The 44,312-nt window shown below is 39.3% G+C and carries 40 protein-coding genes, 4 tRNA genes, 3 pseudogenes and 1 other annotated feature; of the genes and pseudogenes, 13 read left to right on the top strand and 34 right to left on the bottom strand.

The window, feature by feature from the left end; translation table 11 throughout:
- The first annotated feature begins 34 nt into the window (after positions 1-34).
- The 4 genes from HGJ98_RS01280 (at position 35) to HGJ98_RS01265 (ending at position 403) form a co-directional block, all read left to right on the top strand.
- Positions 35-119 (top strand) — tRNA-Leu (locus tag HGJ98_RS01280).
- Positions 120-145: 26 nt separating this feature from the next.
- Positions 146-219 (top strand) — tRNA-Gly (locus HGJ98_RS01275).
- A gap of 13 nt (positions 220-232) precedes the next feature.
- Positions 233-307 (top strand) — tRNA-Cys (locus tag HGJ98_RS01270).
- 8 nt (positions 308-315) lie between these two features.
- A tRNA-Leu gene (locus HGJ98_RS01265) sits at positions 316-403 on the top strand.
- Positions 404-662: 259 nt separating this feature from the next.
- Here HGJ98_RS01265 and HGJ98_RS01260 read toward each other — a convergent pair.
- From HGJ98_RS01260 to addB, 12 genes are all read right to left on the bottom strand, one after another.
- Positions 663-1,694 (bottom strand): ATP-grasp domain-containing protein, encoded by a 1,032-nt coding sequence (locus HGJ98_RS01260; RefSeq protein WP_291349179.1) that lies wholly within the window; start codon positions 1,692-1,694, stop codon positions 663-665.
- A gap of 73 nt (positions 1,695-1,767) precedes the next feature.
- Positions 1,768-2,643, bottom strand: a complete 876-nt coding sequence (locus HGJ98_RS01255) for a class I SAM-dependent methyltransferase (RefSeq protein WP_291349177.1) — start codon at positions 2,641-2,643, stop codon at positions 1,768-1,770.
- 271 nt (positions 2,644-2,914) lie between these two features.
- Positions 2,915-3,172 carry a hypothetical protein gene (locus HGJ98_RS01250; RefSeq protein ID WP_291349176.1) on the bottom strand — a complete coding sequence of 86 codons (258 nt, stop codon included), beginning with the start codon at positions 3,170-3,172 and terminating at the stop codon, positions 2,915-2,917.
- Between the two features lie 365 nt (positions 3,173-3,537).
- Positions 3,538-4,398, bottom strand: coding sequence for a DegV family protein (locus HGJ98_RS01245; RefSeq protein WP_291349175.1), 861 nt, complete (start codon positions 4,396-4,398; stop codon positions 3,538-3,540).
- A gap of 455 nt (positions 4,399-4,853) precedes the next feature.
- Positions 4,854-6,095 (bottom strand): (Fe-S)-binding protein, encoded by a 1,242-nt coding sequence (locus tag HGJ98_RS01240; protein ID WP_291349174.1) that lies wholly within the window; start codon positions 6,093-6,095, stop codon positions 4,854-4,856.
- A gap of 23 nt (positions 6,096-6,118) precedes the next feature.
- Positions 6,119-6,961, bottom strand: a complete 843-nt coding sequence (locus HGJ98_RS01235) for an FAD/NAD(P)-binding protein (RefSeq protein ID WP_291349173.1) — start codon at positions 6,959-6,961, stop codon at positions 6,119-6,121.
- Positions 6,961-7,977, bottom strand: a complete 1,017-nt coding sequence (locus HGJ98_RS01230) for a 4Fe-4S dicluster domain-containing protein (protein ID WP_291349172.1) — start codon at positions 7,975-7,977, stop codon at positions 6,961-6,963. The genes HGJ98_RS01235 and HGJ98_RS01230 overlap by 1 nt, the downstream gene beginning before the upstream one ends.
- A gap of 10 nt (positions 7,978-7,987) precedes the next feature.
- A complete protein-coding gene (locus HGJ98_RS01225) occupies positions 7,988-8,938 on the bottom strand; it encodes a 4Fe-4S dicluster domain-containing protein (protein WP_291349171.1) in 951 nt (316 codons plus the stop codon).
- Positions 8,931-9,398: a hydrogenase iron-sulfur subunit gene (locus HGJ98_RS01220; RefSeq protein ID WP_291349170.1), complete on the bottom strand. Its 468-nt coding sequence runs from the start codon at positions 9,396-9,398 to the stop codon at positions 8,931-8,933. Before HGJ98_RS01220 ends, HGJ98_RS01225 begins: the two co-directional genes overlap by 8 nt.
- Before the next feature lie 38 nt (positions 9,399-9,436).
- On the bottom strand, positions 9,437-12,469 hold the full coding sequence (locus tag HGJ98_RS01215; RefSeq protein ID WP_291349169.1) for an FAD-dependent oxidoreductase: 3,033 nt from the start codon (positions 12,467-12,469) through the stop codon (positions 9,437-9,439).
- A 250-nt stretch (positions 12,470-12,719) separates the two neighbouring features.
- On the bottom strand, positions 12,720-16,772 hold the full coding sequence (gene addA, locus HGJ98_RS01210) for a helicase-exonuclease AddAB subunit AddA (protein WP_291349168.1): 4,053 nt from the start codon (positions 16,770-16,772) through the stop codon (positions 12,720-12,722).
- Entirely contained in the window at positions 16,759-20,397 is a 3,639-nt protein-coding gene (gene addB, locus HGJ98_RS01205; protein ID WP_291349167.1) for a helicase-exonuclease AddAB subunit AddB, read from the bottom strand. The genes addA and addB overlap by 14 nt, the downstream gene beginning before the upstream one ends.
- A 118-nt stretch (positions 20,398-20,515) precedes the next feature.
- Here addB and HGJ98_RS01200 point away from each other — a divergent pair, with 118 nt between their 5' ends.
- A complete protein-coding gene (locus HGJ98_RS01200; protein WP_291349166.1) occupies positions 20,516-21,244 on the top strand; it encodes a polysaccharide deacetylase family protein in 729 nt (242 codons plus the stop codon).
- Positions 21,245-21,248: 4 nt separating this feature from the next.
- On the opposite strand, the gene HGJ98_RS01195 is transcribed toward HGJ98_RS01200, so the two are convergent.
- The 6 genes from HGJ98_RS01195 to HGJ98_RS01170 form a co-directional block, all read right to left on the bottom strand.
- Positions 21,249-22,100: a YitT family protein gene (locus HGJ98_RS01195; protein ID WP_291349165.1), complete on the bottom strand. Its 852-nt coding sequence runs from the start codon at positions 22,098-22,100 to the stop codon at positions 21,249-21,251.
- Between the two features lie 197 nt (positions 22,101-22,297).
- Positions 22,298-23,566, bottom strand: a complete 1,269-nt coding sequence (locus HGJ98_RS01190; protein WP_291349164.1) for a DUF4349 domain-containing protein — start codon at positions 23,564-23,566, stop codon at positions 22,298-22,300.
- The gene (locus HGJ98_RS01185; RefSeq protein ID WP_291349163.1) at positions 23,563-24,069 is read right to left on the bottom strand and encodes a sigma-70 family RNA polymerase sigma factor; all 507 of its coding nucleotides are present in this window, start codon (positions 24,067-24,069) and stop codon (positions 23,563-23,565) included. Before HGJ98_RS01185 ends, HGJ98_RS01190 begins: the two co-directional genes overlap by 4 nt.
- A gap of 280 nt (positions 24,070-24,349) precedes the next feature.
- Positions 24,350-24,757, bottom strand: coding sequence for a molybdenum cofactor biosynthesis protein MoaE (locus HGJ98_RS01180; protein WP_291349162.1), 408 nt, complete (start codon positions 24,755-24,757; stop codon positions 24,350-24,352).
- A 185-nt stretch (positions 24,758-24,942) separates the two neighbouring features.
- Entirely contained in the window at positions 24,943-25,851 is a 909-nt protein-coding gene (locus tag HGJ98_RS01175) for a cation diffusion facilitator family transporter (RefSeq protein WP_291349161.1), read from the bottom strand.
- A 135-nt stretch (positions 25,852-25,986) separates the two neighbouring features.
- Positions 25,987-26,109 (bottom strand): hypothetical protein, encoded by a 123-nt coding sequence (locus HGJ98_RS01170; protein WP_291349160.1) that lies wholly within the window; start codon positions 26,107-26,109, stop codon positions 25,987-25,989.
- Positions 26,110-26,756: 647 nt separating this feature from the next.
- Here HGJ98_RS01170 and mazF point away from each other — a divergent pair.
- Positions 26,757-27,097, top strand: a pseudogene (gene mazF / locus HGJ98_RS01165) (endoribonuclease MazF).
- A 112-nt stretch (positions 27,098-27,209) separates the two neighbouring features.
- Here mazF and HGJ98_RS01160 read toward each other — a convergent pair.
- The 3 genes from HGJ98_RS01160 to HGJ98_RS01150 all read right to left on the bottom strand — a co-directional run bounded on the left by HGJ98_RS01160 (position 27,210) and on the right by HGJ98_RS01150 (position 28,979).
- Entirely contained in the window at positions 27,210-27,875 is a 666-nt protein-coding gene (locus tag HGJ98_RS01160; protein WP_291349158.1) for a hypothetical protein, read from the bottom strand.
- Between the two features lie 345 nt (positions 27,876-28,220).
- Positions 28,221-28,625, bottom strand: coding sequence for a nuclear transport factor 2 family protein (locus HGJ98_RS01155; protein ID WP_291349157.1), 405 nt, complete (start codon positions 28,623-28,625; stop codon positions 28,221-28,223).
- A 111-nt stretch (positions 28,626-28,736) separates the two neighbouring features.
- A complete protein-coding gene (locus HGJ98_RS01150; protein WP_291349156.1) occupies positions 28,737-28,979 on the bottom strand; it encodes a hypothetical protein in 243 nt (80 codons plus the stop codon).
- Between the two features lie 409 nt (positions 28,980-29,388).
- On the opposite strand from HGJ98_RS01150, the gene HGJ98_RS01145 reads away from it, so the two are divergent.
- The 3 genes from HGJ98_RS01145 to HGJ98_RS22300 all read left to right on the top strand — a co-directional run bounded on the left by HGJ98_RS01145 (position 29,389) and on the right by HGJ98_RS22300 (position 30,975).
- Positions 29,389-29,952 (top strand): hypothetical protein, encoded by a 564-nt coding sequence (locus HGJ98_RS01145; RefSeq protein ID WP_291349155.1) that lies wholly within the window; start codon positions 29,389-29,391, stop codon positions 29,950-29,952.
- 653 nt (positions 29,953-30,605) lie between these two features.
- Positions 30,606-30,881, top strand: a complete 276-nt coding sequence (locus HGJ98_RS01140; RefSeq protein ID WP_367142643.1) for a tyrosine-type recombinase/integrase — start codon at positions 30,606-30,608, stop codon at positions 30,879-30,881.
- Positions 30,868-30,975 carry a hypothetical protein gene (locus HGJ98_RS22300; protein WP_367142645.1) on the top strand — a complete coding sequence of 36 codons (108 nt, stop codon included), beginning with the start codon at positions 30,868-30,870 and terminating at the stop codon, positions 30,973-30,975. Before HGJ98_RS01140 ends, HGJ98_RS22300 begins: the two co-directional genes overlap by 14 nt.
- A 181-nt stretch (positions 30,976-31,156) precedes the next feature.
- Here the strand turns inward: HGJ98_RS22300 and HGJ98_RS01135 are convergent, their stop codons facing one another.
- The 7 genes and pseudogenes from HGJ98_RS01135 to HGJ98_RS01105 all read right to left on the bottom strand — a co-directional run bounded on the left by HGJ98_RS01135 (position 31,157) and on the right by HGJ98_RS01105 (position 37,025).
- Positions 31,157-32,026: a PhzF family phenazine biosynthesis protein gene (locus HGJ98_RS01135; RefSeq protein WP_291349154.1), complete on the bottom strand. Its 870-nt coding sequence runs from the start codon at positions 32,024-32,026 to the stop codon at positions 31,157-31,159.
- Between the two features lie 790 nt (positions 32,027-32,816).
- Positions 32,817-33,050 (bottom strand): hypothetical protein, encoded by a 234-nt coding sequence (locus HGJ98_RS01130; RefSeq protein ID WP_291349153.1) that lies wholly within the window; start codon positions 33,048-33,050, stop codon positions 32,817-32,819.
- Positions 33,051-33,424: 374 nt separating this feature from the next.
- Positions 33,425-33,858: pseudogene (locus HGJ98_RS01125) on the bottom strand (GNAT family N-acetyltransferase).
- A 166-nt stretch (positions 33,859-34,024) separates the two neighbouring features.
- Entirely contained in the window at positions 34,025-34,480 is a 456-nt protein-coding gene (locus HGJ98_RS01120) for a hypothetical protein (RefSeq protein WP_291349152.1), read from the bottom strand.
- Between the two features lie 435 nt (positions 34,481-34,915).
- Positions 34,916-35,371 carry a hypothetical protein gene (locus HGJ98_RS01115; RefSeq protein ID WP_291349151.1) on the bottom strand — a complete coding sequence of 152 codons (456 nt, stop codon included), beginning with the start codon at positions 35,369-35,371 and terminating at the stop codon, positions 34,916-34,918.
- 201 nt (positions 35,372-35,572) lie between these two features.
- Positions 35,573-36,046: a hypothetical protein gene (locus HGJ98_RS01110; protein ID WP_291349150.1), complete on the bottom strand. Its 474-nt coding sequence runs from the start codon at positions 36,044-36,046 to the stop codon at positions 35,573-35,575.
- A gap of 112 nt (positions 36,047-36,158) precedes the next feature.
- A complete protein-coding gene (locus HGJ98_RS01105; RefSeq protein WP_291349149.1) occupies positions 36,159-37,025 on the bottom strand; it encodes a MerR family transcriptional regulator in 867 nt (288 codons plus the stop codon).
- Positions 37,026-37,372: 347 nt separating this feature from the next.
- Here HGJ98_RS01105 and HGJ98_RS22295 point away from each other — a divergent pair, with 347 nt between their 5' ends.
- From HGJ98_RS22295 to HGJ98_RS22285, 3 genes and pseudogenes are all read left to right on the top strand, one after another.
- On the top strand, positions 37,373-37,585 hold the full coding sequence (locus HGJ98_RS22295; RefSeq protein ID WP_367142644.1) for a transposase zinc-binding domain-containing protein: 213 nt from the start codon (positions 37,373-37,375) through the stop codon (positions 37,583-37,585).
- Positions 37,579-37,743, top strand: coding sequence for a transposase (locus tag HGJ98_RS22290; RefSeq protein WP_367142642.1), 165 nt, complete (start codon positions 37,579-37,581; stop codon positions 37,741-37,743). Before HGJ98_RS22295 ends, HGJ98_RS22290 begins: the two co-directional genes overlap by 7 nt.
- A gap of 40 nt (positions 37,744-37,783) precedes the next feature.
- A pseudogene (locus tag HGJ98_RS22285) lies at positions 37,784-38,110 on the top strand (transposase); the annotation flags it as partial.
- Between the two features lie 813 nt (positions 38,111-38,923).
- Here the strand turns inward: HGJ98_RS22285 and HGJ98_RS01100 are convergent.
- Positions 38,924-39,052 (bottom strand): hypothetical protein, encoded by a 129-nt coding sequence (locus HGJ98_RS01100; protein ID WP_291349148.1) that lies wholly within the window; start codon positions 39,050-39,052, stop codon positions 38,924-38,926.
- A 287-nt stretch (positions 39,053-39,339) separates the two neighbouring features.
- Positions 39,340-39,570: a hypothetical protein gene (locus tag HGJ98_RS01095; protein ID WP_291349147.1), complete on the bottom strand. Its 231-nt coding sequence runs from the start codon at positions 39,568-39,570 to the stop codon at positions 39,340-39,342.
- Positions 39,571-40,118: 548 nt separating this feature from the next.
- On the opposite strand from HGJ98_RS01095, the gene HGJ98_RS01090 reads away from it, so the two are divergent.
- Positions 40,119-40,292 carry a hypothetical protein gene (locus tag HGJ98_RS01090; RefSeq protein WP_291349146.1) on the top strand — a complete coding sequence of 58 codons (174 nt, stop codon included), beginning with the start codon at positions 40,119-40,121 and terminating at the stop codon, positions 40,290-40,292.
- 496 nt (positions 40,293-40,788) lie between these two features.
- Here the strand turns inward: HGJ98_RS01090 and tyrS are convergent, their stop codons facing one another.
- The 4 genes from tyrS to HGJ98_RS01070 form a co-directional block, all read right to left on the bottom strand.
- Positions 40,789-42,009 (bottom strand): tyrosine--tRNA ligase, encoded by a 1,221-nt coding sequence (gene tyrS / locus HGJ98_RS01085; RefSeq protein ID WP_291349145.1) that lies wholly within the window; start codon positions 42,007-42,009, stop codon positions 40,789-40,791.
- A 47-nt stretch (positions 42,010-42,056) separates the two neighbouring features.
- Positions 42,057-42,287 (bottom strand) — a binding site (T-box leader).
- Between the two features lie 86 nt (positions 42,288-42,373).
- Positions 42,374-42,904 carry a TetR/AcrR family transcriptional regulator C-terminal domain-containing protein gene (locus HGJ98_RS01080; RefSeq protein WP_291349144.1) on the bottom strand — a complete coding sequence of 177 codons (531 nt, stop codon included), beginning with the start codon at positions 42,902-42,904 and terminating at the stop codon, positions 42,374-42,376.
- Positions 42,905-43,163: 259 nt separating this feature from the next.
- Complete coding sequence (locus tag HGJ98_RS01075; protein WP_291349143.1) at positions 43,164-43,397, bottom strand: hypothetical protein; 234 nt, start codon at positions 43,395-43,397, stop codon at positions 43,164-43,166.
- A 57-nt stretch (positions 43,398-43,454) separates the two neighbouring features.
- Complete coding sequence (locus HGJ98_RS01070) at positions 43,455-43,910, bottom strand: hypothetical protein (protein ID WP_291349142.1); 456 nt, start codon at positions 43,908-43,910, stop codon at positions 43,455-43,457.
- Between the last annotated feature and the right edge of the window lie 402 nt (positions 43,911-44,312).

The raw sequence follows: 44,312 nt of genomic DNA, 5'->3' as shown, positions 1-44,312 counted from the left end.
ACCGGTTCAATCCCGGTCAATGGCTCCAGCAAATGCGGGAGTGGCGTAATTGGCAGACGCGCACGTTTGAGGGGCGTGTGGGTAACTCCGTACGGGTTCAAGTCCCGTCTTCCGCACCATCTTAATAACCTCGAACTACGATTTTGCGGGTGTAGCTCAATGGTAGAGCACTAGCCTTCCAAGCTAGCTACGTGAGTTCGATTCTCATCACCCGCTCCATTATCATTTTCGTGGCGGCATAGCCAAGTGGTAAGGCAGAGGTCTGCAAAACCTCTATTCCTCAGTTCAAATCTGAGTGCCGCCTCCAACTAATTAGCCGATGTGGCGTAACTGGCAGACGCACGGGACTTAAAATCCCGCGGACTTAACATCCGTACCGGTTCGATTCCGGTCATCGGCACCATATGAAAATTTATTAACTTAGATAAATGAACGACCGTATTGTTAAATCAATACGGTTTTTTCAACATCATAAGTCCATAATAGCATAATGAAAAGCTGATTAGAACGATTTATTTACTTTTTACCAAATAATAAATCAACTATATTAATAAAAGCCGAGAAAGATTATGATTAATCTTTCTCGGCTTATTATTATTAGGCTTGCTAGGCCTCGATGTTAAAATACAGATCATCGTTTAAATATGGATTATCCAACGAGTTCACATATTTATGTGCGTGAGCTCGTAATTCTCAATCGTGCGTATCTGTAAACTCCAATCAATAGTATCTGGAGTTTTAATGCTCTCCCCCATTAGTTGTTTAATAGCAAGATCTAAAAAGTTTACACCAGTAAAACAGGATTTATGAATCCCCGCGGACATCCGGGTATTAATTTCAATGAGATGAGCCACACCTTTGTGATACTTTACTTGAATATTATACAAGTAGCTTAATGAAAATTCCTTAGTTAATCTTTGAGCTATAGCAATTAAATCCTCTCGATACTCAATAGTTTGGCGATAAAGATCTGCTTTTTTTCTAGGGACGGCAACAACAAGCTCACCATTATTCCCTAAGCAATCAATACTATATTCGTCCCCTTCAAGATATTCCATAACCATAAAGGGTTCTACAATATTCGAGTGCTCTAATATCCGGTTAATCCTAGCTAACGAAATCGTTGAATTCGTTGTTTTATTAAGCTCATCGATTTCTGTCATATCGTCTAAAATTCGTTTAAAGCCATCTCCGCCAATTCCAGAGATAGGTTTTAAACAAACACTACTACCTATCCTAGTTATTAGATTATAGGCATTTTCAAAGTCCTTAATGTTCTCAATTCTGAACGCTTTTGGAATAGCTACAAGGTTAGCCCCTTCTAGCGCCTCATAAGTTTTTAGTTTGTTATCTAGAAGTTGATACGTTTCACTATCCCCAACAAACATTACTTTTACCCCGAGACGGTCAAATTGTTCCTTGTATTCAATTAATGTGGTAACGTTATACCTGGGCACAAATAAGTTAACACCGTGCTTAAAACAGAAATCTAAGCAGTAATCAACATAGTCTCTTCCATTAACAGATGGCTCTACCTCAAAATAATCTGCCACTTCCTGTAGATCGTTATTTGGACAAACATGTGATATATATATCTTAAAATTTGAGGGGTTACTAGTTAGAAACCGTTGAATAATTTTGGGTGTCGAAGAAAAACAGCGATTAAAGTAAATAGTTTGTATTCCGCTAGACATGGTCAATTTGCTACCTCCTATAGTTCTCTAATAGGATTAGCAAATATTGTAAATTAAATACATTCATGTCATATTAGTTTAATTTCTTAGGCATTCTTCGGAATATAACGTTTCGCACCCAATCTTTGAAGCCCAATTTTACGGGAGGGCTAGGAAGGGGTTTTTGCCCATAAATAAGGCCAAATCCATAGTAACTACGGTTTCTCTTCATAAACGAAGCGTTTTTTTGTAATCTGGGTAGTAATCGCGGTTGCCTATGGAGTTTATTCATGAGGTCTTTAACCAGTACCCAGTCTTTCTTGAGTTCATTTAGAACAACGTTGCTATTGTCTCTTAAGGGTTGAGGATTCTTAATCTCTACATCTTGAAAACCAGCTTGGGCTAATGCATTGCCCCATTCTTCGAAGGATAATGGGTTTGTTCCTAAGCCAAAACACTCCTCCATTTGGCGCCTTACGATAACAGGCAAATCGTTTAATAGTGCCATTTCAAGATCGGCAACTCTGCCCTCAGGCTTTAATACTCTATAGAATTCTTGATACACTTTTTCTTTATCCAAAAAAACGGTTATAGATTCGGCTAAGACCACATCGAAGTGGTTATCTTCAAAAGGCAGTTCATAGACATCTGCTGCCCTAAAATCGACTAAATGAGAAACACCCTCTTTTTCAGCCCTGAGACGTGCTTTTTCAATCATATGAGGATTAATGTCAATACCTATGATCTTACATCCGATCGTTTTCGCTAAATAGCAAGCTGTTAGACCGCTTCCACACCCGGCATCAAGCAAATATTCCTCAGGTCTTACACCTATAACATCTAGATTTTGTTTCGTGGCAGGAAAGCCCCCTGGATGAGAACTTCCTATGCCTAGCCAGGCTATAAGTTCAAAATAGTTCATTTCGTCAACTCGTTTAGTTTCACGTATCACCTTGTGTCCTCCTTCCATGGGTATGTGGTATTATATTCCATGAACAAGTTGGCTGACAGTAGGTAAGCTCGGTCATAATTCATAACAGAAAAACTTACGCATCTTTTTCGATACATGTCTTTGCTATAAAAGCAACTTAAGCACTGTGTCATCCTGAAGGAAGGACGACTGAAGGATCTAGATCCTTCGCTGCCCTCAGGATGACATGAATGAAAGAGGACCCTAAAGTTATGCTTTCTGACAGAATAAAAGTAGCCACCGCTAAAGCGATGGCTTATCTTTGAATTCATTACTTATCAATTCTCTTAACCTCTATGGTTTCGTGAACTACTTCAGATTTGAGGTCAATAACTTCTCCGAAAGTAAACATCTGTGATCTGGAATGGTAGATAGGCGGGCGTTTCTTTTTAGGGAAGAAATGTCGATAAAGTCCATAGACACTTAGCAATCCGGCACCTATTAAAAGAATACCAAAGGAAAAAACCAATGTTGTGCTGACAATAAATAAAATCCCTATAGACCAAAGAATCTTATTAAGTTTTGGCATGCTAAACCCTCCGTAACTCTTATTATTCTCCGGGAAGTAGCCTATAAAATGTACTATAACCCATTATAACACGAGTCTGAGAAGTTGCATAAATTTAATCGGGTAGTTCGGTTAATTCTCCATCTTCGAAATTAATATAAAACGCGGCCTGACGTGTACAACCCTGCACACCACAAGTTCCACTTCAAACATTCTCTAACATACTTCGTTTAATTTTATAGTTTGAGACACATATTCTACATATTTGGCTCCAGGCTTTAGTTCCATCAGCGTGTTTGGGATTAGCGTTTTTAAATATTATGCCGTTATATTGGTACATCATGAATAACTTAACCTCTTTCTGTGTCGTGATCATAACTATTATATCATTTTCTCATTGGCTTTTCTGTATAATAAGCAATGGCAATTGCGCCTGGACCGACATGTAAGCCGATAACAGGTCCAATATCCATGATATCTATTGGTATATTTATCGTTTCTGTGATTAGTTTTGCTAAATCGTTTGCTTCATTTTGACAATTAATATGTAGAACAACAATCTCTCCCACACCATAGATTTTAATATCCTGTAACATCTTATCAACCATAGCCAGAATAGCATTCTTTTTTGTTCTAACCTTCATTAATACATTGGTTTTACCGTCCTCGACGGTTAAAATGGGAATAATCTTAAATAGATTCCCGATTAATGCACTTGCGCCACCAATTCTACCGCCTTTTTTTAAATATTCGAGATTCTCTGGAATAAATAAAAACCGGCTTCTCTTAATTGTTTCCAAAGCAGCTTCTTTGACCTGTTCAAGTGTCTTACCAGCTTTTGCAGCTCTTGCCGCCAGAACCACAGCAAATCCTAACTGCATGCAATTCGATCTGGAATCAATAATCTCGATCTTTGCATTCTCGTACTTCTCCAGAATCATATCTCTTACAGTTTGAGCCGTTGATAAAGTACCACTCATGTCAGAAGACAAGAAAATGCAGCATAGACTATCCCCCATCTCGACGGCACGTTTCATTTCCTGATACATTTCCCCTACGGAAGGCTGTGAAGAGGTTGGAATCCCCTTCTCTGCCATCATCGTGTAAAAAGTTTTGTTATCAATATCCATTTCCCTCATGCTGTCATTTCCAAAGGAAAGATTCAAGGAAACCATTCTGATATTTAATTCTTTTCTAATAGCCTCTTGTAAGTAGCTTGTGCTATCCGTTAAAATCTGTACTGCCATTTTTTTAGCTCGCTTTCATTACATGCCATGATCTAATAATGCTAGGCATGCTTTATCCAGTCTTTAGGGCCCCAGGAGTTTACTACAACACATTATAACCTTTTCCAATACAACTTGTATAATATAATATTAAGAATCTCTAAATCCGAGTGACATACTAACAGCAGATATTTCAAGATCGTTTGCTTTTAGCCGAACATGTTTACTTATAGACTTCTGAAAGAATCTCAATATCATCTTGACTAAGAGATACAGGATCAGGAGCTTTACCAGGCTCTACGACAAGAACCTTAATCCATTTTACCATGTAGACCTCCTAAATATAATGACTATTATAAAACCATAGACGTAAGAAAAAAAGCCCCGTGCGATGCGGTTATTTTTCCGCTGACGGGGCTTTCTAATTCATCTTACAATCAAGCTTATGATTGGTTGACTTTTAGATCAGGCATTATCTATGCTTTATCTTCTGTCGCTTCAGTCTCAGGTACTTCATCGGGAACTAATGCATTTTCGATGAGCGTACTGAGATGGTGCATTTTCATGCCAAGTTTATAGAATTTATTCATGTCGTTAAACTGGTCAATACAGTTATGGCAAGGAATACATCCAATTTTAGCACCAGTTGCAACTAATTGATCGACTTTAGGTTTAGCTTTAGCCATACGCTGTTGCTTAGTAGCTGCAACTGCTAACGCTCCACCACCAGCTCCACAACAAATGTTATATTTGCCTTCAGGATTCATTTCTCGATAATCCTCGACGACTTGTTTGATAACATAGCGTTGTGGTTCATAAACTCCTTCTTTACGAACCGTATTACAAGGATCGTGAAGGGTCACGGGGAGAGGATTTTTACTCTTATCGAGTTTTAGTCTGCCTTCTTTGATCCATTCTTCATACTTCTCGACAATGTGACGAACGGGGAACTGTTTGCCTTTCCAGAAGGTGCGTTGAAACATTCTGCAAGAGCGGAATGCGTGACCACATTCAGTAACGACTAATTCTTTGGCATTGAGTCGCTCCATCTCTTCAAAGAGCGGTCGTGTAATCTCTTGGAATTGGTCGTTCTTTCCAGTGAACAGACAGATATTGGTTGCATCCCAACGCTTACTGCTTAGTGTGTAATTTACTTTGGCTGCTGTGAAAATGTGTAAAATAGTTTGAAGTTCATGTGGATAATGTTTAACTTCTCTGGCATTGAAGCCAAACATAAAGTCAGCATCCTGCTTGTCAATTTGGATCTTAACTGTAGGATCATTCATTTCTTTCTGAAGTTCCTCTTCAAGCCATTCCAGAGTTTCATCATAATCGAGTTGTTCCACTGCCATTTGGTTACCTGTATTTATATGGTCATCAGCAATGTGTTGTAAGTGACCTGGAGGCATAGGAGTTTTTCCACGGAAAGCTCTTGTAATAGCTGCAATATTGACACCCATTGGGCACTCTACAGTACAGCGTTCACACATATTGCAATTCCAGACAAAAGGATCATTTTCAACCTCTTCACGCATTCCAAGGGCTATTTTGCGAATAAATTTACGCGGGTCATTATCCTCAACCAAATCACTATACTTACACCCAGCGGTACACATACCGCAAGTAAGGCAATTAGAAAAATCATACCCTTTTAATAATCCAGCCACTTCATCTCTCAGGGTTGGATCAAATTCTCTAACTCTAATGGGTTCAGCCATTCTTACTATCACCTCCGACTTGATTAATATTCATTAGGCAATTCTTTTAATTGAGCCATTGAGAAGACCGGGCCATCTTTACATACATATTCTGTTCCGATATTGCAACGTCCGCAAATACCCAGACCACACTTCATGCGCATTTCTAAGGATGTGTAAATAGTCTCAGGAGTAAAGTTCAACTTTTCTAGAACGGGTAAGGTAAATTTAATCATAGCAGGTGGTCCGCACACAACAGCATAGGTATCCACGGATGAAGGAGCAATTTGTTCCGTAATGCTAGGAATAAAGCCTACGTGTTTAGTCCAGCCTTCTGCAGGTCGGTCAATGGTGGTTACCAGGTTAATGTTCGGATTGTTTTCCCACTCGGCTAATTCCTCTTTATAGAGCAACAAGCCAGGGTTTCTAGCACCGTAAATAACCGTAATATCACCATAGTCTCCCCGATGTTTGTCATCGAGCATATATTTTGCCAGTGCACGCAGAGTTGTAAATGCAAAACCTCCACCGATAATAACGACGTTTTTCCCTTTAAACTTCTCTAAGGGATAGTAATTACCCATCGGCCCTCTAACCCCTACCATAGTTCCTTCTTCTAAGAGGTGCAGGGCATTAGAGACGCATCCTACTTTAGCAACTGAAAACTTTAGGATTCCAGGCTCGGTTGGAGAGGTTGCGATTCCAAAAGGTGCTTCTCCATGACCATAGGCGCTAAGTTCTGCAAACTGACCAGGCATATATTTGAAGTTTTCTTCATCTTGTTTGTTTAGAAACTCTAAGGTAAAAGTATTGATCAGTCTATCTTCAGTTTCTACTAAATTTTTCACGAGCTTCATTGTTATTGGGATATATGGATTCTGTTGCATCATTCCACCACCAATTCTGCTTTGTTAGCCCCATCAATGACTTGTCGGATATCCATGTTAACTGGGCAACTCTTAATGCAGCGACCACAGCCTACGCACGCCATAGCCCCATTGTTATGGACAAAATAGTTAAACTTATGCATCAACCGTTGACGCCAACGGGCTTTTTTATTATCCCGTGGGTTATGACCGGAACCATGAAGGGTAAATAATGGAGCCATACAAGCATCCCAGGTTCGAACTCTGGTACCTTCGTTTTTACGCACTTCCTCGGAAATATCGAAACAATGACAGGTAGGACAAGAGAAGGAACAAACATTACACCCTATGCATTTTTCTTGGAGAGTGTCCCAGAAAGGACTGTTAAACATCTTGTCAAGCTTGCTGGTGGTGTTTGCGACATCAACCTTACTGGCAGTTTCTGCACTCTTGATTTTGTCAACCAAGGCTTGCTCCTCTGCAGAAAGGTCTGAGAGGGCTTCAAAACGAGCAGCTAAGGCTTTCCCTTTTTCAGTGATCACTTCTACTTCGTAGGAATCTCCCAGATCGATGAGAAGGATATCTGATCCTTCACTCCCCGCCGGAGACATTCCGAAAGAGGAGCAAAAACAAGTTGGGGCAATCTTTGAACAAGCCAGCCCGATGATCACAGATTTGTCACGACGCTCAAAATAATAAGGGTCAGTATATTGATCATTTTTGAAGACCATATCTAAGAGTTGCATCCCTTTAGCATCACATGGTCGAATTCCAAATAAAATGGTATCTTCAACCTTGAGTTCGCTCTTAACGGTTACATCTTTACCCTCTTTTATATAGGACATGAGTTTCTCATGTTGAGGGAAAAAGAAGGCTTTGGGAGGAAGTTTAGAATTTAGATAATCTTGTTTGACTTCAGAGAAGCTTTTGACTCCTTTGAAAGCAATTCCGTTAGCATCACTAACCGGAGCAATTACTTGGTACTCAGGGACTAATGCATCAAATGCCTGGCCAAATTTTTCTTTACTTATCTTCATTATCTTCACCTCACTCCTTTACCAAGAACTGTTCAGGATCATTTGTTGTGTATTCATTAAGAGCAGGTTTACCCTCTTCACCGATACCGGCTTCATGGTTATACATAACGTAAACATCTTTCGTCATTTTACGATTCAAGGCACGGATGTCAACACCTTGAGGACAAGCACGAGTACATGCACCACAATCAACACATCGACCAGCTAAGTGTAGCACACGTCCAGCTTGGAAGAAGAGATTTTCGGCACGGTTTACTCCGCCAGTTAACCATCTTGGTGAGTTACAGTCCACAAAGCATTCTTGGCAATAGCATAATGGGCAAGCATTGCGACAAGCATAACAGCGGATGCACTTGCTCATTTGCTCTTTGAAATAGTCTTGGCGATCACTTGCTGATTTTTCTTCCAAGGCTACAACATCTGCAAAGGCTGGAGCATCTTGAGCAACTTCAATGGTTTCTCCAATATGAAGATCCTCCATAACTGGATTTGGGTATCGGCAGGTCTGACAGGTAGCATCTTTTACTTCAGCAAAGAGATACTCTTTGTCCCCTTCCATCCCTTTAACGGATATTTTTCCGTCACTAATCTTAGCTTCGAGGATTTCCCCTACTTCAGCCAAGATGTTTCTTTGGTCGATTACGCCTGAACAGGAAACTCCAATGATAAACAAGTCATCTCTCACTAGTTGATTTTCCTGTAAAAGGACTGCTAAAGCTCGACTGTCGCAGCCTTTTGTGATAATGGCTTTTTTGCCGGGAGTTTTGGCTGCATAAGCTGCTAAGTTGTTCTCACAGGTTTCATCCCAGATTAGGGAATCAACCCCTTCAGGAGAATGAACAAAGCAAGGAGTCGCTTTAAGGGGTAAGGATCCTTTTTCGTAGCCAATGACTACATCTACTTTGCCTTCGGCCAGCAACTGACGGGCCTTTTCTCGGATTTCGTTTATGATATTATTCATCCGCTGCACCCCCGTCATCTACTTTAAATATCCCATTATTAGGACCAAGGGCACTAACACGCTCGGTAACTCCTTTAACGACTTCGGCAAAACGAATACCTTCTGCTGCAGATACCCAAGAGAAATTGACTCGATCTTCCTCTAAACCTACATGGCTGAGTAATGATTTAATAAGCGCAAATTTTCTTCGTGCTACATAGTTGCCGCTAATATAGTGGCAATCCCCTGGGTGACATCCGGATACTAAGACTCCATCTGCCCCATTTGCCATTGCTTTTAATACATATAAAGGATTGATTCTGCCGGAACATGGGACTCTGATGGTCCTAATGGTTGCTGGATACTGTACTCTACCGACACCAGCTAAGTCTGCTCCTGCATAACTACACCAGTTGCACAAGAAAGCTGCTATTTTTGGTTCATACTTTTTATTTTCAGCATCTACCTGAATTTCTCCCATAATCATCTACCTTTCCCTAGTTATTAGGTGCCCACACTTTATAGGGAGTTTAACATCTCGACAATTTGCTCATTAGTACATCCTCTGAGGCTTAAGGCTCCGCAACGACAACTCGAAGCACAAGCTCCACAGCCTTTGCATAGGGCATCATTGACGACTGCTACACGATTTTCCTTATCAACGGTGATTGCTTTAGCTGAACAAACAGCTTCACAGGTTCCACAAGCGGTACATTTGCGTTTATTGACAAAGGCATTTAGACCCGCTGATTCTACTTGATCCTTAGATAAGGCTACACCTGCACGCCCTGCTGCAGCTTTAGCTTGGGCAATGACTTCTTCCATGTTTTTCGGGCTGTGTGCAATCCCAGCCATAAACACTCCGTCTGTACTGAAGTCAACGGGGCGTAATTTCATATGAGCCTCTAAGAAGAAACCATCAGCATTTAAAGGAATTTTGAACCATTTTGAGAGTTTTTTGCCGTCTGCTGGTGCTTTAATAGCAGCAGCTAAGCAAAGTACATCTGTTTCAATCTCAAGGGGACGATCTAAGACATGATCCGTGACGGTTACAACGATGGTATCCCCTTCCTTGTTGACAACAGGCTTGGCATTCTCGCTATAACGGACAAAGATGATACCAATTCGTCTTGCTTCCTCATAGTCCTCTTCAAAGTAGCTGTAAGTTCTCATATCACGGTATAGAACAAATACATTTGCCCCTGGGTTTTTCTTCTTAACTTTAAGTGCTAACTTAACTGATTTTGTACAACAGGTACGGCTGCAATAAGGATTTTCTTCAGTACGCGAACCAACGCATTGAATGAAGACAAAATTCTTAGCATTTTCCACTTTAGCATCATGGTTATAAAGAGCTTCGTCCATTTCAATTTGAGTCATGACGCGCTCGTCTTGGCCATATAGGTATTCATTTGGCTTATATTCTTGACCTCCAATGGTCAGAAGTGCAACCCCATGGGCAATCTGTTCGCCATTTTCTAAAGTGGTGGTAAAGTTACCTAAGAAACCACCAACATCTTTGATCCCCACACCTACGTGAAGTTTGACATTGGAATGGTTGCTTACCTTTTCGATTAGCCCAGCAACAAAGGCCTTCATGTCTTCTCCTCTGAAGCCAGTGGAGAATCTTCTGGCTACGCCGCCTAAAGCACTTTCTTTTTCAACTAAATGAACTTCATATCCTTGGTCAGCCAGGGAGAGGGCACTGGTCATGCCTGCAACTCCGCCTCCGATTACCAAAGCAGCATGATTCATATCCATGAAGATTGGTTGAGTTTGTTGCTGCATGGAAGCACGAACGATAGCCAACTTTGTGAGGTCTTTCGCTTTTTCGGTTGCTTTTTCAGGCTCGTTCATATGAACCCAAGAACATTGATCACGGATGTTTGCCATGTCAAACAAGTGAGCGTTCAAACCAGCTTCTTTCAATGTCTCTTGGAATAAAGGCTCGTGAGTACGTGGGCTACAAGATGAAACGACAATTCTGTTTAATTTTTGTTCACTAATCAGGGCTTTAATGGAAGCTTGAGCGTCCTGTGAGCAAGCATAGATTTTATCTGTGGCATAGGCAACAGTCGGCAGAGTCTTAGCGTATTCAACGACGCTCGGTACGTTAACAACACTGCCAATATTGACACCGCAGTGACAAATGAAGACACCGGTTCGGATCACATCACCAGCAACATCCATTTCAGGTGGATACTCTTTCTCACTGACCAAGGTTCCACGCTCTTCGGCTAATAATGCTGAGGCAGCACCAGCAGCGGCACTTGCTTGCATAACCGTTTCTGGAATATCTCTTGGGCCACTGAAAGCACCTGCAGCGAAAATCCCCTCTTTAGAGGTGTTTACCCCACTCAGCGGTTCAAGCTCAGCAAATCCATATTTATTAACTTGGAGGTCCAACAGCTTAGCTAATTCTTTAGAACTATCGCCTGGCTCAAGACCCACTGACAGAACAACTAAATCAAATTGATCTGATAATATTTGACCGTCTTCTGTGGAGTATCTTATGACTGCATCTCCTGAATCATCTGTAGCTTCTGTTACTTCATAGACACGGGAACGAATGAAATTTACCCCTTGCTGATTCTTTGCATTGTTGTAATATTTCTCAAAATCTTTTCCGGGGGTTCTCATATCCATATAGAAAATAGTTGTGTCTACGGGAATATGACTGTGCTCTTTAGCAATTACAGCTTCCTTAATTGCATACATACAACACACGCCGGAACAGTAATTATTTCCAATTTTTGCATTCCTGGATCCTACACACTGAATCCAAGCAATTTTTTGTGGTTCCTTTTTGTCAAAAGGTCTTACTAAATGGCCGTCAAATGGACCGGAAGCACTAAGAAGTCGTTCAAACTCTAGGCTTGTGATAACGCTTTTGATTTTTCCATAACCATAATAATCCAGGGAAGAGGCATCGAATATTTTAAAGCCAGGATTAAGAATCATTGATCCTACTTCAACTTCGAATTCCTTGTCTTCCATATGATGGTCGATGGCACCTGCTTGACATGCTTTAACGCATTTCATACAGATTTCTTTGCCTTTGGCTTTGCCCCTGGATTGATACAAACAGTTCTTTTCGTCAATGCCATAGGCATTTGGGAAGGCTTGGGAATACTGTTTAAACGCAGCTTTACGCTTACCTAAGCCTTGATTAAATTCATCGTCGACTTTTACCGGACAAGCTTCAGCACATGCTCCGCAACCTGTACATTTTTCCAGATCAATGTAACGGGCTTTTTGTTTAATGGTTACCTTGAAATTTCCAGCTTCTCCTTCTGTTTTGACAACTTGTGAGTTGGTGTAGGTTCTGACGTTAAGATGGCGTCCGCATTCAACTAATTTAGGGGATAAAATACACATAGAGCAATCATTGGTTGGGAATGTCTTATCCAACATTGGCATAGTTCCGCCAATTGCTGACGATTCTTCTACCAAATGTACTAAGTATCCCGACTCTGCTAAATCCAGTGCAGCTTGAATCCCGGCAATCCCTGCGCCAACAATCAAAACAGAACCTATTTTATTTTGACTCATTACAACCCCTCTTTCATCCTTACTCCTTATTAAAGATAGTTACAACAATCACAAAGAACATTAAATAAATTCGCCATGAAAGTTAAAAATCCTTTTTTAAGATGACAAAATATTATGGAATTAAATAATTTTATAGTAAAATAACCTAATTAAGCCTTTTTACTGACATATACCCTATTAAATAGCCCACAACTTTACCTTATTCTATTGGAAAATAGGATTCTAAATACGAAACATAGTTTAGAATAATTTAAGCATGAGCTGTTCCAATTGTTTCGAGCGAGTTTGGAAGCCCTGGTAAATCCATGCTCTTGAGAAGTTCCTTGGATAGGGTTATTTCCCGTCCTAGGGTAAATGAATAAAGTGTACATTGTTCAACTTTAATTTTACTTAAGTGTTCTATTGCTTGGGCGTAGAGTGAGAGTTGAAGTGTATACCGTTCTTTCAAAATCTCCTCCGCTTCTAACTCACAATTTATTGGAAATGAATCTGTCTTATAATCCAGAATCTCTGCTTTTAGTTCCTGGGATGCGTCCTTGTAAAGAATAACAACATCGATGACGCCCTGGACTAAAACTTTTTTTATATCCTTAGAAGGCATTAGTAATGTAAAGGGCACTTCCCGTAGTAGTTGATCAGCGTTGAATAGGCGCTGGCCCAATGGTGTACTCAGAAAACAAATAATCTGTTCTGGTTGAATGACCCTCCTCTGCTCCTCGCTAAGTATTTCCCAGTCCTCAAGTTTGTTTAAAAAGCAAGTAATGTTCTCATGCCGGTCACTATCAGTCAACTCTGCCCAATACGATGCTAATTCCTTAAACGGGAGGTGTTGCATGACTGTGTGCAAAGCGGTACCCCGTTCAGCGGCGGTCAGTGGCCTTGTAAGTTGTAGGAATTTTGGGCGTGTGATGGTATCACTCCCCCAAAGCGGTGGCCTTGAGGCTGTCTCCTCGTTTGCATGCCAGGAGTACTGACGCTTAAGCTCACTTACACTAGTTTTTGCCACCTGTTGAACTGACTTAAGGTGTGGATACTGCCAGCTTAATCGACGAGAGATCTCGGAATACCAGTGCTCAACTGTGTGATCTTTATAAGCATTGCCAACCTTAATCTGCTCTGCATTTTCTTCCGCATATGCCGAGAGAGATTCTTCATTGTTCTCACAGATTTTATTCCCCGGGCTTACTTCACTTTCCCTTATTAAGCTTTGGTGAAGATAGAGGTCCCATTTTGAACCCATATTTGGTAAGGCTACCTGAGAATTAGCTTCCCCAAAGAGTTGAGTTGAATGGCGAACTAAAGCAGGACCGATCCAATCAAGGAAGCACTTGGCACTCCGAAGCTGCCCTTCCGGTAAGGCGATCTCTTTCCAATCTAAAGTACGTTGCCATTTTTGTAGTGTATTATCGAAATTTTCTAAGGTTCCGTAGAGAAACAACCGTTCTTTAGCTCTTGTTAGGGCAACATAAAGGATACGCAACTCTTCTGCCAAAGCTTCTTGAGCCAATTGATGTTTTACCGCGTATTGGATCAAGGAAGGGTAACGGACATTGTTATCCACATCGATGATCGGCATACCTATTCCTAAGTTTGAGTGTAGAAGCATCTTTCCCTTTAGGCTTTGGGAATTAAAGGGTCGCCCAAGACCAACAACGAAGACAATTGGAAACTCTAACCCTTTGCTGGCATGAACTGTGATTAAGCGAACGACCTCTTCATTTTCTCCTAGGGCTCGAGCGCTTCCCATATCTTTACCTTTTCCTTGGAAACGATCTAGAAAACGCAGAAATCGAAATAAGCCTCGGTACCTAGTAGCTTCAAAGTTACGGGCACGATCATAGAGTACACGCAGGTTCGCCTGGCGCTGTACGCCGGCCGGCAAGGTGCCAACATAAGCTAAATAGCCGGTATCTTCATATAAAGACCAGATCAAATCAGCAAGAGATGTATGACGTGATCGTGTTCGCCAGGTGGTAAGGTTGGTCCAAAACACGGAAATTTTGTCCTTCAGCAACGGAGCAGACGACAAGAGTTCTTGAGCATCCACAAGCTTTTTGGGCAGTGACTCCTCATACACACTTAAGATTCCTTTAAATTCGCTGACATCCTCTGGTACTTGATCCTCAAAACCAGCCCATACAGCTAAGGTTAGTGCTTCATAGAAGTCTCCTTCAGGGAGCATCATTCGAATTTTACCTAACTCACTCCCGTTTAGGCCTACCAGCGGAGAGCGTAGTACAGCGGCCAAAGGAATATCCAGGTGCGGGTTATCAATGATTTTAAGTAGAGACAAAACGGTCTCTACTTCACTGGCACCGAAGTATCCGCTGGTTGTTTCGGCATAAACCGGTATGTCTGCAGCTTGAAATTCTTCAACATAGATGGGGGCTGCTGCCGAATAGGAACGCATCAGGATGACAATATCTGAATACTGAACTGGGCGAAAGTTTGTGATAGTTTTGTCATAAATCTGAAACTCTGCTCCTTGAACAATGCGCTGGATCCGTTCGCTGACAAAACGTGCTTCAATTCGAACCTTATCGAGGTCTTCCGAGGATAGAGTGTCTTCAGCTCCAGAGGATAATTCCTCTTCAGAGTCATTCGTTCTTTCATCAGAATATGAGGACAACTCACTTTTTATACGTTTAGGATCAATAAGGTGAACTTCAATTGGGCCTTCTGCAGTACGAATCTGATCCTGATCAGAAACGAAGGAAGCACCATATTGCAAGGCAGCTTGATCATCATATGCGATTTCTCCTGCGTTCATGGTCATAATCTGACGAAAGAGAAAATTCACCCCTTCAACCACTTCAAGGCGACTTCGAAAATTTCGGTTTAGATCAATAACCATCTTCTTTATATCACTTTTCAGCTCTGGCTGCCAATGAGGAAGGGTATTGTATTTAGCGATGAATAAGTTAGGGTCTGCCATACGGAATCTGTAAATGCTTTGTTTGACATCTCCTACCATAAAGAGATTGGGAGATTCCCCTTGTCTAGATACCCGCTGTAAGATACGTTCTTGAACCGGATTAATGTCTTGATACTCGTCTACTAATACTTCCTCAAAGTACTCTTTTAATCCCTGGGCAATCAACGTAGCGTCTTCGTCGTTTTCTAGTAGTTGGAGAGCAAAGTGCTCAAGGTCAGTAAAATCCAAGATCGTTCGATGTCCTTTTGCGGCAGCATAGAGTTGAGAAAACTCACCTACTAAGTCACTAAGGGTTTGGATCATGGTTTCCATTTCACGTAGGGCTGGTAATTGCTGTTCAAGGGGATAGGTAAAGACCGCTTCTTTAAGGGAATTAAGTCTCTTTTTAGCATCATCCCTCATTTTTTTGCATTCTTCTTGTAACCCTTTCCTAAAAGACTCATCAACTTCCACTTGCTCTATGGGAGCCGACTTTTGCTTGGCTGTCGATCGTATAGGCGGAAGCTTCGGAAACCTAATCACAGATTGATAATGAGCTTCGATTTGAGCCCAATCCCCTTGGTTTAATGCGTTACGTAAGGATTTAACTCGGTTAATATCCTCTTGTAACGTTTCTGCATAGGAAATTGGTCCCCCGGGACGTCCTGCGATTTCCTCAGCCTGTTCAAGTAAGTTTAGACTTTCACTTACAAGATCGGTTAATCCTTGACAATTTGCTCGACCCCATTCGCTTTGCATTAAAGATTCAATACTATCCCAGGCATAGGCTCGTTTTAAGGAATTTAGCCAATTCTTTGGCTGGGGTTGACTATAGGCAAAGGTATAAAGACGCAAAACATGATCCATCAAGGGTTGATCATCACGATCCGTACCAAAGGCCTCAACAAGTTTAAGGAAGTTAGGATCTTCAAGGGCATACTTAGCTTCAAAAAGATCCTCAATAACATCCTGGCGTAAAAGGTCTGCCTCTGCTTGATCCGCAACTCGAAACGCTGGATCAAGTTCTAGCTGGTAAAAGTACTTCCGGATTAACTCTAAGCAGAATGAATGCAAAGTAGTGATACTTGCCCGGTGAAGGAGGGTACGTTGGCTAATAAGACGTTCTATCTCCTTAGGTTCTTGTTCCTGAAATAAAGCTTCGTCTAAGGCCTTACCGATACGTTCTCGCATTTCGTTGGCCGCCGCTTTAGTGAAGGTAACCACAAGAAAACGGTCGACATCAACTGGGTGTTCGGCATCTGTGATTTGATGAATTAAGCGTTCTACGAGCACAGCGGTTTTACCTGAACCGGCTGCAGCGGCAACCAAAAGCTCCCCTCGCAACTGGATTGCGGCGCTCTGCTCCTTGGTCCATTTAGTTTTGCCCACTCAGATCACCTCCCTCTTCTCCTAGCCAATTTAAGACTGGGTGGTTAGAATTCTTCGTTTCTGACAATCTGCTGGGGTTATCAAGGGTGTCGGCTTTTGCTGCTTCAAGGCGAGCCCAGACCTCCTCAGGTTTTAAGGCAGACAGGTTTCGATATTGGTTTTCGGGTAAGTAAGGGTCAAAGTGGCACACTGGCTTATATGCACAATACTGACATCCTGTACTCTTTCCTCGGCGATAAGGATAGAGGGAAATATTACCGTCCAATATCTCTTCACCCTTCTCTCGAAACCATTGATGAAGATAGCTATTAAGCAGAGTAAATTGATCCTCTGTTAGTACATTTGCGCCTTTTGTAAAGGTGCCATCTTTTTTTAATTTAAGCCCTAGTAAATCAGATTGTCCTGACGAAAAGCTTGAATCCATAGCTGCTAGGACTCTTGGATTAGCCAATAAATAACCGCTGACCTTCACAGCTTTGATCCGGTGCTGTTCCAGCTCTTCTGCATTAAGTGGGCTTTGTTCTTCAAGCTGGGGTTCTAGTACGGGGAAATATAGAAATCCTGCGGGAAATGTCTCTGGAAAGGCGGTTTTTTCAAGTTGGGTTTCTTCCATTGAGGGTAAAGCTGAGGTTGTATTTAACAGAACTTCTGCTCCCTGTAAAGCGACATTTAAATAAGTTAATAATTGTAGATTTAAGCCGTAATAAACCGAATCCAAGGATAAGGATAATTCACGGGATTTATAATCAAGAATCCGTAAATAGACCTGTCCATCTAAGAACGCGGCATCCACTCGATCAATTTGCCCGCTAAGAATTAGGGAATCCTGCTCAGTTAACGGGATCTCGACTCCAGGGAGGGTTGAGTTGGGTCCAAAGCCTACTTCCAACTGAATGGGAATAAATACCCCTTTTCTAGCATGCTCACCTAAGACTCGTACAGCGTGATGAACTGTACGTTTAAGTTTGTAGGTTAAGTAACGGTTACGCGCACTGCTTAAAAGGATTTCATGCTGAAGTTTAGGGGCTAGTTGATCCGCCAGATCGTTGACGAGTGCCCAGGATTCTTCCTTCGTTAATCTGCCCCAATCTAAACCCCGCGCTTTTAATTGAAGGGCAAAATCGTGCAAAAGAGTGTGGAAAAACTCTCCCATGTTAGGGCTTGATAGTTGATAAGTGGATCGTTCACGCAGCCTTAGACCGTAACGAGCATAATGTCCAAAGGGACACTTAGCGAATTGTTCCAAACGGGAAACACTGGCCATTAGGCGTTTACCGTATAACCGTCGGGCTAATGGACGTTGAAGGTTAACCTCTTGATTTTGGTTTAAAAGACTATCTTTTAGTTTCATAGTTTGATTTTGGAGAAGTGGATCTTCAATCAGCCATGTTTCAGCAGCTTTCCAAAGAGGAGAAAGTGTTTCACCTTGGCGCAATATGCGGAGTTGTTCAGCATACCTTTGAAAAGCTGAATTTGGTTGACTAATTAGATCAATATCCTCCTGGTTTCCTAGGAAACACTCTACAAGCATGGGGAAAAGATGTTTAAGTCGTGTGACAACAGGAGAAACTGTCAGCCCTTTCCCCTCTTCATCCGTCAGAGGGTAACATACCACAAGTTTCTCTACAGCGCGGGTAAGAGCGACATAGATAAAGAATTGTTCTTCAAACGTCTGAGACTTTCCCTTTGGAGCAAGAGCAACTCCGGCCTTCTCTAGCTGCTCCCTTTCCTCTGCGTCAAGTACACCATCATAAACAGGCCGAGCAGGAAGTATACCTTCATTTGCCCCTAAGAGAAAGAGAACCCGAACTTCAGGATTCCGGGAACGATCTAAGGATCCAACTAAAACTTGGTCGAGGCTAGGAGGGATCAAACCAAGCTCAATTCCTTCCAGGCCTGAGGAGAGGATTAAAGCATAGTCTACAAGCTCTACACTCTCATCTCCTAATCCAGCTACTATTTCATCTAAAACTTGGATGACGGATTCCCAGATTTGTTCGTGTAACCTAGCCTCGCTAAGAGCGCCCTCCTCTTGGGCCCTTTGCGACCACTTCTTTAAGGTTGATGGGACTTCGAGGCGTTCCAAAAAGGCATAGAGGGCTTCTGTAATTGTCTGTACCTTTAATGGGGTTTGACTTTCAGGTAAGACCCCATGAGTCAAAGGTACTATGTAGTCATAAACGGTCTGACGAGTGGAATTTAGTTCCGCTTGGAACTTGAGCTCTGTGGCACGTTGATCTTCAGTTTTTCCTAGAGACCATTGACGGTGGTAACGCCAAGGAACATTCCTAGTCCAACCCTCGCCGTGTATTCCATATTCAAGCACATAGTTTTCCAGGCGATCGACGGCATCTTTTTGCAGTGGGAAAAAGTCTGTTTTTAAGCAGCGAAAAAGCGGTTCATAACTCCAGTGACTATGCGCTACTTCAAGAATGGATTGCAGTAATTCTATCAGTGGATGATGAAGGACTGAACGTTTATGATCTATAAAATGTGGGACTTCATAAGATGAAAACACTTGAGTAATCAGGTCATGATAACTATTGAGATCGCGAGTTGTTATAGCCATTTCATTCCAGCAAAGCCCTTCATCCCTTGCCAATCGCCGTAATTCCCGAGCAACTCCTTCTACTTCGGCCCTCCGGTTGACTGCTGATAAGACTTGAATTCCTTCCATAGGAGTTCTGGATTCAAAAGACTGGAACACTTCGAAAGGAACAGTTGGATATGCAGCAAAATACTTCTCCAAATGCCAAAGCCATGGATGCTTGTAGCGTTTCGAACCTTCAAGCAGGGTAAAAGGGTGGATATTAGTACCTGTCTCTAGGGCAATACGTTGTAGGTCCTGGTATGTCTTCCAAGGGCCGGCAAACAACTCCTCCCCTGCTTTGAAAGCCCCAGATTCTAAATGACCCTCCCCAGTAAGATAGGTCGGATCTAGAGGGGAGGTTATAACGACTTCTTTAGCAGTTACAATTATGGCCTTCAGGACCTCTAATTCCTGAGGTGTAAATCCTGTAAAACCGTCAACCCAGATTTTAGCTCCTTGGATAAGGGGGGCTAAAGGGATCTTATCTGCTAAAACTGATAGTTCATCATCAGGGTCAAGGATTTCTTGTCCCAGTGCTGCCTGAAATTCTTCATAGATTAAGGCCAGGTCTTCAAGCTTATCAAGTAGTAGACCGTTTGTCTGTTTAACCTTCCGTAAATCCTTCGGGGAGATTCGGTAGGTTTTAAATTCTCCGATTGCTTGAGCTAGAAGTTCTGCCATACCCGATCTGGTAGCCGAGCGGGCAAATGCTTTCAATTCAAGACGATGCTTTAGGAGGATTCGACGTAAGAGCATCCGTTTACCAATTTTACCAATCAGGACTTTTTGCCCTCCACCGGTTTCTGAAAATACACGCCAACCTAGGCGCCGGAAACTTAGGACCTGTGCTCGTAAGCTACCTCCAAGATCTGGTGTATTGGCTAGTGCAACTTCTATCTGATAGGTTGCTTGTTCAGGCACTAGTAGAATCAGGGGTGCTCCCCATGGTTCCCTGCGAAGCTCACCTCGGATTTCGTCTAAACACAGCGTGCTCTTGCCGCTGCCTGCCCGACCAAAAACGAACCGGAAACCCAAACAAATCCCCTCCCTAGTAAGAGTAAAACACGTTGTTCTATAAGTTTAATAGCCTAAGCAGGCATGTAACAAGTTGTTTATCAATAGGTATATAGAAGCAACTTGGGGGTGAATGACATTGCGTATTATTATATTGTCTCGGCGTAAGCTTTTTTTAACGTTTTTGTTTCTATTTACTGTAGGAGGATTTTTTGCAATTTCTCAACGTTCAATGACAACAATCCCTTCACTGGTTAAGACTCCGGGCACTTACTATATGGTGAATACACAGCAAAAAGTCGTAGCATTAACCTTTGATGATGGACCTGATCCCGTTGATACACCGGCTATTCTGGATATTCTCAAAGCAAAGGAAGTAAGGGCCACCTTCTTTGTTTTAGGAAAGGCGGCACAATCTAACCAATACCTATTAAAACGTCTAGCCAAAGAAGGGCATGAAATTGGAAATCATGGTTTTAGCCATGATTATCAGCAACGCCGTTTAGTTGAAGAAATGAATCAAACTAATGAAGTGGTCTTTGCGGCAACTGGCAACCATACCTATTTCTATCGCCCTCCAGGCGGGTTTGTTTCCAAAAGCCAACTAGAAAAAACCAAAAGCAATGGGCATGTAGTAGCGCTTTGGAGTGTTGATAGCAAAGATTGGCGAAATCCCGGAGTTAAACAAATTGTCAACAACGTTATGAAAAATGTATTTCCTGGCTCAATTATCCTTATGCATGACGGCGGTTATCAACGTACTCAAACCGTAAAGTCCTTGGGATCCATTATTGATGCTCTAAAAGAACGTGGGTATCGCTTAGCTACCTTGAGTGAGCTTAGAATGTTGGATTCTGATACAAAGTGATAGGTTATTCCTCATTCGAAATAAACCCACTGCCAAACACTTCCCCAGCATTTTGGATAATTATGAAGGCATGGGGGTCTATTTCCCGTACGGCTCTTTTTAGACGGCCAATCTCAGGCAAACTAACAACACAGATAATAATATCTTTTGCCTCGCAAGAGTAAGCTCCTCTACCATGTAAAAACGTTGCACCCCGGCCAAGATCTATCATGATACGATCAACAAGTTCTTTGGATCGATCGGAAATAATAGTGATCGACTTGGCTGGAACACCGCTCTGGATGAGATCCAGAACCCGACCAAAGACGAAAATCATAACTAAGGTATAGAGTGCCGCTTTTGGACCAAGGACAGCCCAAGATATCAGGATTATGACACCGTTAATTGCAAGAGCGGATGTACCCATGGGCACACCATACTTCTTTTGAATGACTTTAGAAACAATGTCAGTTCCGCCCAGGCTCCCACCAAAATGAAATACAACTGCTGTAGCAAATCCAAAAATGACTCCTCCATACAGAGCTCCTAAAAAAACATCATCAAAATCAAAAGGTTTAACACCGCTGAATACATCCAAGAAAATCGAGAGTATTACCAAGCCCCATATGGTTTTAAAGACGAACCGTTTATCAACCTCTCGCCAACCCAAAACGAATAAGGGTACATTCAACAGAAATGTCATAACTCCAATCGGAAGATCCAAGGTGTAGTATAGTAGTAAAGCAATCCCACCAACTCCACCTGACCCTAAACCAGAGTAAACAATAAAACCCTGAATTCCGTATGCAGCAAGGATGGCTCCGGCAGCAATCCCTATAATCCCTCCAATAAATTTCGTACGCTCTGTGAGCTTCAACTAAATTCCCCCTTAACTTATGGATGAAGATTATATTTATTTATTATATCGACATAAAACGTATACGTAAAGTCAAGCACATTTTCAATTCATTAGTGGTGACGCGAAGCGGCATAGGGGTCTGAAGTACGAAGAAAGCCTAGACCAGCTTGAATTGTAGGTCTAGGCTTTCATTAGTTAAAGTTGGTTACGGTTGTTTAGTTACTAGAATCTCTCTTTTTCCATACTCGATAAATAATCCATCCTAAGGTGCCGATTAGAAGATAGGGAATGGCATACCCTAAGCCTACGACTAGATAATTGAGTCCATTCCAGGTAGTGCTCAAAGTCTTCAGCACAGCATCTCCAGTTGCTTTCCAAGTTTCACTCCAAGCTATTGGCTGCCAAGGATCAGTGACATTGACATTAGGGCTTTGTCGTGTGATGATCTCAAACGTTACTGTAGAGAAATCGACTTGATTGTTCCACAGCTTTAATTGTCCCTTTAAGAGTTCAATTTGCTGTCGGACGTTTCCTAAGGCGTTCTCTACTTTCAGAACATCGTCTACAGTTTTAGCTTGATTTAGAATTTCAAGATACCGCTTCTCTTCAGCCTCAAGAACTTGTAAGCGTGTCTGGGTGTCATAGTATTGATTAGTAATGTCATTAGCTATTAACTGTTGATCAAGTACTTTGCCCCAGGAAGAGAAGGAATCGCGTAATACACTTAATTTATCGGCTGGGATTTTAGCCGTAAGTTGGGCGGACGAATGATTACTTCGCCCGCTTTGACGGGATGAAATTACATACCCTTCAAGTTTTTGGACCTCTTTACTTATTAATGTGACCGTGTCATTAATGTTTGTTACTTCGAGGGTTAAGGATAAATCATGAATCATTTTACGGGGAAGCCCTGCATCAGCAGGAGGCACAATAGCTTGATCAGGCGGAATAGGTAGAATCCCAGCAGCACTACTCATATCTGAAGAGCCCTCCGAGCTGTACTCCATGGAGCTATCATTAGAAACTTTGTTTCTAGATTTGATTTCCACATCAGCTTCCATAGCCCCATTTAATAAAGGAGCCTGGGGAGCGGCAATATCTTCGAATTGGGCTAATTTCGCCGAGTTTCCCATACGAGGAAATAGGTTTAACGAACCGGTTAATGTGCTTTGCGCGATAATCAAGAGGATGGCGAGCCCGGCAATTGAAACACTGAGCCTTAGTCGTCCCATATTACCCAACGCAAGGATCCCGGCACGAATTCGTTGAGACAAACCTTCCTTGTTTTTTTCAGGTAATCCAATAAAATCAAACTCGTCGGTTCTTGCCAATTTCTCAAGAGCTTTTTGCTTGATACTCTGTTTAATTTGCTCGTGACTCTCTGAATCTGCCTCAATCGTATAGAAAAATTCTTTCATACGCTGCAAATCTCCATCCTCTTCCCAGAGAGCGGTGAGATCCGTTTTCTTAAAAAACCTCTTCATCGGACTCTGCCTCCTCTGTCCAGGTTCCCCTGGTAGATTTTTCGGAACCCTTTCTTAGCACGGTATAAAAGGCTGTCCACGGCCTGCTGGGTTGTTCCTAAGATCTCTGCTACTTCTACAGCGCTAAATCCCTCAATCAATCGGAGTTGGATCACGTTCACTTGTTGTGGGGAAAGCTTAGCTAAGGTTTCTTTGACACTTAAGAGAGTTGCCCAGGACTCACTTTGATCAGGTGGCTGGGGTAAAGGTGTATCTTCTAAGGTCATCATTGGCGTTCGTTTGTTACTTCGATAATAATCTGCGATATGATGGGAAGCAATCTTTAGCGACCAAGACTTAAGCGCTGTCCTTTGCTCCATATTCGGTAAACCCCGCCATACTTTCACGATAATTTCGGCGGTCACATCTTCCACATCCGCTTTGGGGACACGAATCGATACAAATCGATAAATCAAGGGAAATAGTCGTTCATAGGTCTCATCAAAGGACGAATTGACCTCCACCTCGTCGTCGACCTCCTACCTTTTCTCTAAGTATTTTAAAGATGTCTGACTAATGCTCTCATACCATACATTTCAGAAGCGTATAGCGCCCTAAGCCTACTCATAGCTTTCATAGGTACTCTACTATATTTAATAGACGTAACAGTAGGACTGATTCTGATACCTTATGAAAAATTTAATAATTTCTATATTCGAAGATTTAGAACCACTAATGGCAAGGATGATAGAAAAATAGACGGCTTTAGTTAAGTCTAAAAACTGTCTATTATTCAAAGCAAAACTATTTTTGTTCAATTTCAGTAACACATTCGCTTTTGATTTTTTCAACTAGAAATTGTAGTGCATCAACTACATGTGGTCTGATGTCGCCGCCTATTAACACATACATTATGTCGTCGCCAACTTCAAGTTGGCCTTCATTGAGCCAAACCCTGACATAGAAGATACCATCCATCATATAGGTTTCTTCAATGGCCGTATCAACCTTTGCTGCATCATAAGCAAATTCCATTCCCGTTACCATTGAACCGTCATCAATTCCTTGGCGCACCTTGGCTTTAGGGGTTTGGCGCACAACACCATTATGAACTAAAAACATCCCTTCCTGTAACGCTGCCGGATCAGTTTTTGCTTCTTTGAGCCATTCATCTATTGATGGCGATAGTTTCTTCATTTTTTTATTAATCATAAATTAATACACTCCCATTCAAAAGCTCGTAGAACTGGATTTTACAAATGTCCCCCACTCCCCTACTTCTGCCAATTATACCATTGGAAGTTGGGCACAGCACAATTTATCAATAATTTATTTGGAATAAGTGGTGACAATTCATGGTTTCTTGGTAAAGAAAACGAACCCTTCAAAAGATAAGGCTATATTTTTAATACTTTGTGTTGCAAATCTCTTTTTTCTATTTGTACAGTTGTATGAACAATTTCATATTTATCTCTGATTAAATCTATTACTTGCTGTAATATATCTTGATCAGTTTGATTATCATCTATCAACACATGACATGTTAATGAATCTAAGCCTGATGTTATGGTCCAAATGTGTAAATCATGAATATCTTCAATTCCTTCAATAGACAATAATGTTTTTCTAACTTCTTTTTGATCAATTGTAATTGGCGTACCTTCCATTAAAATATGAATAGAGGTTTTTAATACATCCCAAGCACTTTTTAGAATTAATAATGCAACAACGACGCTAATGATTGGGTCTGCGACGTACCAATCAAAAATCATCATTAGAATACCTGCAATAATTGCACCAAAAGAGCCTAGAGCATCCCCAATAACGTGTAAATAAGCACTTTTTACATTAACATTTCCTTTAACATTTCCGTGTTGCATAAGGAAATAAGCACTTAAAAGATTAGCGATTAATCCGATACCTGCAATAAGGATCATAGCTTCGCTTGAAACAGTAGGAGGTTCGACAATTCTTTCATATGCTTCGTAAACAATCCATCCTGCCATAAGAAAAAGAGTGATCCCATTAAAAAAAGCGGCTAATATTTCAAAGCGGTAAAATCCATATGTTTTATTTGGAGATGGTGGTTTGGCTGCAAACCAAAAAGCCACTAAACTTAAAACTAATGAACTAGAATCACTTAGCATATGTCCAGCATCAGATAATAATGCAAGGCTATTAGTAATTAGTCCACCAATAAACTCCAATATCATAATACAGAAAGTGATTATTAATGCTGTGGTTAGTCCTTTTTTGCTTTCTTCGCGGCTTATACCATGATCATGTCCCTGGTGACCGTGCCCCATAAATTTTATCTCCTTTCCCGTTATATTTTTTTCACCAATTTATGCTCGTTTAGTCAAAGAAAATGCTTCTAGTCTTTATGAATTAGTTGGCAAGCATTAAGAGGTAGCAACTATTACTCTTGCTACCCCTTAATTTTATTTTTCTATATAACTTTCATGTGCTCTGCCTTCTAACACATTCTTTTTCGCTTTACCGTGTGTTTCACTTGGTTCTTTTCCTTTCCCTTTACCACTTCCAATTATAGGCTTCTGACTCAATTTTTAATATCCTCCTCGCTACCTATTTGCATTTATATTATTTCTCCAAATCGTTAAAATAATTTACCATTTACTTCAAAAGTGTTGATTAATATGCGCCGATAGTCTGATAGAGCTCAATATTTTCTTAAGTTTAGAGGAATCTGTCAGAGTTCTCATTCAAAGTCAGAAGTCACCAAGAGATCATTGTATTATTACGATTTTCTTAAGATTTCCTTGTACAAGAGCTTTGCACCAACAATACACCTTAAAAGCTATTTATTAGTATCCAAAAGACCGCAATTAATAAGGTTTGTAAGAATAGTGAGAACAATATAGCTACAACCTTTATTTCAACAATTCTCCAAAAATCTATATGGAAAAGCAACATAGGTAGTGGAGCAATTACAGCAAATATCAATTTCATAACTTGTATACCTAAGTAATCAGAATGATACAAATTGGCAATATAAAACCCAAATATTAATGATATGAAATAAGCGACTATTGTACTTGGTATTAATAGTAGAAGTATGTACCACTTTCTTTTTAAAACAGTAATGGTTGATTTCATTATAACCCCCTACTAAATAAAAGCTTCACATAAAGTTTATACTCATATTGACGAACATCAACTGCAATCTGCCGTTAATTCAAATCCTCTTGCCATGATGTTTAATAATTATGCACCAGAACGTGGTGATATAGTATGGATTCAGTTAAATCCACAGGCCGGGCCTGAACAGCAAGGGACCAGACCTGCCTTGGTTATATCCGCAAAGGAATATAATAATAAGACAGGGATGGGTATTTTTTGCCCGATTACCAGCCGGGTAAAAGGATTTCCATTCGAAGTTAAACTTCCTGAGGAATTAGAAATCAGAGCGTTGTGTTGGCAGATCAAATTAAATCTCTAGACTGGAGAGTTAAAAACGCGAGTTTTATATGCAAAGTGCCGGAAGAAACGATTGAAGAGGTTATTCTTAAATTAGAAGCGATCATAAAGTAAGTTATGATTAGGCTAGGGTTAGTTGCCCGATAAAGCTTAGTCATAGTCTTTTTTATTGAACATCTTTTAAATATGTGTTTAACTAACTGTTCTTTTATGAAATGTCCTGATTTTAAGGTAGGGCGTTGGTTATTAGTTGCTTAAATTCCTCGGACGGCTTTAAATCCCCCCAAACAATATTTTCATCCAACCAGTAAGTACGATTAAAAGAGGTCTCGTCTTGAAGATTGAATGATAAAAAATACCGTTTCTCACTCTTACCTTCCATTGGGCTGATAACTTGTGCATTAAGTAGGTTTAAAACGATTTTTTCAATCGTTACCCGATCCGCAATATCAACAATCTTAGAATTGTCAACTGCACTGTTTATGGAAACTGAAACAACTTTATTTTTAATATCAAAGAGGTCTTTTCCAGTTTTAGCGTTTGGATTACGGGATACTTGATAAACAATAAATTGGCCTTCTTTTTTTACGGCAACTCTAAATTCAGTCTTGTAATCTTTAATTTTATAGATTGGTGTCCCTACTACTAAAAAGGCCGCATCGCCATCTTTGGTTTTATAATTTGGGTCATGGATATTATCGGATACCTTAAACAAAGTTTTACCAATTTCAGATTCAATCTTATCTGCGCTTGCGGTGAATTCTGTTGCCATGTAAGTGATATTCCTATGGTTAATAAAATCAACCCAATCAATCTCCACCGCTGGCTTTGTTTGAGCACACCCAGTCAGGGAAAGAATTAAGACCATGATAGATATAAGGATTTTTTTCAAATTGCCACCTCCTGTAAATAACAGACGTGTTTATTTTTAGTTTACTGACACATTAAGAACACCTAACTTTAATTATTTTTATTTTCATAAATTTTCTCTTACTTACTGAAATTTAGAACATCCTACGAATGCCGTCCAACGACATAAAGGTTGGACGGCATTTATACTACTGGGTTTAATTAAAATGTGAAGTACCTTACGCCTTAAATCTTTCCACCGTTTAGTGCAAATAGTAGCTTCTCTGCCTCTTAATTTCCTTACTAGACAAAAATGTCGTGAGTACCGTCAGGTGGGATGGCATATTATACTGATGGGTTAAAGAATAACTGGAAGCTACTCCGCATACTATTTTTCTGGTTCGAATGAACAATGTACATGTTTCATCTTCCATACCCCTCTGTTTTTCTCTAAGTACATTGTTGTTCTTACTGCTGGTTCTGGGAAACTTTTATACCGTGCATAAAAACAAACACAAGCAGAACTTTCTGTTTTAAAATAATGAATATTTTCCATTGTTAGTTCTTCAACTGTACCTGATTCTGTTGTTTTACCATTTTTAAAAAAATGATACAATAATTTTAAATGCTCATCTACAGAATATGTATCATTATTTTTGTGATTATCAAAATATACTAATTCATTGTCGTCTTCAGGATAAAATGATTTTAATTTTTCAATATTTCGTTCAAGAAAGCACTTATCATATTCTTTTATAAAATTAGTGAGCTCAGCATCTTCAATTTTATCCAACATTTTATTCCCCCATTCCGTAGAGTATTGGGGTCACGAATAAGTTAGTGGGACCTGCCTTGTAGCACGCTATTTAAGAGAATCGTTCAACCTGTTGTGCAAAAAAGTCCTTTATCTCTTAAGAATTCCGACCTTTTTCTTTGTGTAATATGCAAGTACAAAGGGAAGTAGTGGTACAAATGCAAGGATTCTAAACCAATTTTCAGCACCACCAAAATAAAGCATTGGTAGTATTAATACTACCCCACTTAAAAGCAGGGCCTTCCATGATTTCTTGCATAGTCCGTATAAAGATAGTAACAGACCAGTTCCAATCAACACCCAAAAGATAAATCCTATCCAATAGAAGCCCACTTAATTTCCTCCAATTACTTTAATGATTCGCCATTGAATATCCATCACATAATATATACATTTACTTACAAGTATGCACCAGCAATATTTCATGAAATCCATACTTCAAACTATATTCTGTATACCTCTTGAAATAACCTTTTCCAAAGTTGCTTATAATATAATAATCCATTTATTTCCATTATCCTACGAATGCCGTCCAACACAAGGGGTGGGACGGCATTTTTACTGAAGAGTTTAAGAATTTGTGTAAGTTAAAAGTTTTAAGATACATTCAAAATATGGGTCTTTAGCGAAGAACATTCACACCATAAAGTATTGTAATCCTTTTAAAGATATTTTAACTCAATAAATTTCTAGCATCTTTTTTTTAAAAAGGGAAAATCTAAGTAAAAGGAGTGTGATTAATTTGAAAAAAATAACTGATAGAATTTTTCTCGGAATGATATCTGGTCTTGTAGGCTTAATAGCTTTAATGGGAACTGATATTATCTCCTCAAAAATGAGAATTTCTCAACGATCTTATGCGACGACAGCCGCTGGAGTGTGGGTATCTTCTCGTAGACAAGCGGAAAAATGGCAAGGACAACTTCTTGGAACAATGATGAATATAGGGTTATGTATGGTCGGCGGAGTATCAGCGGTTAAACTGTTAACTACTTTTGGTCGAGACAAATTAGTTCCCAAAGGTATATTTTTGGGAGTTACGTTTGGGTCGGTGATAACAGCTATACTTAGTGGCTTTGCTCAAAACAAGGTGAGACCAAAAGATGCTAATAGTAATCTTTCATATCTACTATCTCATGCATTATTTGGTTTAGCATCAGTATTCACAGCTGCTAAACTAGGTGATAATTCTTTGTTTGATACTCCACCTCAAAATGATTACTTGCAATCAACAGAACTAACAACCGAGCAAATAATAGGGTCAAAAAATGATAATATTCAACCTGTTCAATCTATATTCCATTAATAAATGTTTAGGCACTCTTAGTATAGTAAAAATCTTGTGAGTGCCTTTTTGTTATTGGTTCGCTAAACTCCCATTTAGTGAACTTCCAGTCATCCTACTGATACTGCAGTCATAGTATTACCTCCAAATATTGAAATCACTCTCCTCAATTTGTCAATAATACTTAGAAAGGAGGAGTGATATACTATGCAATCAAACAAGACTTGTCAATTGGTCGAACAGTATCTTGGGTATCTAACCGTTATAAAGGGACGACAGAAAATACTATTAAGGAGTATCGGACGGATTTATTGATGTTTTTAAATTTTGTTATGGAATCACTTAATACACCTGTTCTTCATGGCAATTTCTCAAATTGTTAATATTGACTTTGTTAAGTCAATATCGCTAAACGATATGTATTCCTTTATTACCTATTGCCAAAATGAACTACATGCTGCCCCTGGTACACGAGCAGAAAAATTGTTTCGATCCGTCAATTCTGGAAATACCTCAAAACTAAGGCTCACCTTATTGAAAACAATATTTCGGAAGAATTAGAAACTCCAAAACTTCCTAGAAGGATACCTAAATATTTAAGTTTAGAGGAATCCGTCAGAGTTCTCATTCAAAGTCAGAAGTCACCAAGAGATCATTGTATTATCACGATTTTCTTGAATTGTGCTTTGCGTTTATCTGAGCTTGCTAGTCTTAGTCTTGACCAGGTTGATAATGAGGTCATTCGTGTCATCGGTAAAGGGAATAAAGAACGCAAAATCTTTTTGACTCCTGCCGTCAAAAGATCGATTAACAATTGGTTGCAAATAAGAAATATATCATTGCTTCAGGGCTTGATCCTAAAGCGATATCTGCCCATAAGCTCCGACATACCGCTGCTACCTTTACGGGCGGGTAGATTTACGCTCGCTTCAACAAATTTTAGGGCATGAGAGCGTGGCCACAACTGAGATTTATACTCATATTGATGAACATCAACTGCAATCTGCCGTTAATTCAAATCCTCTTGCCATGATGTTTAATTAGATTTTCTCAACTACATGATTATAATACTAATGGGAATAACGTTTTGGCATTACCGCAGCGTCCCAACCACATGCATATTGGCAAAGTTGAGGTAATGCCTTGTTATACGACGGACCAAGCCCCGCAGAGCCGAGAGCAGCATGGACGCTGAGAACCTTAAGCCGTTTTCATTCCATACTTTTTATAAATCAATCTCCATCTTACTTATATATCTGGCAACTCCCCCAACTTTGACCCCTATGATTTCTTTATTCTGGATATCTAAGCTAGTCAATATTTCTGAAGGTCTTTTCATCGAATATCCCTGCTCAAAAACTAGGTATCTTGCAGTATTTTTAGATATAATTCCATATCTGAATAAATAGCAGCTCAAAGCTCCGTTAGATGTGCCTGTGGCGGCTTCCTCTGTAATTTCATATAAAGGAGCAAAATTCCTACAGTGAGCAGTTGAAGAATACTTCGTATCTAAGGTAAAAACATGATAACCAATCACATTATATTTTTTGCTTACGGATGCTATCTTAGTAAAGTTCGGTTTTATCTCGTGAAGATCATTCAATGTGTTTATCGGAATAATAATATCTCTTAATCCCGTAGATACAATTTGAGTAGGATAGTTCTGCATAATAATGCTTTCGTTAATATTCAGAGAATCTGCAAGCTCTTGCTTGTCAATTTCTTCGTAATAAGTAGGCCTGTTTTGACACATATAAATAGTTTCATCTTGATGATTCTCCACCATCAGAATTCCTGCTTTTGTTTCCTGTGTATACTCTCCTATCTCAATAATCCCTTTCTGGGCAAGTAGAGAAAATGCTGCTATAGTGGCATGTCCACACAAATCAACTTCCGTTTTAGGAGTAAAGAATCGAATCTTATAATCTGAAACGTCTGATTTTTGAATGAATGCGGTTTCGGAGAACCCAACTTTTTTTGCTATGTCCTGCATTTTAAATTCAGATAAGAATTCAGCATCCAAAACAACACCAGAAGGGTTTCCTCCGTTTTCAGTTTTTGCAAAAGCATTTAATGTATAAACAACAATTTTCATGAAATTCTCCAATCTTCAAAGTTTAGAAATAAACATCCATAAAGCTACATGAGAGACCAGACCAATTAAAGAAGTTATTATCATTGCTTTTTGTTTAGTCTTAATGAAATAGAATAAGACAACTACATATATTGCAACAAAAAAGAAACTAAGAAATATTTGCATACTAGACATAATTCCAACGAATCCGACTGAGAATGAACTAAGAGCATTACTCAAGAAAATTAGTCCTAAAAACAAAACTTCGCAAGCAGCTAATAAAGAGGTAAAGAGAATAATAATAAGATTGGCGAACTTCTTCAAACCACTCCATCCTCTCTTTCCAAGAAATATATTTAAATAACTCCATTTAAAAAATCAATATCTTACTTTATATGTTTTCGTCATATTAGCATATATTTCCTCCTGCGTAGGATCTCTCACAAGTAACTGATTTCTCAATAATCGATGCACTAACCTCGGTAGTTTAGAACTTTATTTTGTTCGCTAAACTCCCATTTAGTGAACAACCAGTTATCTACGAATGCCGCCCAACACCAAGTTGGGCGGCATTCGTAGATAACTGAAAGAGTATAAGAATCTTATCCCGTTCTAACTGGATTCCGTGATTATCCAAATGGTTAACTACATGAAAAGGGTTTCTTCTTCATAAATATCTAAAATTGCAACTTTTATACTTGAGTAATTCATAAACAGTCCTTTTAGATTTTTATTACCACCTATTGAGAATAAATGTGAATTGACGATAGTCATTGACATAATGTTCTTAGGACCACACACCATCCAGTTTTTATTTTATAGTTTGACTTTGCCACCAAAATAATATTCTATTTACGTTTTCAATAACTACATCGTTATACTTTATTGATATGTCAGCATATCCCCTGATAATTTCCGTTAATTTTTCCTTCCTATCCTCTAGGGTGTAATCTTTTCGATTTAAAATGCTTACTACGTTACGAACTAAATCATCATACTCATCTACTGGACAACAGCTACCAATGCCAAGAGGGTCAAATTCCAAGATAAACCTTCCGACCTCTATTCCTGTGATTTAATCGCTTTTTTAAGAGACCTTTTCCAAACTTTATCCATGCTGACCCCCAAATCGAACAGATATGCTCTGCATATATTACCTCATTCCCATCATCCTACTCATCGTCACGGTTTTAAGAATAATGCGTATTACAGTAACCCCATAATCTTAAGTGTTTGTATTAGCTCATTATAAAAAAATTGGCAGAAAATCGAGGTTTTCACGGGTAAACTGTACATCAATTTTCTTTGCCCCTGTTTCAGTCCACTTACCAACATATTTATTTCTACCCATGTTTAACCTCCCCCCTGTGTTATCCGATAATAAACCACGGTTTAAGAATATGCGTAACACCAATAAAATCATTTGAGCTTCTTTTTAAAACCTTTATGCGTTTGGGAACTATATCCTGCTGACTCGTAGAATTTACAGGCATCAATTCTGTCGCTTTCTGTTACAAGTATCACTTGAGTGCAATTCCTTTTAGTAGCAATTTTCTCAAGCTCGGATATTAATTCTTTTCCCACTCCTTGGTTCCTATATGCTTTATCAATTATCATGTTTTCTAGCACTAAAAAGGGCTTACAATCCCCATATAATTCCTCGCATATTACTCCCATAACAGAACCAATCAACATGTCATTTTCAATAGCACTTAGTACTATGTGCGAACTTTTTTTTGAAGTTTGATAAACTGCTTATGCATAGCTTCAACGCAAGATTCTTCATTCCAGAATTGTGAATATAACTTTGCAAGGTCAGATATGTCATCTGCAACCATTTCCCTAACAATCATTCTCTATGCCTCCTACCATAAAGGATTTTCTTTACATTGAGTTATCTTGTGAAAGCCGGCAATCACTGAGATGAACGGTATTTATAGTGATGGTTTTAAGAATAATGCACTTAATATTAATCGTTATCAAATATAGCTATCATCTATTCTAAGTGTGAGGAAAGTCTTACTTAAAGATATATCGCTCTGGCATTAAACCATGATCCACAAAGTCTAACCATTCATGCCCTTCAAATTTACAATTACCGCTTCTTATAATAGCTAACCTTTGGTTAGCCACAATTCTGTTAATCGCTAACCATAAAGATTCTGCATTAACGTCATACTTTTCAATAGTAATATGACCTTTCTGATCTCTGACTTCAACAAACTTAAATAGTACACCAAAGTCTGTGTTCTCAATTCTCTTTTCTTCTTGTAGAAACCACCCAGAGTAATCCGGGTAGGTTAATTTGTTAGGCGACTTAGCTTCTCCATATCCATAACGCCATGCTACATAAGAACCTTCTTTAGACAGCCAATTAACCCAATCTGAAGCTGTTGGCAAATTATTAAGCTCTACGGAAATTTCCCTTTCGCTCGTCCAAGCTTTTGTTATCCCTTCAATAACTTGGGGGGCCAATTATTGTAATTTATCAATGACTTCAATTCCCTCGATACAATGATCCGGACTGTAGTATGTTTCACTATTAAAAGTCCATAGTCTTGTATTTTTAGCAGTGACGGTATATTGTTTGTCTTTTTTAGGTGTACCACCTTCATAATTGCCATAGATTTGATAGGAAATAGTAAACCTTACCTCATCGGGTACTCTATTATTTGTATCTAATGGAGAAAGATTATAGATATGGGCATCATGAAACCAGTGGTTCTCATCGAGCCACTGCTCTAACTGCTGAACATTTATTTATCTTTAGCAAAATAACACCCCCAAATTTATTAGATATTGTATACTTATTCTCCATTAGCCTACCACCATAAGGTCCAGTTTAAGAATACTGGAAGTTTTTGTAATAACTAATGCCACATGGACTAAAGTCCTTAAACAGACCATTTATTATCTTCTTTTGAGTAGAGTAAAGCTCCATATCGGAAAAACAACAACTGTAATAATCCACCATAAACCAATTATTACATGATACACATCTATTTGAATTTCATTTAAGGTAGCAAGGTGAATATAGTGACCTTTTGCATACCAATTTCCAACTACATATAGTCCTGTGCCAAGTCCGTTAGGCATGGTCTCATCGGAAGGGATTTGAGCCAAATAGTTAAACACAGTCGGAATTATCTTTAATACTAGATTATTTCCTCCGCGACCAAGATCATTAACCACCGCTGAAAATAATTTAATAAAAGTTAAGCCTCCGTATAATGAGGATAGCATAATTAACAGACTATAGTTTTTGACCTTTAAATACCCAAAGATTCTAACGATTGACCAAGGAACTATAAAGACGCACGCCATAAGCCAGAGAGGAATTATGGTAAATACAAGTAGCCCTAACATTAAGGTTCTCCTTTCGTCATCCGTCCTGGTAATATTTCCTGTAATAGCCTTTCCCAGTTGATCAAAACATTTCCATTAAAACAGACCACTAATTTCCAGTTCCTACGAATGCCGTCCATCACAAGGTGGGACGGCATTTTTATTGAAGGGTTTAAGAATAATGCGAACAAGTGGGAACAAAATGAAAGGGCATTTAATGTATTATTTGACATAGTTGAACTTTCTGATTTCACCATCCGTGACCATCATATGAAAAGTCAATTTATCAGAAGAAGTTAATTTAAAGTGATTGCCAGTATACTGGCCAAATTCAAAAAATATTTTATACTTGTCAGGATATCCGTCTATATAACATACTACTTTACCTTCCTTGAGAAATACAATTTGGTTCATTCCTTCGCTAACTGTTGAATTAATCTTATCCCATTGGTAGCCTACAACTTGATATACGACCTTCTCTGGAGTATATGGTGCAAAACTGTATAAAGTATCCCATTCAAAACTAGTAAAACTCGACAAATTATCTATGGTTGCGTTACCACTTATTACATTAAACGACTTATTAAACTGTTTAGCATTTATCTCCCAGATGGGAGTTGGGTTTAGAGTTTTAATTATGATTCCGAGGATAACCACCAATACCCATGCAATAACCATAAATGATTTCTTGTTCATTCATTCTCCTTCACGGATGAATAATATATGTTTTAGCATTACTACGAATGCGTAACAGCATATTCAGAATGGTACGCTGCATTAATACCAATTAGCTCATTCGCTTAGTTGCTCAGCTTTGAATTTCAGGGTATCTTAATAGAAATTTTTCCTTTGCAATTTCCATTTGCTTATGATACTCCGCATAAGAAACACTTAATTTTTTCATTGCGGGAATAAATACATCATAATAACCACTTGTACTATTAAACTCTATAAGCATTGTTTGAAATTTAAAACCTGGTGAATTTCTGTATTCCTCGGACCGCTTATATGCCAAATATTGTTCTAACATTTCCTTGTTTTCAGACAAGAATTTATCAGGATTGTCAATAGACTGTTTTGTACTCTTTATCATATCGCAAATATTTCCAGTGCTGATATGCTTTGTACTTTCGATTAAAAACGCTCGTAATTCTTCAGGGAAGCTCAAAGATGGTACATTGTCCAGAAATGCTATGATTTCTTCATACGCAGCTTGCTGTTCTGTAGTTGAAATAGGATCATGTAAAAATCGTGCAAAATGCAGGCAAATAAATCGACCGTAGTAGCCTGGAAACGCCTCTAATAGCTTTTCGGTTACAGTTGAACTCTGTTCAATAGCTATCAGTTCAGCATATATTTTTGCACAGTTTTCGCCATAACTTAGTAGGTCAAGAATAGCTTTTTTTGCCTGTTCCCTCTGAACATTTAATTCTTTTTGTACTGATATCTTTTGCAATGTGTTGTTTGTTTCATCGGCAAGCACTGCTTTAATTTCTTCCGTGCTAAGCCCGAGTTTACGGAATACAGAAATTTTCTTTAAACGTTCTATATCTTTTTCGCCGAAATCCCGATATCCGTTATTTAAGATATTAGGAAAAACCAATTTTTGTTCAGTGTAATATTCAATAGCCTTTTTAGTCAAATTTGCTATCTTACTTGCTTCATTAATCAACATATCTATCACCTCAAGAGAAGCATACACTAACACCCAAGGTTCTAGTCAATAGATTGTTAAAGAAAACCCAAATTACCTTACTTCGCGTTATCCTACTCAGCGGGAACACTTTGTACATGGGCCATAGTGATATTTCAACGACCTCAAACTATATCCACCTATCAACTAAGCATATCTCCTCGGTGAGAAGTCCTCTTGACGGACGTGGTTGCCTGAACTTCAGGACATTTTAAGTCCGTCCGTCTGAAGTCTCTTTCTCCGGCTCAGGCAAAAGCCTTTAATATGATTCGAGTTTGTAGACCTCTACACTTGGTTCCCATGCCCAAGTCTGCACAGACTGTGGTTCTCTGGATGTTTCCTTCAACTCATGTCGTAACAGGCATTGTCCCAAATGCCAACATTCAGTTCAGCAGGAATGGGTTGAGGCTCAAATGTCCAAGCTTTTACCGGTCGGTTACTTCCATTCGTTTTTACGATCCCTTCAGGAACTGAACACCCTTGTTTTGCAAAATCAAGCGCTTCTTTATTCCATCTTGATTAAATCAGTAGGACATTGCTAAAGACCCTAAATTTCTCGGGGCTACGATTGGCGCTACAACGGGTCCTTCATACGTGGGGACAAAATCTCTCGTTTCATCCCCACGTTCATTGTATCGTCCCTGGCGGGGGACTTTCCAATGATGGACTTTGCTTAGTCCAATTTCCATTCTCTTGTTGATAATTTATACGGTGTCAATTGGGTTGTCTTTTGTAAAAAACCGTTTAAATCTCCAGGGCAAGTTGTTCGTTATCTTGGTTGTTATACTCATAGAGTAGCGATTAGCAACTCTAGAATTCAAGCCTTTGACGGTCAGACCGTGAGTTTTGCTTGGCGAGATTACAAGGATGGCAATAAGGCCAAGGTTATGACTCTTGATGCTGCTGAGTTTTCAAGACAATTTTTTCTTCATGTTCTGCCCAATCGTTTCGTTAAGATCAGACATTATGGCCTTCTCTGTAGCCATAATATTAAGACAAAGATTTTTAAATACTTACGCCTACTGGAAACAATCCGCCTCCTCCATCTAAGACCTCCAAAATGCTAAAACCTGCCCTAACTGTGGTAGTCCTCATGTTATACAGTTTTTACTTAAATGTTCGGCTGCAAGTCCATAATCGTATTAAAACTCTGGAAAACAACCCAGTTGGGGAGGGGGAAAGTCTACCCTTTTTCGGGGTTTTCCCTTGCAGTTTTTCACTGTGGACGAGAATCTTTCATTAGGACATCCATTCCCAGACAATTTATACCCTGATAGAAAAGATTGAAACCCCATAGACACACAAACTGTCTATCTGCAGACGGTTCAGTACAACAGGAGATTCATGAGGTTCAATACTCTGGAATTGAATTATTACAATTTCTTTTAGCTATTGAATTTAATCGAAGGCTTTTTCTCTGTCTACGAACATCAAAAATCTCTAGAAGTTATACGACGCCGTGGTTAAGAATATCCCTAATAACTAATTAATGGGTTTTATCGTATTCAATTTACCTTTATTTGAGTAGTTATTAAAATCGTAATTAACTAAGTAGTCTTCATTTGGAATAACTAAATAATACTCATTTGAAGTGCATCTTATCTTTTTTCCATCAATATCCAAATAGTATTTATTCCCTTCAATAATTGGTCTTACTTTCGCAATACCACTTGTATTAACACTATTGCCTTGGTATATAACAATCAAGATAATAACTATAAATGAAAGGAATATGGCTGAGGACTTTGCTTTCTGTAATATACCTTTATCTTTCGAAAGCCTTTACTTCTCACAAAATAGTAAATAAAAATATAAATTCAATTGGGATTAAAAAAATCGATATATTAACAGGTAGAAATAGTAACTCATGTAGCTTATAACTAAAGTCTGCTATTGCTTGGATTTTGACCTAATATAAGTCCAGCAAAACTCAAATATATTGTCCCAACCAATATAATAAGTGCATTCTTCCTTCTCGTATTAAACTGCTTTAATTGATCTTCACCCATTTAATCTCCCTCTTCACTAAAGCCTATTAAAATTAATCGATCTTATCCCATGATAATTAATTAGTTTTAAACTGCAATAAAGTACTAAAGCTTAACGGTGTCGTATAACGTTTTGGATTCCCGACGTCCCCCCGCCTTAGATAGCTCTTATCTTAGGCGGGGGGATGTGGTGCCTGAACAGTCCATAAGAAACCAGTGGAATAGGAATAAGCAGCATTTACGATACGGCATTTTACCAATTCCTACAAGATAAGGGACAAGATGACGAACCACAGGGAAAAAGTAGCTTAAGACAAGGGCATAGTGTCCAAAATGTTCAAGGAGTTCTTGAGCTTTAAATAGATACTTTCCCAGGGATATAAGATGTAAAGCTGATCACGCATCTCTTCATCTTTTTCAAAAACTGCCACCTTACAATTGGGAGACTTCAGCGCATTGATGTAATTGGTAAAAGCACCTGTTCCCGCACCGAGTTCAGCAACTGTTTTTACCTGATCCCAATCAATGGGCCTAACCATTTTCTCGGCAAGAAACCTGGAACTTGGCGTAATGCTACTTGCGTGGGGGATTCTATAAATTTCATTAAGAATGTTAATTTATCAGTTAAGTTAGCATGTGCTTCATAATGTTTTTCACTCCCTCAACAAGACTAATCTTAACGAAAAGAACTTAAGAGATTAGGAGGGAAAAACTTAAGACTTTCTAAAGTTTCAATAAAAAGAACTCCTGCCTCAATAGAGATAGGAGTTTAACACTCTGAATTGAAAATTTATCTTATATTCGCATTTTCCTCATGCCGTCCAACACTGATAATAGTAATGGATATAAATTAATGAACAGCTACCCTCGCGTTGTTGAATATCAGTGGAGGACAGCTGTTCATGTGGTTAGTAGGCTTAATTAGAACAATGCGAAGCTCGGATACAAAAGTCAATGTATTTCACGCTAAAACTAACAAAGCTGACATGGCTCCTCTTAGCTTACCGGTGGTTGTACTGACCCTTGTCACGAAATCTTTCCGGTGTTAATAAACTATAAGGAACATTTTAGCAAAGGAGCGGGACACATGAAAGATTCGTTCAAATTAACCCTCTGTCAACAGGGCTGCTGCCCAATTGTTGAAATCAACACCGATACGAATCAGGTCATTATTACGGATGATTTAGGTGGAAAAGTATCCCTAACGACGGACCAGTTCAAAATCCTTTTAGAACGCTGCGCAAACGTTAATGGTGAGTAACCATGCTTTATGACCTTTTACTGGTTTTAAGTCTTCGCTTTTTCCTTTTTGATTTCGTCCTTTTTAAAAGTATAAGAAACACCCTTAAAACCAAAGGATATGTCTTTAAGAAGCTCCTGAGTTGTCCCTTCTGTCAAGGATTTTGGTGTGGTTTAGCAGTCTTCCTGGCAACGCATCCAATCACATTAAACTTAGGGGGACTCCTCTCGATGCTCAGTTTTGGATTTATCACTGCCTATCTCAGCATGATGACAACCGCCATTTTTTACCCGCTTATCGATAAGTACGAGAAAAAATACTCAGACTTCAAATTACAATAAAACTGTGTTAGCAAAGGAATCCGTAGATTTTAAAGCCGAAATAGCCATGACTTGGTAAGTCAAAAAACGCCAAATTGTGGCTACCCCATTTATACGCGTTGTAAGAATTAGTAGCTAAACCATCGGTCAAATACAATGGATACTTCAAATATTTTAGTTTGCGAGGTTATTATTCCTTACGTCATTATAGCCTTATGGTAAGTTTTCTTTCCTTTACGTATTCTTATACCATTCTTCAGTTGTTCCGAAGTAATATTTTCATCAATAGATTCAACTTTATTATCATTAATAAATAAACCACCCTGTTGAATCAGACGTCTTGCTTCACTCCTAGAAGCAGTTATACCACTCAACACCATCAAATCCAAAATACTGATAGCATCATCAGTCAGTTGCTTGGCTTCAATCTCGGTAGTCGGCATGTTGGAATCGTCCGTGCCACCTGCAAAGAGAGTGTGAGAAACGCTCTTAGCTTTTTGAGCTTCTACTTCACCGTGGACCAGCTTAGTGAGTTCATATGCCAGAATCTCCTTTGCTTCATTGAGCTGACTGCCTTCCCATTCGTCCATTACTTCAATCTGTTCAAGTGGCAAGAAGGTAAGCATACGTATACATTTGAGAACATCAGCATCACCAATATTACGCCAATACTGGAAGAATTCAAAAGGGGAGGTTTTGTTGGGGTCAAGCCAAACAGCCCCTTTTGAAGTTTTCCCCATCTTATTACCTTCTGAATTCATTAGTAGTGTAATTGTCATGGCATAAGCATCTTTGCCTAACTTACGTCGAATTAGGTCTGTGCCCCCTAACATATTAGACCACTGGTCATCCCCACCAAATTGCATATTACATCCATAATTTTTGTAAAGGTGATAAAAATCATAGGACTGCATAATCATGTAGTTAAATTCTAGGAAAGACAGACCCTTTTCCAGTCTCTGCTTATAACACTCTGCGCGTAACATATTATTTACGGAGAAGTGAGCTCCTACATCACGAAGTAATTCAATGTAATTCAGCTTTAAGAGCCAATCTACATTGTTAACTATGATTGCCTTATCATTACCGAATTCAATAAATCTTTCCATCTGTTTCTTAAAGCAATCGCAGTTATATTGGATTGTTTCAGGTGTCATCATAGAGCGCAAGTCAGTACGACCAGATGGGTCGCCGATATAGCCAGTTCCACCGCCTAAAAGGACTACAGGTTTGTTGCCCGCCATCTGTAAACGCTTCATAAGGGATAGTGCCATAAAATGTCCAACATGCAATGAGTCCGCAGTTGGATCAAATCCAATATAAAATGTTGCATTACCGCTATTAACAAGTTGTTTAATTTCTTCTTCGTTGGTAACCTGGGCAATCAAACCACGAGCTACTAATTCATCATAAATCATACTAAAAGCTCCTTTTTTTAAATTTAAAAAGCCCCTGCTCCAATGGAACAGAGGGCATAAATTGCGGTACCACCTCTGGCTCGGAAACTCCTCACAGAATTTCCCTCAACAAGTGCAAATACACTTACACGCTGTATCGGGCGTACCCATCAAACCTTACTATCAATTCAGATCGCGGCTCCAGGATGTATTCGAATCAGCGCGTCTATAGCCTCTCACCAACCGGCTATTCTCTGAATAACGAAAACTGACCTACTTCTTCCATTCATAGCTCTTGCATAATCAAATTTAATTGAATTGTAGTTGAGGAAGCAGTAAAAGTAAAGTCACAAATTGACACATGTGTGACATTCTGTAGTTCTCTTTAATCAATATACTTAAGTATGTCATTTGGCAACGTATGTTTAAGCAAATATACTAGTTTGGTCTTTTCCATTTTCATTCCGCTAAGGAGCCATTCAATAACCATGTCCGTACCGCCACTAGATGCTATATGAATAGCAAAACGCATTGTCTCTGAATTAATATTAACACCCTTAATCGTAAGATATTTTTCATAGGTTTTTCTCGTAACCGCAATATCGTAACCACGAAGACCGTTTATATCACGGCTTGCATAGGCATTTTTCAACACACTATATTTTTCTTGATAGATGTCAAGATAGCTCAGCAAAGCCTCTTCCCAAGTGAGCCCATCTGTTATACGGCCAAAGCTTGCTTCGTAGAATTGGACAAAGTACCAGCTTGCAAGGTCATATTTATCTTTAAAATGGCGATAAAAGGTCTTTCTTGAAAGAGATGTACCTGCTACAATTTCACTGACCTGAATATCATCAAGGTTCTTCTCCAGTAACAGCTTCTCAAGTGATTCCGCTAACATTTTCTTACTGTTCATAATATATCTCCATAAGTAGTTAAATATATATTATACATTATATCTCTGTTACGGAAAAAGACTACGTTTAATCGCTTTCAGGCCCTCTGCTCAAATACTTGCTTGCTCCCAACCCTAATCATTTTGCTATGAGCTTCCCATTATCCTACTGATGCCACCCCTCCTGAGTCAGCGGAGGGACGGCATCTTACTTAAGAGTTTAAGGAAAATTGGAAGTATATGTATTAGTGTAGTCTAACAATTTTTTTGTAATATGGTATCAACAAGCTGTAGGAATTGTGATTTTCTCAATTTCGGCGGAATATATCGACTTCTCGTATATCTTTAACATTTTATAAAAATATCCATCGTCTTTTCTTGAAGTATTTCCATCTGTGAACCAACCAGTTTCTTTTAAGAAAGTTGCCCAAGATGTTTCTCGTGTATCATATCTTAAAAATAACTTTGCTATTTTGTAATCTATCTCAAGAAGATAACTTTCCTCATAGTTCATTCGCCATATCTATATTTAAAAGCACTTCTGCGTCCGCATTCATTGGTAAATAGGGACTTATCTCTTAACCACAGGCTTCATATATTTCGCAACAATATACGATGTGACGGCTCCAACGATAATAAAATTTATATAGAAAATAAATTGAGAGTATGGTTCATTGTTTATTTGGGAAGCAACTCCTACAATGGGAGCTAAAATACCAAACGTTCCAAGCCTCCACATTAAGGAAATACCAATGCCTTTAATAAGGTAAAAATCTTTTCCCGATATTCTTAACGCAATTGCCGTTAAAACTCCTATGGCACAAGTCATCAAAAGGGAGTTTGTCATCCCCGTTATATACCCAAAGGGTGTATGGATATAATCATCATTTAAGTAAATGTTAGCCCCTGCTTCCCATGGTGCAGTGTAATCTGCCCCAAAAGAGCCAGTGATAAGCCAATCCACTATCTCATAGGCGATTACCGCTACCACTCCAGCTAGGGTTCCCACTGCTATTGTATCTAGCATAGAATTCGGATTTCTCCTCTTAAATAAATTTATAGTTATGTAATGCGCTAACATATATTTTAATTGTCTCCATAACGAAACTCCTGTATACTCCTAACACAATTTAAAGTGTTACTACGCATTATCCTACAAAAGCCGTCCAACACCAAGTTGGGCGGCATCCATCTCTACTGAAGGGTTTGAGAATAATAGGAGTTTGAGGAAATAGGTGCGAATGCAGGTTGCAAATTATCTATAACTGGAAGTTGGGTAAGCAAGACTAATAGACTTATGCTTCGTAACATGTCTAGCAAATTATCCGAAGTTAGGCATAAAAAAGCTCAAACTCCGAATCTGAGCTTGAGTAAATAGAAGGTTGTTCTTGTGGTGATGCTGTTACCTAACTTTGGATAATTACATAGC

Source organism: Desulfosporosinus sp., from assembly GCF_014237355.1.
Classification (GTDB): Bacteria; Bacillota; Desulfitobacteriia; order Desulfitobacteriales; family Desulfitobacteriaceae; genus Desulfosporosinus.
Note: the sequence above shows the minus strand (reverse complement) of the source record. Positions and strands in the feature narration are given on the sequence as shown.

Bases quoted from the DNA above. Each gene is read 5' to 3' on its own strand.
- HGJ98_RS01225 (WP_291349171.1), bottom strand. From the start codon at position 8,938: ATGAATAATATCATAAACGAAATCCGAGAAAAGGCCCGTCAGTTGCTG.
- HGJ98_RS01135 (WP_291349154.1), bottom strand. From the start codon at position 32,026: ATGAAAATTGTTGTTTATACATTAAATGCTTTTGCAAAAACTGAAAAC.
- HGJ98_RS01080 (WP_291349144.1), bottom strand. From the start codon at position 42,904: ATGAACAGTAAGAAAATGTTAGCGGAATCACTTGAGAAGCTGTTACTG.
- HGJ98_RS01110 (WP_291349150.1), bottom strand. From the start codon at position 36,046: ATGAACAAGAAATCATTTATGGTTATTGCATGGGTATTGGTGGTTATC.
- HGJ98_RS01105 (WP_291349149.1), bottom strand. From the start codon at position 37,025: ATGTTGATTAATGAAGCAAGTAAGATAGCAAATTTGACTAAAAAGGCT.
- HGJ98_RS01230 (WP_291349172.1), bottom strand. From the start codon at position 7,977: ATGAAGATAAGTAAAGAAAAATTTGGCCAGGCATTTGATGCATTAGTC.
- HGJ98_RS01215 (WP_291349169.1), bottom strand. From the start codon at position 12,469: ATGAGTCAAAATAAAATAGGTTCTGTTTTGATTGTTGGCGCAGGGATT.
- HGJ98_RS01095 (WP_291349147.1), bottom strand. From the start codon at position 39,570: ATGGTTAGGCCCATTGATTGGGATCAGGTAAAAACAGTTGCTGAACTC.
- HGJ98_RS01070 (WP_291349142.1), bottom strand. From the start codon at position 43,910: ATGCTAGATACAATAGCAGTGGGAACCCTAGCTGGAGTGGTAGCGGTA.
- HGJ98_RS01235 (WP_291349173.1), bottom strand. From the start codon at position 6,961: ATGCAACAGAATCCATATATCCCAATAACAATGAAGCTCGTGAAAAAT.
- HGJ98_RS01075 (WP_291349143.1), bottom strand. From the start codon at position 43,397: ATGAACTATGAGGAAAGTTATCTTCTTGAGATAGATTACAAAATAGCA.
- HGJ98_RS01090 (WP_291349146.1), top strand. From the start codon at position 40,119: ATGAAAGATTCGTTCAAATTAACCCTCTGTCAACAGGGCTGCTGCCCA.
- HGJ98_RS01245 (WP_291349175.1), bottom strand. From the start codon at position 4,398: ATGGCAGTACAGATTTTAACGGATAGCACAAGCTACTTACAAGAGGCT.
- HGJ98_RS01190 (WP_291349164.1), bottom strand. From the start codon at position 23,566: ATGAAGAGGTTTTTTAAGAAAACGGATCTCACCGCTCTCTGGGAAGAG.
- tyrS (WP_291349145.1), bottom strand. From the start codon at position 42,009: ATGATTTATGATGAATTAGTAGCTCGTGGTTTGATTGCCCAGGTTACC.
- HGJ98_RS01240 (WP_291349174.1), bottom strand. From the start codon at position 6,095: ATGGCTGAACCCATTAGAGTTAGAGAATTTGATCCAACCCTGAGAGAT.
- HGJ98_RS01180 (WP_291349162.1), bottom strand. From the start codon at position 24,757: ATGATTAATAAAAAAATGAAGAAACTATCGCCATCAATAGATGAATGG.
- HGJ98_RS01115 (WP_291349151.1), bottom strand. From the start codon at position 35,371: ATGTTAGGGCTACTTGTATTTACCATAATTCCTCTCTGGCTTATGGCG.
- HGJ98_RS01255 (WP_291349177.1), bottom strand. From the start codon at position 2,643: ATGGAAGGAGGACACAAGGTGATACGTGAAACTAAACGAGTTGACGAA.
- HGJ98_RS01260 (WP_291349179.1), bottom strand. From the start codon at position 1,694: ATGTCTAGCGGAATACAAACTATTTACTTTAATCGCTGTTTTTCTTCG.
- HGJ98_RS01100 (WP_291349148.1), bottom strand. From the start codon at position 39,052: ATGGGTGAAGATCAATTAAAGCAGTTTAATACGAGAAGGAAGAATGCA.
- HGJ98_RS01175 (WP_291349161.1), bottom strand. From the start codon at position 25,851: ATGGGGCACGGTCACCAGGGACATGATCATGGTATAAGCCGCGAAGAA.
- HGJ98_RS01220 (WP_291349170.1), bottom strand. From the start codon at position 9,398: ATGGGAGAAATTCAGGTAGATGCTGAAAATAAAAAGTATGAACCAAAA.
- HGJ98_RS01250 (WP_291349176.1), bottom strand. From the start codon at position 3,172: ATGCCAAAACTTAATAAGATTCTTTGGTCTATAGGGATTTTATTTATT.